At 45.1% G+C, this 57,671-nt stretch carries 56 protein-coding genes and 2 pseudogenes (1 of these 58 running past the window's edge); 13 read left to right on the forward strand and 45 right to left on the reverse strand.

The genetic code is table 11. From position 1 onward, the window contains the following. The 6 genes and pseudogenes from B6A14_RS04160 to B6A14_RS10295 form a co-directional block, all read right to left on the reverse strand. On the reverse strand, positions 1 to 2,398 hold a 2,398-nt coding region (locus B6A14_RS04160), incomplete at its 3' end, for an efflux RND transporter permease subunit (RefSeq protein WP_087909212.1). A gap of 4 nt (positions 2,399 to 2,402) precedes the next feature. Beyond that, positions 2,403 to 3,725, reverse strand: a complete 1,323-nt coding sequence (locus tag B6A14_RS04165) for an efflux RND transporter periplasmic adaptor subunit (protein WP_201721473.1) — start codon at positions 3,723 to 3,725, stop codon at positions 2,403 to 2,405. 20 nt (positions 3,726 to 3,745) lie between these two features. Next, the gene (locus B6A14_RS04170; RefSeq protein WP_161491106.1) at positions 3,746 to 5,011 is read right to left on the reverse strand and encodes a TolC family protein; all 1,266 of its coding nucleotides are present in this window, start codon (positions 5,009 to 5,011) and stop codon (positions 3,746 to 3,748) included. 295 nt (positions 5,012 to 5,306) lie between these two features. Beyond that, positions 5,307 to 5,642, reverse strand: a complete 336-nt coding sequence (locus B6A14_RS04175; RefSeq protein ID WP_129560406.1) for a hypothetical protein — start codon at positions 5,640 to 5,642, stop codon at positions 5,307 to 5,309. A 155-nt stretch (positions 5,643 to 5,797) separates the two neighbouring features. Then, the gene (locus tag B6A14_RS10385) at positions 5,798 to 6,307 is read right to left on the reverse strand and encodes a universal stress protein (protein ID WP_236635714.1); all 510 of its coding nucleotides are present in this window, start codon (positions 6,305 to 6,307) and stop codon (positions 5,798 to 5,800) included. Between the two features lie 105 nt (positions 6,308 to 6,412). Beyond that, positions 6,413 to 7,078: pseudogene (locus B6A14_RS10295) on the reverse strand (TerC family protein); the annotation flags it as partial. Positions 7,079 to 7,202: 124 nt separating this feature from the next. Between B6A14_RS10295 and B6A14_RS04185 the strand changes: the two are divergent. The 4 genes from B6A14_RS04185 (at position 7,203) to B6A14_RS04200 (ending at position 10,700) form a co-directional block, all read left to right on the forward strand. Then, a complete protein-coding gene (locus B6A14_RS04185; protein ID WP_087909217.1) occupies positions 7,203 to 8,081 on the forward strand; it encodes a LysR family transcriptional regulator in 879 nt (292 codons plus the stop codon). A 27-nt stretch (positions 8,082 to 8,108) separates the two neighbouring features. Continuing rightward, the gene (locus B6A14_RS04190; protein WP_087909218.1) at positions 8,109 to 9,077 is read left to right on the forward strand and encodes a sodium-dependent bicarbonate transport family permease; all 969 of its coding nucleotides are present in this window, start codon (positions 8,109 to 8,111) and stop codon (positions 9,075 to 9,077) included. A gap of 12 nt (positions 9,078 to 9,089) precedes the next feature. Then, positions 9,090 to 9,932, forward strand: a complete 843-nt coding sequence (locus B6A14_RS04195; RefSeq protein ID WP_087909219.1) for a DUF6671 family protein — start codon at positions 9,090 to 9,092, stop codon at positions 9,930 to 9,932. 147 nt (positions 9,933 to 10,079) lie between these two features. After that, positions 10,080 to 10,700, forward strand: coding sequence for a cysteine dioxygenase family protein (locus B6A14_RS04200; RefSeq protein ID WP_087910274.1), 621 nt, complete (start codon positions 10,080 to 10,082; stop codon positions 10,698 to 10,700). On the opposite strand, the gene B6A14_RS04205 is transcribed toward B6A14_RS04200, so the two are convergent. Genes B6A14_RS04205 through B6A14_RS04215 form a run of 3 tightly spaced genes read right to left on the reverse strand, consistent with a single transcriptional unit; the run spans position 10,697 to position 12,659 of the window. After that, complete coding sequence (locus tag B6A14_RS04205) at positions 10,697 to 10,852, reverse strand: DUF2256 domain-containing protein (protein WP_201721474.1); 156 nt, start codon at positions 10,850 to 10,852, stop codon at positions 10,697 to 10,699. The two genes, B6A14_RS04200 and B6A14_RS04205, sit on opposite strands and share 4 nt — an antisense overlap. Before the next feature lie 5 nt (positions 10,853 to 10,857). After that, positions 10,858 to 12,393 (reverse strand): cryptochrome/photolyase family protein, encoded by a 1,536-nt coding sequence (locus B6A14_RS04210; protein WP_087909221.1) that lies wholly within the window; start codon positions 12,391 to 12,393, stop codon positions 10,858 to 10,860. Continuing rightward, positions 12,390 to 12,659, reverse strand: coding sequence for a TIGR03643 family protein (locus tag B6A14_RS04215; protein ID WP_201721475.1), 270 nt, complete (start codon positions 12,657 to 12,659; stop codon positions 12,390 to 12,392). The genes B6A14_RS04210 and B6A14_RS04215 overlap by 4 nt, the downstream gene beginning before the upstream one ends. 72 nt (positions 12,660 to 12,731) lie before the next feature. Between B6A14_RS04215 and B6A14_RS04220 the strand changes: the two genes are divergently transcribed. Beyond that, positions 12,732 to 13,076 carry an HNH endonuclease gene (locus B6A14_RS04220; protein ID WP_087909222.1) on the forward strand — a complete coding sequence of 115 codons (345 nt, stop codon included), beginning with the start codon at positions 12,732 to 12,734 and terminating at the stop codon, positions 13,074 to 13,076. Here the strand turns inward: B6A14_RS04220 and B6A14_RS04225 are convergent, their stop codons facing one another. Next, complete coding sequence (locus tag B6A14_RS04225; protein ID WP_087909223.1) at positions 13,077 to 13,772, reverse strand: nitroreductase; 696 nt, start codon at positions 13,770 to 13,772, stop codon at positions 13,077 to 13,079. It lies immediately after the preceding gene. Positions 13,773 to 13,812: 40 nt separating this feature from the next. Next, positions 13,813 to 15,270 (reverse strand): NADP-dependent succinate-semialdehyde dehydrogenase, encoded by a 1,458-nt coding sequence (gabD, locus tag B6A14_RS04230; RefSeq protein ID WP_201721476.1) that lies wholly within the window; start codon positions 15,268 to 15,270, stop codon positions 13,813 to 13,815. 195 nt (positions 15,271 to 15,465) lie between these two features. Here gabD and B6A14_RS04235 point away from each other — a divergent pair, with 195 nt between their 5' ends. Continuing rightward, positions 15,466 to 16,260, forward strand: a complete 795-nt coding sequence (locus B6A14_RS04235; protein ID WP_087909225.1) for a bestrophin-like domain — start codon at positions 15,466 to 15,468, stop codon at positions 16,258 to 16,260. Between the two features lie 213 nt (positions 16,261 to 16,473). Next, a complete protein-coding gene (locus tag B6A14_RS04240) occupies positions 16,474 to 17,145 on the forward strand; it encodes an alpha/beta hydrolase (protein WP_087909226.1) in 672 nt (223 codons plus the stop codon). 2 nt (positions 17,146 to 17,147) lie between these two features. Here B6A14_RS04240 and B6A14_RS04245 read toward each other — a convergent pair whose 3' ends face one another. The 3 genes from B6A14_RS04245 to pmbA form a co-directional block, all read right to left on the reverse strand. Beyond that, the gene (locus tag B6A14_RS04245) at positions 17,148 to 17,933 is read right to left on the reverse strand and encodes a sulfite exporter TauE/SafE family protein (RefSeq protein WP_087909227.1); all 786 of its coding nucleotides are present in this window, start codon (positions 17,931 to 17,933) and stop codon (positions 17,148 to 17,150) included. Between the two features lie 82 nt (positions 17,934 to 18,015). Continuing rightward, the gene (locus B6A14_RS04250; protein WP_087909228.1) at positions 18,016 to 19,098 is read right to left on the reverse strand and encodes a TRAP transporter substrate-binding protein; all 1,083 of its coding nucleotides are present in this window, start codon (positions 19,096 to 19,098) and stop codon (positions 18,016 to 18,018) included. 19 nt (positions 19,099 to 19,117) lie between these two features. After that, complete coding sequence (gene pmbA, locus B6A14_RS04255; RefSeq protein ID WP_087909229.1) at positions 19,118 to 20,464, reverse strand: metalloprotease PmbA; 1,347 nt, start codon at positions 20,462 to 20,464, stop codon at positions 19,118 to 19,120. Positions 20,465 to 20,490: 26 nt separating this feature from the next. On the opposite strand from pmbA, the gene mog reads away from it, so the two are divergent. Then, entirely contained in the window at positions 20,491 to 21,123 is a 633-nt protein-coding gene (gene mog / locus B6A14_RS04260; protein WP_087909230.1) for a molybdopterin adenylyltransferase, read from the forward strand. Positions 21,124 to 21,142: 19 nt separating this feature from the next. Here mog and orn read toward each other — a convergent pair whose 3' ends face one another. Continuing rightward, positions 21,143 to 21,730 carry an oligoribonuclease gene (gene orn, locus B6A14_RS04265; protein WP_087909231.1) on the reverse strand — a complete coding sequence of 196 codons (588 nt, stop codon included), beginning with the start codon at positions 21,728 to 21,730 and terminating at the stop codon, positions 21,143 to 21,145. Between the two features lie 15 nt (positions 21,731 to 21,745). Between orn and B6A14_RS04270 the strand changes: the two genes are divergently transcribed. Then, the gene (locus tag B6A14_RS04270; RefSeq protein ID WP_087909232.1) at positions 21,746 to 22,999 is read left to right on the forward strand and encodes a M48 family metallopeptidase; all 1,254 of its coding nucleotides are present in this window, start codon (positions 21,746 to 21,748) and stop codon (positions 22,997 to 22,999) included. Between the two features lie 2 nt (positions 23,000 to 23,001). Further along, positions 23,002 to 24,015 (forward strand): ribosome small subunit-dependent GTPase A, encoded by a 1,014-nt coding sequence (gene rsgA, locus B6A14_RS04275; RefSeq protein WP_087909233.1) that lies wholly within the window; start codon positions 23,002 to 23,004, stop codon positions 24,013 to 24,015. Here rsgA and B6A14_RS04280 read toward each other — a convergent pair. The 6 genes from B6A14_RS04280 to rpsP all read right to left on the reverse strand — a co-directional run bounded on the left by B6A14_RS04280 (position 23,960) and on the right by rpsP (position 27,900). Beyond that, positions 23,960 to 24,919, reverse strand: a complete 960-nt coding sequence (locus tag B6A14_RS04280) for a CobD/CbiB family protein (protein ID WP_087909234.1) — start codon at positions 24,917 to 24,919, stop codon at positions 23,960 to 23,962. The genes rsgA and B6A14_RS04280 overlap by 56 nt on opposite strands. Further along, entirely contained in the window at positions 24,916 to 25,653 is a 738-nt protein-coding gene (locus B6A14_RS04285) for a CoA pyrophosphatase (protein WP_087909235.1), read from the reverse strand. The genes B6A14_RS04280 and B6A14_RS04285 overlap by 4 nt, the downstream gene beginning before the upstream one ends. 65 nt (positions 25,654 to 25,718) lie before the next feature. Further along, positions 25,719 to 26,114 (reverse strand): 50S ribosomal protein L19, encoded by a 396-nt coding sequence (rplS, locus tag B6A14_RS04290; RefSeq protein ID WP_087909236.1) that lies wholly within the window; start codon positions 26,112 to 26,114, stop codon positions 25,719 to 25,721. Between the two features lie 121 nt (positions 26,115 to 26,235). Then, positions 26,236 to 26,982: a tRNA (guanosine(37)-N1)-methyltransferase TrmD gene (trmD, locus tag B6A14_RS04295; RefSeq protein ID WP_087909237.1), complete on the reverse strand. Its 747-nt coding sequence runs from the start codon at positions 26,980 to 26,982 to the stop codon at positions 26,236 to 26,238. Between the two features lie 18 nt (positions 26,983 to 27,000). After that, entirely contained in the window at positions 27,001 to 27,564 is a 564-nt protein-coding gene (rimM, locus tag B6A14_RS04300; RefSeq protein WP_087909238.1) for a ribosome maturation factor RimM, read from the reverse strand. A gap of 90 nt (positions 27,565 to 27,654) precedes the next feature. Beyond that, positions 27,655 to 27,900, reverse strand: coding sequence for a 30S ribosomal protein S16 (gene rpsP, locus B6A14_RS04305; protein ID WP_087909239.1), 246 nt, complete (start codon positions 27,898 to 27,900; stop codon positions 27,655 to 27,657). Positions 27,901 to 28,120: 220 nt separating this feature from the next. Here rpsP and B6A14_RS04310 point away from each other — a divergent pair, with 220 nt between their 5' ends. Next, positions 28,121 to 28,669, forward strand: coding sequence for an META domain-containing protein (locus B6A14_RS04310; protein ID WP_236635663.1), 549 nt, complete (start codon positions 28,121 to 28,123; stop codon positions 28,667 to 28,669). A gap of 23 nt (positions 28,670 to 28,692) precedes the next feature. Beyond that, positions 28,693 to 29,139 (forward strand): hypothetical protein, encoded by a 447-nt coding sequence (locus B6A14_RS04315; protein WP_087909240.1) that lies wholly within the window; start codon positions 28,693 to 28,695, stop codon positions 29,137 to 29,139. A gap of 12 nt (positions 29,140 to 29,151) precedes the next feature. On the opposite strand, the gene B6A14_RS04320 is transcribed toward B6A14_RS04315, so the two are convergent. The 5 genes from B6A14_RS04320 to B6A14_RS04340 form a co-directional block, all read right to left on the reverse strand. After that, positions 29,152 to 30,939 (reverse strand): acyl-CoA dehydrogenase, encoded by a 1,788-nt coding sequence (locus B6A14_RS04320; protein WP_087909241.1) that lies wholly within the window; start codon positions 30,937 to 30,939, stop codon positions 29,152 to 29,154. Between the two features lie 40 nt (positions 30,940 to 30,979). Continuing rightward, positions 30,980 to 31,915 (reverse strand): electron transfer flavoprotein subunit alpha/FixB family protein, encoded by a 936-nt coding sequence (locus tag B6A14_RS04325; protein ID WP_087909242.1) that lies wholly within the window; start codon positions 31,913 to 31,915, stop codon positions 30,980 to 30,982. Then, a complete protein-coding gene (locus B6A14_RS04330) occupies positions 31,916 to 32,665 on the reverse strand; it encodes an electron transfer flavoprotein subunit beta/FixA family protein (protein ID WP_087909243.1) in 750 nt (249 codons plus the stop codon). It lies immediately after the preceding gene. Positions 32,666 to 32,741: 76 nt separating this feature from the next. Beyond that, on the reverse strand, positions 32,742 to 34,394 hold the full coding sequence (locus tag B6A14_RS04335) for an acyl-CoA synthetase (RefSeq protein ID WP_087909244.1): 1,653 nt from the start codon (positions 34,392 to 34,394) through the stop codon (positions 32,742 to 32,744). A gap of 43 nt (positions 34,395 to 34,437) precedes the next feature. After that, positions 34,438 to 35,358, reverse strand: coding sequence for a histone deacetylase family protein (locus B6A14_RS04340; RefSeq protein WP_087909245.1), 921 nt, complete (start codon positions 35,356 to 35,358; stop codon positions 34,438 to 34,440). Between the two features lie 83 nt (positions 35,359 to 35,441). Here B6A14_RS04340 and B6A14_RS04345 point away from each other — a divergent pair, with 83 nt between their 5' ends. After that, positions 35,442 to 36,695 carry a lytic murein transglycosylase gene (locus B6A14_RS04345; RefSeq protein WP_087909246.1) on the forward strand — a complete coding sequence of 418 codons (1,254 nt, stop codon included), beginning with the start codon at positions 35,442 to 35,444 and terminating at the stop codon, positions 36,693 to 36,695. Here the strand turns inward: B6A14_RS04345 and cysM are convergent. The 19 genes and pseudogenes from cysM to pheA all read right to left on the reverse strand — a co-directional run. Beyond that, positions 36,692 to 37,603, reverse strand: coding sequence for a cysteine synthase CysM (gene cysM / locus B6A14_RS04350; RefSeq protein WP_087909247.1), 912 nt, complete (start codon positions 37,601 to 37,603; stop codon positions 36,692 to 36,694). The two genes, B6A14_RS04345 and cysM, sit on opposite strands and share 4 nt — an antisense overlap. 41 nt (positions 37,604 to 37,644) lie before the next feature. Further along, positions 37,645 to 38,073, reverse strand: a complete 429-nt coding sequence (locus B6A14_RS04355) for a ComEA family DNA-binding protein (RefSeq protein ID WP_087909248.1) — start codon at positions 38,071 to 38,073, stop codon at positions 37,645 to 37,647. Between the two features lie 133 nt (positions 38,074 to 38,206). Then, positions 38,207 to 38,944, reverse strand: coding sequence for an alpha/beta hydrolase (locus B6A14_RS04360; RefSeq protein ID WP_087909249.1), 738 nt, complete (start codon positions 38,942 to 38,944; stop codon positions 38,207 to 38,209). Then, a complete protein-coding gene (locus B6A14_RS04365; protein WP_087909250.1) occupies positions 38,934 to 39,275 on the reverse strand; it encodes a hypothetical protein in 342 nt (113 codons plus the stop codon). Before B6A14_RS04365 ends, B6A14_RS04360 begins: the two co-directional genes overlap by 11 nt. Then, a complete protein-coding gene (locus tag B6A14_RS04370) occupies positions 39,247 to 39,726 on the reverse strand; it encodes a hypothetical protein (protein ID WP_129560407.1) in 480 nt (159 codons plus the stop codon). Before B6A14_RS04370 ends, B6A14_RS04365 begins: the two co-directional genes overlap by 29 nt. Further along, positions 39,723 to 40,160, reverse strand: coding sequence for a hypothetical protein (locus tag B6A14_RS04375; RefSeq protein WP_087909252.1), 438 nt, complete (start codon positions 40,158 to 40,160; stop codon positions 39,723 to 39,725). Before B6A14_RS04375 ends, B6A14_RS04370 begins: the two co-directional genes overlap by 4 nt. Positions 40,161 to 40,204: 44 nt before the next feature. Next, positions 40,205 to 43,366 (reverse strand): CHAT domain-containing protein, encoded by a 3,162-nt coding sequence (locus B6A14_RS04380; RefSeq protein ID WP_087909253.1) that lies wholly within the window; start codon positions 43,364 to 43,366, stop codon positions 40,205 to 40,207. A 58-nt stretch (positions 43,367 to 43,424) separates the two neighbouring features. After that, a complete protein-coding gene (locus tag B6A14_RS04385; RefSeq protein WP_087909254.1) occupies positions 43,425 to 46,550 on the reverse strand; it encodes a CHAT domain-containing protein in 3,126 nt (1,041 codons plus the stop codon). Between the two features lie 115 nt (positions 46,551 to 46,665). Next, positions 46,666 to 47,685: an ADP-glyceromanno-heptose 6-epimerase gene (gene rfaD / locus B6A14_RS04390; protein ID WP_087909255.1), complete on the reverse strand. Its 1,020-nt coding sequence runs from the start codon at positions 47,683 to 47,685 to the stop codon at positions 46,666 to 46,668. Beyond that, positions 47,682 to 48,611: a D-glycero-beta-D-manno-heptose-7-phosphate kinase gene (gene rfaE1, locus B6A14_RS04395; RefSeq protein WP_087909256.1), complete on the reverse strand. Its 930-nt coding sequence runs from the start codon at positions 48,609 to 48,611 to the stop codon at positions 47,682 to 47,684. Before rfaE1 ends, rfaD begins: the two co-directional genes overlap by 4 nt. A 20-nt stretch (positions 48,612 to 48,631) precedes the next feature. Next, entirely contained in the window at positions 48,632 to 49,996 is a 1,365-nt protein-coding gene (locus tag B6A14_RS04400; RefSeq protein WP_087909257.1) for a UDP-glucose dehydrogenase family protein, read from the reverse strand. 36 nt (positions 49,997 to 50,032) lie between these two features. After that, complete coding sequence (gene lapB / locus B6A14_RS04405; RefSeq protein ID WP_087909258.1) at positions 50,033 to 51,244, reverse strand: lipopolysaccharide assembly protein LapB; 1,212 nt, start codon at positions 51,242 to 51,244, stop codon at positions 50,033 to 50,035. Between the two features lie 66 nt (positions 51,245 to 51,310). Continuing rightward, positions 51,311 to 51,649, reverse strand: a pseudogene (locus B6A14_RS04410) (integration host factor subunit beta); the annotation flags it as partial. 51 nt (positions 51,650 to 51,700) lie between these two features. Further along, positions 51,701 to 53,374, reverse strand: coding sequence for a 30S ribosomal protein S1 (gene rpsA, locus B6A14_RS04415; protein ID WP_087909260.1), 1,674 nt, complete (start codon positions 53,372 to 53,374; stop codon positions 51,701 to 51,703). Positions 53,375 to 53,511: 137 nt separating this feature from the next. Then, positions 53,512 to 54,174 carry a (d)CMP kinase gene (gene cmk, locus B6A14_RS04420; protein ID WP_087909261.1) on the reverse strand — a complete coding sequence of 221 codons (663 nt, stop codon included), beginning with the start codon at positions 54,172 to 54,174 and terminating at the stop codon, positions 53,512 to 53,514. Positions 54,175 to 54,178: 4 nt separating this feature from the next. Next, a complete protein-coding gene (gene aroA, locus B6A14_RS04425; RefSeq protein ID WP_407947073.1) occupies positions 54,179 to 55,495 on the reverse strand; it encodes a 3-phosphoshikimate 1-carboxyvinyltransferase in 1,317 nt (438 codons plus the stop codon). A gap of 8 nt (positions 55,496 to 55,503) precedes the next feature. Beyond that, positions 55,504 to 56,385: a prephenate dehydrogenase gene (locus B6A14_RS04430; RefSeq protein WP_087909263.1), complete on the reverse strand. Its 882-nt coding sequence runs from the start codon at positions 56,383 to 56,385 to the stop codon at positions 55,504 to 55,506. Between the two features lie 13 nt (positions 56,386 to 56,398). Beyond that, positions 56,399 to 57,517 (reverse strand): histidinol-phosphate transaminase, encoded by a 1,119-nt coding sequence (gene hisC / locus B6A14_RS04435; protein WP_087909264.1) that lies wholly within the window; start codon positions 57,515 to 57,517, stop codon positions 56,399 to 56,401. Between the two features lie 38 nt (positions 57,518 to 57,555). Beyond that, on the reverse strand, positions 57,556 to 57,671 hold the end of the coding sequence (gene pheA / locus B6A14_RS04440) for a prephenate dehydratase (protein ID WP_087909265.1). Its footprint extends 964 nt past the window's final position; 116 of the gene's 1,080 nt are visible here — the last part of the coding sequence; the start codon falls outside the window, past its right edge — the gene reads right to left on this strand; the stop codon is at positions 57,556 to 57,558.

Consider the following 57,671-nt stretch of genomic DNA (forward strand, 5'->3'; position numbering starts at 1 on the left):
CAGCTAAATCTCGCATCAACACCTGAGCGCCATTGGGTGAATGCAAAATAATATTCTCAATTGCATCAATATTATTTCTATAAGGGCTAGGATAGCGGAGTACCAAAGGAAAGCGTCTCTCCCCTTCGTAAACAATACTGGCTTGCTTGCCGCCAATAGCCGTTTCAATCACTTCGTTAACATCAGAAACATTAATGCCATAGCGCGCAATGGCATCGCGATCAATTTTGATATTGAGGTAGTTCTGACCAGAAGCTTGCTCTATGCGCAAGTCATTGCTACCCTTCATCTTGGTTAAGATTTGACCAATCTGTGAGCCCAGCTTTTGCAAAACGGCTAGATCCTCGCCAAAAATCTTCACCGCAACTTGTGAGCGCACACCAGAAACCATCTCATCTACACGCGCAGCAATCGGCTGAGAAATTGCCAACTCAATGCCTGGCAGTGTTTTCAGCTTTTCTCGAATTTGTTGCGCAATTTCTTCTTGGCTTAAGTCTCTATCTCCCAGGGGCTTTAGCGTGACGATGGGATCTGACTCATTCGGCTGCCCTGGATCAGCAGGAGATTCACCTTTACCTAAGCGAGATACAGCCATCTCTACGCCGGGAATAGTCATGATGCGTTTAATCGCCTCGAATTCCAACTTAATCGATTCATCGAGAGAGATATTAGGTGCCCTCACAATCACCGGTGTAATGGAACCCTCTTGCATTACCGGAATAAAGGCCTTACCTAAGAGAACAAAGCCTACTAGGCTGATACCCAATGCAATTAAGGAGCGCTTTACCACTAACTTAGGATTTGCCAAGCTCCAATGCAACCAACGCTCATACGGTGCTCGCAGTTTTTTAACAATCTTGGTGTCATCTTCGCTGCCGCCCTTCAATATATAAGAGCAAAGTACTGGCGATAAAGTAAATGACAAAATCAGAGAGATAGCTAAAGCAATCGCAATCGTAATTGCCATTGGTGCAAACATCTTGCCTTCCATGCCCTCTAAAGATAGCAATGGCATAAAGACCAAGATGATGATGCCAACACCAAATAGCACTGGCGTACCTACTTCAGATGCCGCTTCTAAAATAATTCTGTTCTTTGATTCGCCAGACTTGAGGCGCTCACCCAATTTTGCAAAAGTGTTCTCAACCACAACCACTGAGCCGTCGACCATGATGCCAATCGCAATAGCCAGACCACCCAATGACATCAAGTTTGCAGAAATTCCGTAACGATTCATTACCAAGAATGTAAGTAGTGGCGTGAGCAATAAAGTAGCAACTACAATCAGGGATGAACGAACATCTCCTAAAAATAAGAACAACAAAATGACGACGAGAATGACGCCCTCGACCAGAACCTTAGCCACGTTAAACATGGCGGCATTGACTAAATCAGTTCGATCATAGAAAGGTACGATTTGCAAGCCATCCGGCAGCAATTTACCTTCATTAATCTCTGCAACCTTGAGCTTAATGCGATTGACTACTTCCCGAGCATTACCCCCACGAATCATTTGCACAATACCGGCAACGCTCTCGGTATAACCATTCTTAATCGCAGCACCTTGGCGGATTTCGCTACCGATGGTGACTTCAGCTACGTTCTTCACGTAGACCGGGATACCCTTTACTTCTTTCAGAATAATTTTGCCAATGTCTTCAGGCTTGGTAATTAAGCCCAAACCACGGATGAGATAGCGCTCAGCATAGCTAGGCAGTTGACCGCCGCCAGAGTTTGCATTATTTCTTGCGAGCGCTTGATAGACTTCCTGTAGACTAATTTGGTAATGACGTAAACGCTCAGGATTCACGAGCACCTGATACTCTCTTGCATAACCACCCTGAGTATTAATCTCTGCAACACCTGGGATAGAACGCAACATGGGACGCACGATCCAATCCTGTACGGCACGCCTATCTGATAAGTCATCAACTGAAAGTTCTCTGTGTCGATCCGAAGGGTGATCTAGAGTGTATTGATAGATCTCACCCAAACCCGTAGATGGAGGTGCCAAGACCGGAGTAATCCCTGGCGGCATCTTTGAGGCAACCTCAATCAATCTCTCGGTAACCAATTGACGTGCAAAATAAATATCCGTCTTTTCAGTAAACACTAAGGTAATTACAGAAATACCATTGCGGTTTAATGAACGCATTTCTGTCAAACCAGGCAAACCGGTCATCCCCAATTCAATCGGAATGGTGACAAAGCGTTCTACTTCTTCCGGGGATTTACCCGGAGCCTCGGCAGCAATTTGTACTTGGACGTTTGTTACATCCGGAAACGCATCAACTGATAAGCGTTTGGTAGCCAGCAGTCCTGCCACCATCAACACAATGGCAATAATGACTACCAGCAGGCGCTGCTGTAGAGAGAGGCGGACTATTCTTCCAATCATTTACTCATCCACCGCTAAGCTGACGCTTACGTTCCGTGTTTAAGTGATAGGCGCCTTCGATAGCAATTTCTTGACCCTCTTTGAGGCCAGAAATGACAGGGCGAAAGCCTTTACCCTCAGGGCCGAGCTTTACCTGCACCATACGATAGAGGTCATCGTCTAATCTGACAAAAACGTGATCATGGTTATCCTCACGAACTACAGCACCGACAGGCACAACCAGCTTATCCAACGGCTGGCTTTCAATCAACATTGTTGCCAACATGCCAGGCTTGATTTGCCCCTCTTTATTAGCGAGCTCCATGCGCACTACCACTGTACGAGTTTGTGGGTTAACAATGGAATCCACATGAGCAACCGTTCCTTCAATTTCTTGATTACGCAACGCTGGAATAATGAGTGATGCTTTTTGACCCTTACGAATTAAATACGAGTTACTCTCAGGAACTTCCGAGATCGCCCATAAAGAACTTAAATCAGCCACAGTAAATAATGCATCTGCAGGTTGTACAACCTGCCCTTTGTTGATCTTGCGCTCGACAATCTCACCGGGGATAGTAGCAACGACATTATTGATTGACTCTATCACGCCTGATTTTGCTAGCTTGTCGATGCTTGCCTGATCCATTCCCTGTACACGCAACTGATCATTGGCGGCACGAAACTCTGCCTTAGCACTATTCGACTCAGCCTCACGCCTTTGTAATTCTGCAAGAGCGATGACATCCTCTTTGTACAAAATTTTGGCACGATTAGCTGCTTGATCGGCCAATTGACTTGCGCTCTTTGCTTTGAGGTATGAGAGTTGTGATTGCGTTAATTCAGTAGAGGTAATTTTCGCCAACACATCACCTTGCTTCACCATTTGGCCAGGGATGGCCAAAATGTCTGAGACTCGGCCAGTAACGTTAGCCCCAATGCGAGATAAGAAGAGCTCATTAAAATCAACTCGCCCTGAAGCACGCAATTCCTCTACAAATGGGGATATCTGAGCTTTGCCATCTACCATCATTTTGCGCAAATCTTCGTTAACGACAACCACGTTAGGATCTTGCACGGATTTAATGCTTGGACTTCTATCAAACACATTGAAATAATTCAGAATGATGATGAATGCGCAAAACCAGGGCAAATAAAACATTCCCTTTTTAAACCATGGCGCAGTTTTATCGTAACGCCCACTAATAGCTGGCGCATGTTCTAAGATCCACTGATGCGCATGCTGATATAGTTGATTTTGCGCCTGAAGAACCTGCCCAAAGAATTCTCTCTGAAGGAATTTAATCTTTCCAATCAGAAATCTCTTCCAGAGTGTTAGCTGCTTCATTATTGCTGATAGCTCTTGCTTCATTGCATTCCACTTTCTATCTTCGCCAACCACTCTGGGCTAGCTCTTAATCTCTGAATTTCCGTTACTACCGATGCCAAATCAAAACGGGCTTTGATCAAATCATTTCTCGCAGCACGAAACGTCCTCTGGGCATCCAAATACTCCAGCATGCCCCGCTCTCCATAGCGATAGGAGACTTCTGCAATACGTTGCGCACTCGCCGCTAATTGCACAACCTCTTGGCTCAGCACCTTAACTTGATAACTAGTCATTTGATAAAGCTTATAAGCCGTCTCTAGTTGCTGGTCCAGACTTTGAATCTGAGCATTTAATTGGTTCTTTGCCTTAGATGCATTTGCTTGCGCCTCATCAATTTGACCACCCTTAAAGTCCCAGATGGGGATGCTAATTTGCAAACCATATAGTCGATCGGTGAAGTTAGGATCGTTGTATTGAGAAGCCTTGAAAGCTAAACGGGGCAAGCGAGAATTCTTTTCAAAACTTAATTTTGATTCGGTTGCCTCAACCTCAGCCTTTGCTTTTTGCAATTCAGGGCTTTGCGCTTGGACTTCGTTCAGCAATGTAGACAAGGGCGGTAAGGTTTCGATCTTGGGTTGCTCGGCTACTACTTCATAATCAGCCGGTAAATTATGGCCTACCACCTGGCGAAGTTGACTGCGTGCTTGCTCTACCCTGAGCTTGCTAGACTCGTTGGCGATTTGCGCATTCAGAAATTCGGTTTGCACTCGAATTAATTCAAACCTTGCAGTTTCACCAACGTCATAACGGATCTGCATACGATCACGAATCTGCTTGGTTAAACTCATATCTTCTTCTGTCGCCCTAGATTCTGCTTCACGGCGCATTAACTCGTAAAAACGTTGCTGCACTCTTGAAATAGTTTCAATTTCAAAGGCAACACGAGTTGCCTCAGCTGCCCGTAAATTAGCCTCGGCCGCATTGACTCTGGGATAACGGGTGTATGGCATATCTAATGGCTGCGTTACGGCCCAAGAAGATACATTCCCAACCGTCAATGGACCAGTTGCTGACCGCTGCTGACCTGTGCTCAACTCAAACTCTGGATTCGGAACCGCCCGAGCGGTTGATAGCTGACCCTTAATAGCTTTTGACTGATCGCGTGCTGCCAAGACTTGAGGGCTAGACTCCAGCGATATTGAAATCAAGTCGTTGATCGTATAGGACTTCTTGGTCTGCGCAGAGGCACTAGCAAGCAATAAAGTACTAGCGAATACAAATAGAAGCCAACGGTACAACCTCATGCGATCAACTTGTGATGAATTTAAAGATGAATTATCCAACCCCTCTGCTAGAAGCACAAGGAGACGTCCCCAATTTGGGGCAAACAGACGATAAAAAGCGCTAGTGACTATCAATTGGGGTAAAAAGTTCAAAATTTGGCCATTTACATAAGTTAAATGGTCTTGCCTTAGTAAATTACCCATATACCGGACCTTGCAGTCGTAATGTCGATATATAGGACCCATTGCTGGGCAGGCTACTCCCCGTTTATCTGCCTAATTAGATCACAGTTCTATTAAAAAATAGGATGCTTGATCAAGCATAGACATATTGAGATATTCGTCCATATTTTTGGGTCTTATTCAATGCCCTCTGAATGTGCTTGTAGACTTTTTTCAAGCCCATCTCTGGGGTAGCACGGCGATCTCTGGCAGTAATGCTGACCTCAATCAAGCGATGATCAAAGGTTTGCAGCTCGATGCGGCAATTTTGGTTACAACTGGATTTTGCGTTGGTCACCAAAGAGTATTTCACTTTGATTTTTCGGACCAACCAAACCAGGCGCTTAAGAGAAAACTTCGCGCGATTCTCAGTAAAGGTTTTAAGTTCTGCTTCAATGCCGTCTTTACTGTCTAGTATGACATCCATCATTAATCTCCTGAGTTGATTGAGCTCTTAATATAAAGAACGCTTTATTCTTAATAAAGCAGAGTTTTATTGATATTTATTCTGCTTTTATCTGAATATCTAGACAAAAAAACGCCCTCACGAGGAGGGCAAAAGAGAGAACAGCGGGAAAAATAAAATTAATCTATTACGGCAGCCATTAATGCAGTTGCTGCACCTGCACCGATCGCTGGAATACCCCAACGCTCAAGTGTCGGAATGGATTTGCCAGTAACGACCTCAACCGGAATATCACTGATTTCTAGCAATTTAGCGGTCGCAGAATTTTCAAACAATCTGCTCAGGGAGTTTTTCTTAGATGAGCCGATAACAATTCGGCTGCAGCCTAGTCGTACTGCCTCATCACGTAAGGCCTCACCCTTGTCACCGGTAACATAAGTAAAGGAGAAACCTACTCCAGCTCTTTCAAGATACTCTGCAGCAGACTGTGCAGCCAACTTTGCACGTTCTTCTTGCCACTCAGAAATCGTTTTTTTACTTAAGAACTTACCAATGTGGCGGTAAATTCTGGGCTGTACATTACAAATGTGAAACTCAGTCTTGGAATCCTTTCCATATGCACTGACTGCGTGTTTAAGGGCTAACAAGGTATTGCTTGAATCATCAACTGGAATGAGAACTTTATTCATTACTTCATCTCCTAAGATAAGGGACTGCTTTTGGGACTGCTTTTTGAACAGCGCTTCAGGTACAACAGGAACAACTTCAGCTGGCGCAATAATCTCTTCAAGCGAGCGCCGACTATTAATAAATCCACCAAACAACACACCTAGAATGACTAGTGCCTGTATCGCATAGTCAAATGCTGGATTTTGGAACAAGGGTAATTCGCGAACTATCGGCTCGGCAGTCATCATCTTTGCAGCTGTCCAAGCCAACACGCCAGCGCCTACATAAGTGACCGATGGATAACGCTCTACCAACTTCAGAATTTGAGTAGAACCCCAAATCACAATAGGAATGCTAATTAATAGACCTAATACGACTAGTAGATAACTTCCATGAGAAGCGCCTGCTACAGCTAAAACGTTATCTAAACCCATTACAGCATCAGCAATCACAATGGTTTTCATTGCACCCCAAAAACTGGTTGATGCATGATCCTTCTCACCATCACCATCTTGGGCAGGATTGAGTAATTTATAAGCAATCCATACTAGTAATAGACCGCCAATGAGCATTAATCCTGGGATCTTTAAAAGATAAACAACTACCAGCGTCATTGCACTTCTTACTGCAATAGCGCCTACCGCACCCCAGATAATGGCCTTCTTCTGTAGGTGTGCCGGCAAATTTCTGGCGGCCATCGCAATCACAATTGCGTTGTCACCAGCTAAAACCAAGTCAATCACAATGATTGCAAGTAGTGCCGAAAAAAATTCAGGGCTAAATAGTTCCAATTTAATAACCTCGTTCGTAAAAGGAGCACATGAATGCCATGGCTCTCGATGGGGTTAATTTAGGCGTATTTGCACTAAGCTAAAAGCAGATATATATTGATAATAATTTCGGAAAAACCTGACTATGACAAATTCTTATAACTACCGGCACCTCTACTACTTCTGGGTAGTAGCAAAAGAAGGCAGCATGTCCAAGGCAGCAGAGCGCCTGGATATGGCTATTCAAACTATTAGCGCTCAAGTGCACGAGCTAGAAAAATCACTGGGATATTTGCTCTTTAAACCCGCTGGACGCGGGATTGCTCTCACAGAATCCGGCTTTGCCGCCCTAGAAATTGCTGATCAGATTTTTTCTATCGGAGAAAAGCTACCAGAGGCAGTACGAGATGCAGCCCTCTCCCCAAAAACAAAAATTATTATTGGTGTTTCAGATGGCCTACCAAAACTCATTACCCGACAACTATTAGAGCCGATCTTAAAACACAAAGATGTGCAGCTTATTGCTCATGAAGGTGATTTTGAAAGCTTGTTGGCAGATTTAGCGTTACATCGTCTAGATATTATCTTGGCAGACCGCCCCGCACCAAATAATAAAAATCTGAATGTCTATAGTGAAGAGCTTACGAGAACGTCAATGGCTTGGTTCAGCCCAAAACAATTTGTGAAAAAATCTAAAAGAAATTTTCCTGAATGCCTTAGAGAGTTACCGGTACTTCTTCCAACATCGCACTCTACAGTTCGCCTCTTGATTGACCAATGGTTTAGCAAGCATGGCATTACCCCTAATATCGTTGGCGAGTTTGAGGATAGCGCCCTACTTAAAACCTTTGCAGCAAGCGGCCTGGGAGTTTTCCCAGCGGGCAAACTGGTTGAGAAAGATCTCAAGGAAACCTATGGAATGGAGCTCCTAGGGGACTGTGAGGAGATTTATGAATACTTCTACGCAATCCGATCCGAGAAGAAAATTCAGCACCCACTTGTACAAGCCATTATTAAGCAATAACCTGTGATCGCCGTCTAAAGTAAATTGATGACCAACTTTCTTGATCCCGCCATTCTATTTTTTATCTTTGGCGTATTTGCTGGCAGCGTTAAATCTAATCTCGAAATACCTCCGCAAATCTCTCGATTCTTGTCGCTTTACTTGCTGATGGCCCTGGGCTTAAAAGGCGGCTTTGCTCTACATAAGTCGGGCTTTACTAGTGAGATCGCCTTCTCATTAGGGCTAGCCATTTTTCTGGCGATCATCATTCCAATTATTGGATATCTTTTACTGAGAAGAACCTTAAATGTATTTGATGCTGCAGCAATTGCTGCTACTTATGGATCAGTTAGTGCCGTTACGTTTATTACTGCCACTCAGTATTTGGATCAATTTAATATTGATTATGGTGGTCATATGGCTGCTGCTATGGCGCTCATGGAGTCGCCAGCAATCATTCTGGCAATTGTGTTAGCCAATAAAGCACGTGCATCCCAGTCAAATGACCCAACGGTAAAACAAGAAGCCTCCAGCATTTCCAAAATATTGCATGAGTCCTTTACCGATGGCGCGCAGCTACTTCTTCTAGGCTCGATGGTAGTAGCTCTAGTCAGTGGTGATGCTGGTCAAAAACTCATGGCGCCTTTTTCGATTGATTTATTTAAAGGCATGCTGGCATTTTTCTTATTAGATATGGGTTTGATGGCAGCGAGAAATATCAAAGGCTTAAGAGGCAAACCTCCTATCACTCTCCTCTATGCCATCGGGTCACCCCTCTCCCATGCATTACTCGCTTTAGTACTTTGTAAATTGATTGGACTGCCATTAGGCAATACTATTTTGCTCATGGTGCTTGCCTCAAGTGCATCCTATATTGCAGTACCTGCAGTATTACGTCATGCCTTACCGGAGGTGAACCCAGGGCTCTATATGGGAATGTCTCTAGGCATCACCTTTCCGTTCAATATCATTCTTGGCATTCCGCTGTACACCGTGATTGCCAAACTATTTTTGTAAAGCCATAGTTTGATGAGTATCTTTCGCAATAGATCGGCTAGCTTGTTAACCAAGCATGGGAAGGAAGTAGTCATTTCTTCTGTATTGGATGCGGAACTTGGGTGCCAAGTAAAGCAAACTGATGCTTATGACACAGATTTATTGGGTACCTTCACCCAAGAAATCCCCAGATATGGATCACAACTAGACGCAGCTCGTAAAAAAGCGAAGCTCGGCATGGAGCTACTTAATCTCGATCTAGGAATTGCAAACGAAGGCGCCTTTGTGAATGATCCCTACGCAGGAATCCTATCTTGGAATAATGAATTAGTAGTGTTAATTGATCAGAAAAATGATTTAGAGCTCACCGGCTTTTCTGGGGCACCCGCTCAAAGTGATAGTGGCTACTTTAGTCACTGGGAAGAGTTATCGCAGTTTACTGATTCAGCGCTTTTCCCATCACATTATTTAGTGATCAAGCCTACTGACGAATACCATCCCCAATCTAGAAAAGGCATTAAAGACCTACCTGAATTGAAGGATGCATTTGAGTGGGCAAAAGCACTGTCATCCAAAGGCATTGTCTATGTTGAAAATGATCTTCGTGCTTTTGCAAACCCAACTCGAATGGAAAACATTCGCAAGGCCACCATTGATCTCGCTCAGAAGATGAAGTCCTTGTGCCCTAAGTGTCAAGCGCCTGGATTCTGGGTGAAAGATATTCAGCGTGGGCTACCCTGCAATGCCTGCGGACTACCTACCGAGCAAGAGATTGCCAAAATTTGGGGGTGTCTCAAGTGCGACCATCAAGATACCGAAGGCATGAAAGTTCTACGCTTTGCAGACCCCTCAAAATGCCATCATTGCAATCCATGAATTTGCTGTAAATGACCACTACACTTCAAGTTTTATCGACTTTACCGGCATGTAGGCTTTGTCAGCCCTATGGCTTTGATGAAGTTAAGTCCATCGGCTACCCCTGGGGTATTAAAATACCGATAGATGCTTTTGGAAAGTGAAAATATGAGTAATCAACTGGATACCATCGCACCTCTGCGAGAATTTGTGATCGGCATGACGAATTTGGTTTCTCAAGAAACTGAGCAAGCCCATCTTATTTCTAAAGGCTCTGAGTTACTCAAAACACTGATTCAGTCAGATGACTGGCTCCCAGAATTTTGCACCGTTCCTCACCCTGAGTTTTATCAACAGTATTTACTGCATGCAGATCCATTGGGAAGATTTTCTGTGGTGAGCTTTGTATGGGGTCCCGGTCAAAAGACACCAATACATGATCACTGTATCTGGGGACTCATTGGCATGCTCAGAGGAATGGAAAAGGGGCAGCGCTATCAGCAATTGCCCTCAGGTGAATTAGTTACCGATGGTTCTGAAACTATTTTACGTCAGGGTGAAATTGAAGCGGTTGGTCCGACTATCGGTGATATTCATGTGGTGAGCAATGCTATTTCAGACAAAACCTCTATCAGCATTCATGTATATGGAGCCAATATTGGCGCCGTGAAGCGCCATACCTACGACCCCCTAACTGGCCAACCTAAGCAATTTGTTTCTGGATACTCCTCTAAACAAGTGCCCAATCTTTGGGATCGCTCAGCCGAGGTGAGAGCAAGCCTAACTTAATCTGGCTTTTTGCGTCTACAGGCATCCGAACAATATTTCACGGATTCCCAGTTCTTAGCCCAGGATTTCCTCCAAGTCATCTCTTTCTTGCAAACTATGCAGGGCTTACTTGGTAAGAAGCTTTTATTTCCCTTGAAACTAGTTTTCATCATCGCGCCTAGATTACATCCAAATTATTGAGAATCTTTTTGGCATGAATAGTGATTGATTGTTGATCTTCATCGCTAATTCTTTTCAAATTTGCAGTCATTAGCCTAGTCCGTGGACTTGCTTCAAATTGATTCCGATGTTTGATTAAGAAATTCCAATACAGGGTAGTGACTGGACAAGCATTTTCCCCAAAACGCACATCAGGCTTGTATTTACAATCATTGCAGTAGTTACTCATACGCTTAATGTAAGCGCCGCTCGCAATATATGGCTTACTTGTAAACCTTCCCCCATTAGCAAACAGGGCCATCCCTGCAGTATTCGGAAGCTCAACCCACTCAATAGCATCTACATAAATTGCTAGATACCAATCGCAGACCTCTGATGGAAGCACTTCTGCCAATAATGCAAAGTTTCCAGTAACCATTAAGCGTTGTATGTGGTGGGCGTAACCGTAATGCAGTGTTTGTCCAATGGCATCTTTCATGCAGGCCATCTTAGTCTTCCCGTTCCAATACCAGCTTGGTAGCTTGTTTGTGTGCTTGTAATGGTTATCCTGCGCCATCTGTGGCATATCCAAGCAATACATGCCACGCACAAACTCTCTCCAGCCCAGTATTTGACGAATGAAGCCCTCTACCGTAGCGAGGTCTAAAGAATACTTTTTCCAAGCGATCAGTACTGCATCCACCACTTCCCTGGGATTGAGTAATTTCAGATTCATGGAACTAGAGAGGATAGAGTGCCAACCAAAGGGGGTATCAGTCCACATTGCATCTTGGTAAACACCAAAGTTTCTGAGGCGATACTCAACAAAATAATCTAGCGCCTCTAGAGCTTGCTCTCTAGTCACAGGCCAGTCAAATGCGTCTAAAGATCCAGGGTGATCTTTGTAGGTCTTGCTGACAAAATCAAGAACCTCTTTGGTAATCGCATCATGCGTGAAAGAAAGTGGCTTATCAATAAGACCAGGACCTTTCTTGGGGTATGGCTTGCGATTGTCCTGATCAAAATTCCATTGGCCGGCCTCAGGGTTGCCATCAGCGTCCACCAAAATTTGATGAGTCTTACGCATGAGCCGATAAAAATATTCTAGCCTGAGCTCTTTTTTATTGGCTACCCACTGAGTAAATTCTTGATGAGTGCAGTAAAAATGATTGTCTTCACGCATATCCAAATCAATACCCAGCTCTTGGCTTAGCCTCTCAATGGCAACTTTGAGTCGATATTCTCCGGGCTCTACACAAACCAGCTGCTGAGTACCTTGTTTTTGTATGCGCTCCTTTAAGGTATCAGCAATCGATAGGCTTGATTCTTTAATATAGACGAGCGGGTACTGAAGGTCCTTGAGGGCTTTAGCAAAGTGCCGCATGGCAGATAGAAACAGGGCTATTTTGGCTTTATGAGACCACACATATTGGGCTTCATTGACCGACTCAATCATGATGATTTCATCGGTCTCGAAATTAAAATCTTGGAGCGCTGCGCTCTGGAGATCTAATTGATCTCCCAGAATCAATATCAGCCTCTTTGGTTTACTCATTTGTGTTTATATTGAGTTGGGCAATGTGCGCGATTAACCAACTTACTCCTCAAAGCCACATGCTTCGTTACCCTGCCGGTGACACGCTTGCGCCATAAATTAAAGGAACTACGCTTTAATTGACTGCGCATTAACTCAATGACTGCGGATTCAGATAGGCCAAACTGGCTCTCAATGGCATCAAATGGCGTGCGATCTTCCCAGGCCATTTCGATTAAGCGAGATAGATCTGCATCTGTCAGATTATTTTTGGAAAATTTTGTCACCCTGCAAGTTTAAGACTTATTTACTAAACTGGCTGGAACCCTTCACCTTCAAAAGCACCCACATTAGACCCTATGCTTGGCAAAGTTCGTAAAAAGCTAATCTCTCTTGAGCCCCGACCTATCAATAAGGCGGAGAGACTCGTGTGTCCAATTTGCGAGAGACTCATTCCGGAATCCCAAAAAGACGCCCATCACCTAGTACCAAAATCTAAAGGGGGTAAAACCACAGAATATCTGCATCGCATCTGCCATAAACAAATACATGCTCTATTTACTGAATCTGAATTAGCCCAGCAGTTTAATACTGCCGAAATTCTAAAGAGCCACCCAGAGATGGATAAGTTTATTACTTGGGTAAAGTCAAAGCCAGATAACTTTTACGAAAGAACTCGCAAGAGCGCTCGTATCAAGAATTAATTACTTAAGCCAAGTAGTAAATTCTTCAGCGGCAACTCGAGGCGTATGGAAGGTATTCACAATATCGGTCTCATCAGCATGGCCAAGTGCCATACCGCATACCAACATCTCATTCTCTTTTGCACCGATGAACGGTAAGATGATTTTGGAGTAATGATTCCAGGCAGCTTGCGGGCAAGTATCTAAACCCTCACCTCTAGCCGCCACCATAAAGCTCTGCAAGAACATGCCATAGTCAAGCATGGAACCTCTGCCCAATTCTTTATCAATGGTAAAGAAGATACAAATGGGTGCGCCAAAGGCCTCAAAGTTCTTACGGTGCTGTGCATGCATCTTATCTTTATCGCCCTTGGTAATTCCAAGAAGACCATATAAGCTCCAGCCATTTTCACGACGTCTGTCGATATAGGGACTAAACCATTTAGTGGGGTAATAGTCGTAGCCAGCTTGATATTCTTTTTCTAGTTCAGGGTTAGCAGCAATACTGTCATATGCTGCGCATACCTTTGTACATAAATCTACAAGAGCATTACCCTCTAATACATAAGCCTTCCAAGGCTGAGTATTAGTGCCCGATGGTGCTCTAGCCGAAATGTTCAGAAGCTTAGTGATGACCTCTTTTGAAACACTCTCTTGATTGAAAGCCCTGACGGACTTGCGTGAGGTAATAGCATCTTCAACTGTCGACGACTTCATCTCTAAATTCTTCTGTATATTTTTATTTATTGCTTGTATTCTATTCCACTGCTTTAATGCCACCCATACAAAGATACTTCATCTCTAAGTAATCTTCGATGCCATGCTGGGACCCCTCGCGGCCAAGACCGCTTTCTTTGACGCCACCAAACGGTGCTACCTCATTGCTGATGAGACCCTCATTAATGCCAACCATGCCATACTCCAGCGCTTCAGCTACACGCCAAATCCGGCCGATGTTCTGACTATAGAAGTAGGCCGCCAAACCAAATGGAGTGTCATTCGCCATTTCTATAGCTTCAGCCTCGCTAGAGAACTTAAAAATTGGAGCCAATGGCCCAAAGGTTTCCTCTCTGAAGGCCAGCATGTCCCTAGTAGCGCCAGAGACCACGGTAGGCTCGTAGAAGGAACCGCCCAAGGCATGACGTTTACCACCAAGAACTACTTTGCCACCTTTTTTAACAGCGTCGTTGACTTGTTCTTCCACTTTTAAAAGTGCTCGTTCGTCAATCAATGGCCCAATCACAGTCCCTGCCTCAACGCCGCTGCCAACCTTAAGAGCGCTCACTGCTTTAGCGAATTTTTCAACAAAGATATCGTAGATTGAGTCTTGCACCATGATGCGATTCGCGCAAACACAAGTTTGCCCTGCATTTCTATATTTAGAAATAATGGTGCCCGCCACTGCTAAATCAATATCGGCATCATCGAAAACAATGAAGGGTGCATTACCGCCCAACTCCATAGAAACTTTCTTTACGGTCGTTGCACATTGCGCTAGTAAGAGCTTCCCAATTTCGGTTGATCCAGTAAAGCTGAGCTTTTTGACAATCGGATTTGATGAAAGCTCACCGCCAATAGCAGTTGCAGAACCTGTTACACAAGAAAATACTCCAGGCGGAATGCCAGCCTCTTCAGCCAATTGGCATAGTGCTAGAGCGCTAAATGGTGTTTGACTAGCGGGCTTCAAAACAATCGTACAACCGGCCGCTAAGGCGGGGCCGACTTTACGAGTAATCATGGCAGATGGAAAGTTCCACGGTGTAATCGCAGCACAAACACCAATGGCCTGCTTAATCACGATCAATCTTTTATCGCTTGCATGGCCAGGAATAGTTTCGCCATAAAGACGCTTTGCTTCTTCACCAAACCATTCAATAAAGGAAGCACCGTATGCGATCTCACCCTTACTCTCAGCTAAAGGCTTCCCTTGCTCTGCAGTCATCAACTGAGCAAGGGCATCTTGGTTCTTCATGATGAGATCAAACCAGTTACGCAAGATTCGGGCACGCTCTTTAGCGGTTTTAGAACGCCATCCAGGCAAAGCCTTATTTGCAGCCTCAATTGCTCTGCGAGTTTCGGTAGCCCCCATATTAGGAACGGTACCAATGAGCTCTCCCGTTGCGGGATTGGTAACGGCAATAGTAGCTTTGTTATCAGCATCTACCCATTGGCCATTAATGTAGGCTTTTTCAAATTGGAAAGCGAATTTACTCATATCTTTTGCACTCAATGATCGGTTGTTTATTAGGCTCTTCATTTAGAAGGAATAAGCAATCTTAACTCTTTCTGATCACCCCTTCAGAGACTATTGAAACCTTTTCTTTTTCTATCGAAATAGTTTAGGCTATAGCCTTAGTAATCCAGTATTTCAGCCCCTTTATCTAGTCACTTTTATTGCGAAGGCATTACTATGGATCTCCCCTTACTGAGATATTTGCTGGATGCCTCAACCATCGGTCTTCGGCTTGAGATATCTTTTATAGTGCTATCTCTTTGTTTTATTGTTTTTTTTATCTTTCAAAAATTATTTCCAAAAATTCTTTTTGGTGAAGATTCTGAATACGCTGGCTTTATCTATAACGCCATGGGTATTGTTTACAGCTTGGTATTTGCATTTGTCACTGTATTGGTGTGGCAGAACTATAACGGGGTTAGCGATGCTATTACCAAAGAGGCGGGCGTTCTGAATAATATGTATCGTTTGTATTCAGCATTTCCTCCGGAGGTTGAAAAACAAGGCAGGGAATCCATTAGAAACTATACCAATATTGTGATTGAGGAGGAATGGCCCTTACTAAAAAAAGATCAATTTAGCATTAAGGCTTATCAGGCATTATTAAAAATAGAAGATCATGCAATACATCTGCAACCTCAAAACGCAGGTCAGTCTAATGTTCATCAACAAATGCTTAGGCTGGCAACTGAAGCTGCAGAACTTCGACGCAGCCGTATTTATAATGCTCGCTTCGCTCTTGCCCCTCCAGCCTGGATTGGCTTAATTTCCAGCTCTTTAGTATTTCTATTCTTCTCGTGTCTATTTAAACTGAAATCAGCTAAGACGCACGTGATCTTGATAGTATTTTTAGGTCTCACGATTGTTGGGGTTATGTACTTCTTAATTTTATTTATTCATCCTTTCTTGGGCCCGATGGCGCTCGGACCAGAACCCTTGGAGAGGTTGCTTAAAATCTCTTGGATTTATTAAAGCAAGAAAATAATGGTGATCTAAATCCAAGGGATTGGAATGGCTTACCTCGATATCTCAGTTCTCCCAATTAAATTCAAATGAGAAATGGGTTGGTTCAACAATCAACTCATCATTTGAGCTAGCTTAATAATTGGGATTAGCCACGTCAAAGCTTTTTGAGGTACCCTATTGATCTCTAAGATTAAGAACCTCATACCAACCGGATACCCTATGGCATTGCTACCTTGCATCGAGCTAGAAACCATCCCAAACCCTACAGCAGCTGTTATTTGGCTGCATGGCCTTGGCGCTGATGGCAATGACTTTGTGCCGATCATTCCAGAACTCAATTTGTCCGGCTGTCCTGGTATTCGATTTATATTCCCGAGCGCGCCAAGTATGCCCGTCACCGTGAATGGTGGTTATGTCATGCCAGCTTGGTATGACATTGTTGGACGAAACCTGATGGATCAAGAAGATACTGCTGGTATTCAGAAATCGGCTGCATCGATTGTTCAATTAATTGAGCATGAAGCCAGTCGAGGTATTGCTTATGAAAATATTGTCTTGGCTGGTTTTTCGCAAGGTTGCGCAATGGTCTTGCAAACTGGCTTGCGCTTTCCGCATAAGCTAGCTGGCATTATTGCGCTCTCAGGATATCTACCACTGGCAGTCACCCTCCCTATTGAAAAGCACTTAACAAACCAAAACACGCCTATCTTTATGGCTCATGGTGAATATGATCCGATTGTCGCGCTTGACCGTGCCCAAGCCTCTCATGCCCTGCTTGAAAAGATGGGGTATTCGGTGGATTGGAATGAATATCCAATGGAGCATTCAGTGAACCGTGAAGAGCTGGCCGATATCTCACGCTTCTTGCAGCAGGTTCTTGGCTCTAAATAAGCCTAGATCAAACCATCAGCAATCAGCTTGATACTGGCTATAAGTAAGAAGAACTGTACGATACGGTAATACCATTTGATGGAAATTTTCTTGGCCAGATAAAACCCAAGATATACACCGACTGGTACACACGGCAGAAGAATCACTGATGTTGCCAGCTGCTTAAAATTGAGTAAATCCAAATAAGCGTAGGGGCCTAATTTACCAAAGTTGATGAAGGTGAAAAACACGCCTAAGGTGGAGGTGTACACCATGGGCAATAATTTCTTGCGCAACATAAAAATAGTAATGGGTGGCCCGCCATTGTGGGCTACAAAGGAAGTAAATCCAGAAGTTAGGCCCATCAAGCGACCCAACCAAGGATAGGGCTTAGCCTCCTGCAAATCAAAATGGGATGCCACCAGCATCTGAATTAAAAACAGCATAATAAAAATTCCTACAAAAAGAGTTAAGGCTTTAGGCGTAATGATGGTGAAAAAAATCATCCCCAGTAGCATCCCAATAAATGCAGGTGGAATAATGAGTTTCAGAATTCGCCAATCAGCATTCTTCAAAAAGCGCTGCATGCCCACCAAATCAATCGCAATCATTAGTGGTAGCAAAATGGCTAGAGCCTCATTAATACTAGATTGACTAGCCATGACTGGCAAAGAAAGAACTCCCAAGCCAGCACCAAAGCCGCTCTTAGATACTCCCACCACAACCACACTCACAATTGCGCAAATAAAAAATGTGAGTGAATGTGTATTGAAGGATTCAATGATTGGATGGATAAGGGCATCGAGCATCATGCAATGCTAGCAAGCTGATTGAGATCGAATAGAAAAAGAAAAAGGGCTTTGCAGCCCTTTAATGACCTTGGTCAATTGCTTAAAGTTTCTTATTAAAGCTATATTGCGCAAAGGCTTGCTCTGCCACCCCAAACCACTGGGCTTCCATGTTTCTGAAGACGCGATAGTCTTCGAAAATCTTCTTAAACTGAGGATTCTTAGCAGATTCTTCTGCATAGGTCTCTTGAGTGGCTTTAAAGCAGGCGTCCATAATTGAAGTGTTGAACTTGCGTAACACTGCGCCATTTTGAAGCAGGCGTTGTAATGCTGGCGGGTTCAACGCATCGTATCTGGCGCACATATCAGTGTGGGCCTCAAAGCAAGCAGACTCCCAAGCAGCTTGGTAAGAAGGTGGCAAGGCATCCCACTGCTTCTTGTTCACCAAGAAAGAAAGGCTGGCACCGCCCTCCCAAAATGCCGGGTAGTAATAGTTCTTGGCTACCTTTGCCAGGCCGAGCTTTTCATCATCGTATGGCCCAACAAATTCAGCAGCATCAATCGTGCCCTTTTCAAGAGCCGAATAAATTTCACCCGCAGGTAATTGCTGTGGCACTACTCCTAATTTTGCTAACACTTGACCTGCAAAACCAGCAATCCGGAATTTCAAGCCCTTAAGGTCTTCTGGTGATTTGATTTCTTTACGAAACCAACCGCCCATCTGGGTTCCTGTTTGCCCACCCAAGAAATTCACGATGTTGTAACTGGCATAAAGCTCACGCATCAGCTTCATACCATTGCCATGCAGCATCCATGCTGACTGCTGGCGTGCCGTCATGCCAAAGGGTGCAGCAGTATCAAATATAAATGCGCTGTTCTTACCTAAGTAGTAGTAACTGGCTGTATGTCCACATTCAACGGTACCATTCTGAACGGCATCTAAAACTTGCAAAGCAGGAACCACTTCGCCCGCTGCAAATACTTTGACATTAAATTTACCGTCAGTGGCTTTTCTAAGCGCATTAGCAAATACCTCTGGAGTGCCATAGAGGGTATCTAAGGACTTCGGAAAGCTAGAGACTAAACGCCAATTGAGAGTTGGCAGGTTTTGCCCAATAACTGGTGCAGTGAGGACTGCGGCACCTGCACCAATAGTTGCTTTCTTTAAAAATGAACGTCTTTGCATTCTCATACCCCTTCAGAATTTATTTTCCACCAACCGTCATCGAGCCAATCAAAATGGAACCGGTTTCTTTCGTACCCCGTATCAGGGTATCGCTCCCAATCATGGCAATATCCAGGAGCATATCGCGAAGATTTCCAGCAATCGTTACCTCTTCTACTGGATATTGAATTACACCATTCTCAACCCAGTAACCAAAAGCTCCACGGGAATAGTCGCCAGTAACGTAATTCACGCCCTGTCCCATTAACTCAGTTACTAATAAGCCAGTGCCCATTTCTTTTAATAGCGCAGGCAATCCACCTTTGGGCGTTTTCTTACTTTGTAGTACTAAGTGGTGTGAGCCGCCAGCATTACCAGTGGTCTTCATTCCCAATTTACGCGCTGAGTAAGTTGACAGAAAGTAGCCTTCTAATATTCCTTTATCCACTACTGTTCTTGCAGCAGTCTTTACACCTTCCTCATCAAATGGAGCGCTACCCGTCATTGACTTTAGGTGGGGATTTTCATAGAGACTGATATGTTTTGGGAGCACCTGCTTACCAAGGCTATCAAGTAAAAAACTGGAGCGTCTATATAACGCACCACCTGATACCGCCTGCACTAAGCTACCCAACAGCCCAGCTGCCAAAGGCGCTTCAAAGATCACGGGGCAACGACGGGTTGTTAGTGATCTCGCTTTTAAGCGAGAAAGGGCTCTTTGCGCCGCATACTTACCAATGGCAGCAGGCTCAGCCAACTCCCCTGGAATGCGTGAGCTAGAATACCAATCATCGCGTTGCATATTAGATTGCTTGCCACCTTCACTTGCGATGGGCGAACAAGAAATATAGTGACGAGAAAATGGATAACCGCCCATAAAGCCATGTGAAGTTCCCATCATGAAATGCGCATGATGCGCAGATACAGAGGCACCATCACTATTCTGAATTTGCTTGCTCACTGAGAATGCAGCACCCTCTGCAGTGCGAGCGATTTCAATCGCATGTGTCGCATCAATATTCCACGGATGAAATAAATCTAAATCACGAGGATTTTTTTCCAAGAGCTCACGCTCTGCTGGTCCTGCACAATTATCTTCGGCTGTATGTTGCGCAATGTGATACGCAGCATCTACCGTTGCCTTCAAAGAGGCTTTGGAAAAATCACTTGTACTCGCGTTACCGCGGTGATGACCTAAAAATACGGTAACCCCAACCTGCTTATCTAGGCTCTGCTCAATCGTTTCGACCTCACCCTTACGAACCGTTACGGATAAACCTTGCCCTTCGGAAACCTCGGCAACAGCGTCCGAAGCCCCCCTTCTTTTGGCTTCTTTTAGCAAGAAATCGACGATTTCTTGAAACTGGCTGGATGTATATGTAAACATGCCCTAATAATAGCTAGAATAGAAACATGAAGCATACCGAAGACCAAAAACGCAGTTCCCCAAATGAAGTCAAAATTGGCCTAATCTCAATATCTGATCGAGCCAGCAAGGGTGTCTACCAAGATGAAGGCATCCCCGCCCTCCAGAGCTGGCTAATGAATGCCCTCACCAACCCCTCTGTTTTCCATGAGCGCTTAATTGCTGATGAATCTGAAATCATTACCGAGACTATCGTGGAATTGGTAGATGAACTGGGATGTGATTTAGTGCTTACTACGGGTGGTACAGGCCCCTCTCGCAGAGACGTCACCCCCGAAGCAACTTTAGAAGCTGGAACCCGTGAAATGCCCGGCTTTGGGGAGCAAATGCGCCAAATTAGCCTAAAGTTTGTGCCAACAGCGATTTTGTCTAGGCAGGTTGCCGTTCTGAGAGAAATTGAGGGACATGCGGCCCTTGTTATTAATTTGCCAGGTCAACCAAAAGCGATTGCGGAAACACTTGAGGGGCTTAAAGATGAGAGCGGGAAGTCTATTATTCCCGGGATCTTTGCTGCAGTACCTTACTGCATTGACCTCATTGGCGGGCCTTATATCGAGACCCGTGAAGAAGTCATTAAAGTCTTTAGGCCCAAGAGCGCCCTGAAGAAATCACTTTCCTGAGCCCTGCCTGCATGACCATTTACTGCGGCAATGGAACGATAAATTTCTCGCGGTAGTACTTAAGCTCTTCAATCGACTCTTCGATGTCGGCCAAAGCAGTATGAGCCTGGTTTTTAGTAAAACCCTTAACTAACTCAGGATGCCAGCGCTTACATAATTCTTTCAGGGTTGAGACATCAATACTTCGATAATGAAAGTAAGCCTCTAATTTGGGCATGTACTTAGCCATAAAGCGGCGGTCTTGACCAATGGTATTGCCGCACATTGGCGCAATGCCTGCCTTAATGTGCTTCTTTAAAAAGGCAATACACTCCGCCTCAACCGTTGCCTCATCCAATGTGGATGCTTTGACTTTATCGATCAAGCCGGAACGTCCATGGGTTCCCTTATTCCAGGCATCCATAGCATCTAAAACGGTGTCATCCTGATGCACCACCCAAACAGGGGCAGTAGCTATCGTATTGAGATGCGCATCGGTCACGATGATCGCAATCTCTAAAATTTTCTCGGTTTCGGGGTTTAAACCCGACATTTCCATATCCACCCAAATGAGGTGTTCGCTGGCAGGGGGTGCCTTATTCTCAGCCGTGTTCGTTTGTTCGCTCATATCTATAATGATCTCATGACATTCACAATTGTTTTTCTAATCGCCTTTATAGCCAGTTTTGGCCTACGCCACTGGCTTTCTCAACGTCAAATTCGCTATGTAGCCCAGCACCGCGATCGGGTTCCCGCAGAATTTTCCGAAAAAGTGAGTCTAGCCGAACATCAAAAAGCAGCTGATTACACTATCGCCAAATTACGCCTTGGTATTTTAGAAAACGGTGTCAGCGCCATCATTTTAATTGGCTTCACTTTATTGGGTGGTCTACAGATTCTCAACATGGCTCTCCTGCAATTCTTCGGCCCGGGCATTGCCCAGCAAATTGCTTTACTAGTCTCTATTGTGATCATCTCCGGAATTCTTGACCTACCCTTCTCTTGGTACAAACAGTTTCATCTAGAGGAGCGCTTTGGCTTCAATCGTATGAATACAAAATTATTCTTTAGCGACATGATCAAAGGAATCGGTGTTGGTAGCGCAATTGGTGTACCACTACTCTGGGTCATTCTGAGTTTAATGGATCAAGCTGGCGATCTATGGTGGCTTTGGGCGTGGGGAGTGCTGACTGCATTTAGTTTATTAATGCAGTGGATATTCCCAACATTTATTGCACCTCTCTTTAATAAGTTTCAAGCTTTGGAAGCAGGTCCTTTAAAAACTCAAATTGAAGCACTCCTCAAACGCTGTGACTTTGCAAGCCAAGGATTATTTGTGATGGATGGCAGCAAGCGTAGTGCTCATGGCAATGCCTTCTTTGCCGGCATGGGTAAAGCCAAACGCATTGTATTCTTTGACACCCTTATTGAAAAGCTCAATCCCGGTGAAGTAGAGGCTGTACTCGCACACGAGCTGGGTCATTTCAAGTGCAACCATATTCGCAAACGTCTCTTGGTTTCTTTTGCCTTGAGCTTTGGAATGTTTGCTTTGCTGGGCTGGATTAGCACCAAGGTGTGGTTCTATACCGATCTGGGTGTTATGCCCAATCTCAATGGCTATAACGGCGGCCTCGCACTAGCGCTCTTTATGCTTATCTCTCCGGTGTTTAGCTTCTTCTTTACACCTCTAGGTAGCATTGCCTCACGTAAACATGAATACGAAGCAGATGGGTTTGCTGCCGAAAAATCTTCTGCAAAGGATTTAATCTCTGCTTTAGTGAAGCTATATCAAGACAATGCTTCAACCCTTACTCCTGACCCAATTTACACTGCCTTTTATAGCTCACATCCGCCTGCTCCACTACGGATCGCCAACTTACAACGCTTTAATTCGTAAGCATGGATCAATTTCACGCGCTACTAACTGCTTCCTATGGAAGGCACTATCTAGCGCAGCGGTTGACACAAGATACACAAGGAAGCGAATCTCCTCAAGGGCCATTAATACAAGTTAGCACTCCTGCTAAGCAGCACGTTGGCGCAGTGGGTGATCGCCTGCTCCTAGAGATGACATCAGCAGATCAAGCACGCATTATTCAAATTGAACCACGTGAAAATATTCTATATCGCTCAGATGCATTTAAGAGCAAGATCATCGCTTCTAATGTGGACCAAATCCTGGTAGTACTAGCGACACAGCCCGCCTTCTCACCCGATCTTTTAGGTAGAGCGGTAGTGGCTGCGGAAGCTCATCAAATTGGTTTGCATATTCTCTTAAACAAATGCGATCTCAAAGATAACTTAGAGCATGCTCGCAAAATCATTGCACCCTATGCCCGTATGGGCTACCCGGTAAGTGAGGTCTCTGCCAAGTTTGATGCTGCTTCGATTGATGCACTCCAAGGTGCGCTGCGGGGCAAGGTATCGGTCTTTGTAGGTCAATCTGGCATGGGTAAATCTAGCTTGCTCAATGCTTGGGTTCCCAATGCTGCAGCTCTCACACAAGAATATTCAGTCCGTCTGGATACCGGTAAGCACACTACCACTGCTTGTCGTTATTTTGAATTACCTGAGGCCTGGGGCAGAGATGAATCTGGCAAGCTTGGAGCGCTGATTGATTCACCAGGCTTTCAGGAATTTGGCTTAGCGCATATGTCGGTAAGTGAATTGCAACATGCCTTTAGAGAATTTAAGGACTTATTAGGTAAGTGCCGCTTTCATAATTGCGCGCATCAATCAGAACCCGATTGTGCTGTACGTGATGCGGTAGACAGAAATGAAATAGCACCAGAAAGACTGGCGCTATTTAGACAGCTTCGTTCTGACTCAAAAACTGCCGATACCCAAATTCAGGGAATTAGCCAAGCCAAAGAGCGATGGTCAGCATTAGCAACAAAGCCATCCAAACGATAACCAAGCGCCACACCAAACCCACAGCAGAGCGCATCGTACGCTCAGTTGGCTCAAGGCCTACCTCATAGATTAGAGGCTCTCCAGCCTCTGCCATACGCAAGGCCTCATCGCTATCGGGCTCGCTCAAAGGCTCACCCAAGCGTACACCTAGAGCGCCGCCACCTGCAGCCAAGATCACAGCCGATAAAGAATCAGCCCATTTTTGGGTGAGGTAACGCCAGGCATAAACAGCGCCCTCAAAGTTGCCAACGATTGCAAAGCCCATTGCAGTAATGCGAGATGGAATCCAATCGAGAACATAAAAGAAGTGACGTGCTGCTTCGCTCAAATTAAAATCACCACGCTCAGACCAGCGTTGTGCAGCAATATCAGCTAAACGATAGAGCACAACCCCTGCAGGCCCCATTGGCATCATGAACCAAAACAAGACGCCAAAGACATGTCGATGCGAGCCAATGATGGCACGTTCCAGCGCCAAGGAAATCACTTGAGTCTCTGTCAGATTGGTAGCATCCAAATCTGGACCATACCACTCAGCTAAAGCAGCACGGGCAGCCGGTAAATCATGTGCCTCTATAGCTTCATGTACCAGGGTAAAGGAATGACTGAACTGACGGAAGCCAAAAAATAAATAGGCAATAACTACGTTCCACAAGAAACCCAAGATTGGGTAAGTCAACATACAGAGGACATACACCAAGAACACTAAAAAGGTTGGCAAAATAAAGGCAACCAAACAGGCCATTCGCGCACCAATAGGGCTTGCGCCTTCTTCAGTTTTAGCCCCGAATTCTCCGGCGACCCAATTTAACCAACGGGTGCTCATACGCACAATCCAATGGCTTGAAGTTACTGGGCGATATTGCTCAGCAATGAGGGCGAAGAGAATAGAAAAGAAAGTCATACTTTTAATAAATGATAAAGGTTGCGCAACATTCCCGCAGTAGCACCCCAAATAAAGCGGTTCTCATACGGTATTGAATAAAAACGACGGCCACCCTGCTCACTTTGCCACAATCTGACCTGATGGTTTGCTGGGTCCAACAAAAAACTTAAGGGCACTTCAAAAACATCTGCCACTTCAAATTCATCTAAGACATATTCTGCCTGAGCTTGCACCAATCCTACTACTGGAGTGACGCTATAGCCAGAAACAGTTAAATATTGAGGTAAATGGCCAATAATCTCGACCCGCTTAGGATCCAAACCAATCTCCTCTTCACTTTCTCGTAAAGCAGTGTCATTAGGACTGAGATCCTCAGGATCCATACGGCCCCCAGGAAAACTAATTTGCCCAGCATGATCACGCAGATGATTCGTGCGTTGGGTTAGGAGGACTGATAAACCCTCTTCCTTTAACACTAACGGTATTAATACTGCTGCCTTAGTAACCTTACCTGCTGCCTGGCGCTTGGCAATAATGTCTGCTGCAATCACATGGCGATTTTCATCAGTAATCTCCGGCTGCCACTCTGGTGGAGATTGCAGACGTAGCCTTAAGGCCTCTGGCTCTAGAAATTTCGAGGAAACTTTTTTGTCGCTACTACGAACCTCATGAATTGGAATGGCTTGCGCATCAAATCCTGGAGGCGTCGCAACGTTGATTACGTCTTCTTCAGGCTTGGGAATCTTAGGCATATTCATATTCTAAGGCAACAAAAAAGGCGACCTAGGCCGCCTTTCTGTTTGCATCAAAGCAGCAATTATTCAGCAGCTGGAGCAGCTACTGTCTTAGTGCGAGCTTGAAGCTTTTCTTTAATACGTGCTGACTTACCAGAACGATCGCGCAAGTAGTACAACTTCGCACGACGTACATCACCGCGACGCTTCACTTCAACGCTAGCGATCAATGGTGAGTATGTTTGGAAAGTACGCTCAACGCCTTCACCAGAAGAAATCTTACGCACGATAAAGCTGGAATTGAGTCCGCGATTACGCTTAGCAATCACAACGCCTTCAAAGGCTTGGGTACGCTTACGTGTACCTTCAACAACGTTAACGCTAACAATGACAGTGTCACCAGGCGCAAAGCTTGGCAATACTTTATTAACGCTTAAGCGAGCAATTTCTTCTTGCTCAATTTTTTCGATCAAATTCATTTTTAATCCTTAAACATCTTATTAGCGTTTAATCCCGAGATTTAAATCAACGGACCTAATAGAGGATGCAGTTAAAACAATTTCACTAAACCAAAAACAAAACTTTTAATCACAACTCGATTTATAGAGAGCGAAGAAATTGTTCATCTTCTCGGGTTAGCAACCCATTGGTTCTGGCCGATTCAATTAAATCTGGCCGGAGCCTGAACGTCAGCTCTAAAGACTTCTGCCGACGCCAATCCGCTATTTTAGCGTGATGTCCGCCTAAAAGCACGTCCGGCACCGATAAATTTTCATATATTTCAGGGCGGGTGTAGTGCGGATAGTCCAAAAGGCCGTTCATAAAGCTATCCTGAGTGGCTGATTCGCCATCCCCAAGAGCCCCTGGAATCAACCTAATAACCGCATCCATCATCGCCATAGCAGGGATTTCACCCCCGGAAAGCACAAAATCCCCAATCGAAAGCTGTAAATCTACGTTTCTATCCACAAAACGTTGGTCTACCGCCTCATAGCGACCGCAAATAAAGCTTAAATTACCGTAATTGAGGATATCCGTCGCAATTTTTTGAGTAAACCGCTCACCCTGGGGTGCCAATAGGCAAACTGGGCCTGATTTGATATTGGCTGCCTGGTGGGCTGATTTAATGCCAGCAACGGCATCTTCTAGGGGCTTAGCCATCATGACCATTCCTGGGCCGCCGCCATAGGCACGATCGTCTACCGTTTTGCGAGGATCAGAACAAAAATCCCTTGGATTCCATAAATGAACGCTGGCTAAGGATTGTTCACATGCGCGACCAGTCACACCCCACTGCGTGAGAGCAGAGAACATTTCTGGGAACAGGGTTACAACATCAAAGCGCATATCTCAACTTGTCGGTTTTTACCAATCACTCTGCCAATCGAGCGTGATGGTTTTATTTTCTAAGTCTACGTTTTTTACCACTTCTTTTACAAAGGGTACCAATTGCTTAATTGCATTGGTGGCGATATCTCCAATGACAATCACACCATGTGCGCCGTGCTCGGTAACATCAATCACTGTACCAAGGGCTTCGCCTTGCTCATTATTCGCCTGACAACCAATCAGATCAACCCAATAATAAGAATCACTATCTGCTTTCGGAAAAGCATCACGTGCCACTAATATTCGGGCGCCTTTTAAGGCCAGCGCTTGATCGCGATCGCTAACGCCCTCTAGCGCCATAACAACATTACCGCTATGCATCTTGGCGCTCTTCACTTTGTATTGAGTTAAAGAAGCTTGCTCAACAGACGCAGAAACGCCTGCATCCCTACGCGGGATAAGAGATAGCCAAACAGCTTTAGAAGATAGAAGTGCTACAGGTTCTGATGAGTGAGGCCTCACCTTCACTTGACCCTGCAATCCTTGTGCCTCAGAAACGGCGCCAAGTTCAATCAAATCATTCAGGGAAGGTGTACTCATTTGAAAGACACCTTATTTTCCCGAAATAGAACTACTGAAAATCCTGCCACTAAAAACTCCACCGCAAAGATGAAGTCTTTAGCAAATTACTTAAACAGCAGGATTGTTTTTGATCAAACGAACAACGGTTGGAGATACTTGCGCACCAACACCAGTCCAGTAAGTCAAACGATCTTGAGCGATGCGCATAGCTTGCTCAGATTCAGCTGCTTTAGGATTGAAATAACCAATGCGCTCGATGAAGTTCGAGTCACGACGGTTGCGCTTATCAGTAGCAACGATGCTGTAAAAAGGGCGCTTCTTAGAACCGCCGCGTGCCAGTCGAATGACGACCATACTTATTCCTTAAAAAATCTAAAATGAAAACAGGTTGATTACAACCCAATGAAATTTCTACAAAAAATCTTGGGCTCCTGCTCACCAACTAAACGTACGGTAGAGCGGAAAACCTCATATTCTAGACGAAAACCCTTACTTCTTCCACCTATTTAAGTGTCTAAGACGATAGAATACAATGCTATAACGCATAAAAAATATATATAAAACAATAACTTAGATGAATATCTCTACAAAAACAGTAGCCCAGACCTTTTCTAAGAGCCTCTCTAGGGGCTTCTCCAATAGCCTATTTGTGGTGTTTTCATCTCTTGGCATTTCCCTTTTGGGTGGTTGCGCCAATGTCATCCCACCGTGCGGCGCTAAAACCAGTCCGCCAAGCAGCGAACTGCGCAACACTAAATGGGAGCTCACTCGCTGGAATTTACCCCCCAATAGCAATGGTGAGGTACGCACCCGCCAAATTCCTCAGGGCGAAGCCAGCAATCCGATTCAAATCACTTTTGACGCGAATGGTCAGCGCGTGAGCGGCTCAACCGGCTGCAATAGATTCACAGCACAACTAGATGAAGACACTCGCGGCTTTACCTTCTCAAAAATTACCAGCACCAAAATGGCATGCACGCCACAGCGTAATGAATTAGAAAACGACTTTCTGTATGAGCTCAACGACTATCGCAGCATTGTGCGCAATGGTGATCAATTGCTCATGATTGGTGCCGATAGGCAAGTACTCAGTTTCACGCAGCGACCAAACACTAGCAAATAAACAATTACCAAGATTAAAGATTCATGAACAACTCTAAACTTCTTTTTTGCGCTCTCGGATTCTTTTTACCTGGTAGCGGTCTCAACTGCTTTTACCTACAAGGACTTAAATCCTTTTGGGCATGGGTGCAGTTATTTGCGCTTATTGGTGGAATCGCTGGCTGGACTATTCTGAAGAGTGAGCACTTTCACTCTGCACCCGGCTGGGTCCTGCTAACCTTTGGCTTCATTGCTATCGAAGCCAGTTGGTTAACCACCATTACCTTTGGCCTTCGCCCTGATGAAAAATGGGATGCACAATTTAATCCCGGAATTGAAGAACAAGGTCGTACCCGCTCTGGCTGGCCAGTAATCCTTACGGTGATCTTCTCACTCGTCTTTGGTGCCGGCGTCATGATGACTTTTTTAGCCGTCTCTTTTGAGCAATTCTTTATTTCTCAAATCCACGAAGCAAAAAAGCTATCTCAATAATTGCAGATGGCTTTAAAACTGCTCAACCTCTAAGGCATTGGTAGAGTGGCCGCTTTCAATAATGGAAGTTGCTAAAGCGCCAGCTTGTGGCAATAAATTCTCGGCAAAGAAACGTGCTGTAGCAATCTTGGCGCTATAAAAAGCAGGATCGCTATCACGCAAACGCTCCGCAACTAAGAGACTACGTGCCATTTGCCAAGCACCTAGCACTAAACCAGATAAACGCAGGTATGCGAAGCTGCCGGCATAAACTGCTTTGGTATCACTCTTAGCATTTGCCACAATGTATGCCACAGCCTCTTCAAATGCAGCACGCCCAGCAGCTAGCTGTTTCAGTACTGCCTTGGCATCTGCTGAACCACTAGCTGCCAATGCTTTTTCGGTCTCTGCAATCTTTTGTACAAATACTTTTGCAGTAGCGCCACCATCACGTACGGTTTTTCTACCAATCAAGTCATTCGCTTGAATAGCAGTGGTTCCTTCATAAATCGTCAAGATACGAGCATCGCGATAATGTTGTGCGGCGCCCGTCTCTTCAATGAATCCCATGCCGCCATGCACCTGAATTCCTAAGCTAGCAACCTCAATCGACATCTCGGTAGAGAAGCCCTTCACAATAGGGACTAAGAACTCGTAAATAGCTTGACTAGCTTTACGCTCTACTTCATCCGGGGCTGCATGCTGTGCATCATATGCAGCGGCCGCGTAATAAGCCAATGCACGAGAAGCCTCTGTATAGGCGCGCATAGTCATTAACATGCGCTTGACATCTGGCTGATGAATAATCGCCACTGGACCAGGAGATCCAGCGAGATCGCGACTTTGCACACGATCTTTTGCATACTGCACTGCCTTTTGATAAGCGCGCTCAGCAACTGCAATACCTTGCATGCCTACTGCAAAGCGAGCTGCATTCATCATCACAAACATGTATTCCAGGCCGCGATTTTCTTCACCAACCAGATAGCCAATAGCGCCACCATGATCACCAAACTGCAAGACTGCTGTTGGGCTCGCCTTAATTCCCAATTTGTGTTCAATCGATACGCAATGAACATCGTTACGCTCACCTAGAGAGCCGTCCGCATTAACCAAGAACTTTGGAACTACAAATAAAGAGATTCCCTTTACACCTTCTGGCGCATCTGGAGTCCTTGCCAAGACCAAGTGGACAATATTCTTAGCCATATCGTGCTCACCATAGGTGATATATATTTTGGTACCAAATATTTTGTAGGCGCCATCACCTTCAGGCACAGCTTTAGAACGTACCATGGATAAATCAGAGCCTGCTTGTGGCTCGGTCAAGCACATGGAGCCGGTCCACTCACCTGAAATCATATTCGGCACGTATTGCTCTTGAATCTCTGGGCTAGCGGCTGTTAATAAAGCCTCAATTGCACCATCGGTCAGCATGGGACACAAAGCAAAAGACAAACTTGCTGAATGAACCATTTCAAAACAGGCGGTAGCAATTAATTTTGGCAGTCCTTGACCACCAAACTCAGCAGGATGGACTACACCCTGCCAACCTGCAGCAGAAAATTGCTCAAATGCTTCCTTAAAACCAGGGGTTGTTGTAACAACACCCTCTTTCCAAGAACTTGGATTTTGATCGCCGGGCCAATTGAGCGGAGCAACCACGTCTTGATTAAATTTTGCAGACTCTTCCAGAATTGCTGGTGCTAAATCAACATCAGCTCCAGCCTCGGCATAAGAAGGATAAGCAACAACTTCCGATAGACCAGCTAATTCATTCATCACAAACAACATGTCTTTAACTGGGGCTACGTATGGCATCACTACTCCTCTTTATTCACATCGAATAATTCAATTGCCTTTAACTGAGTGCTTTAGTTAATTCAGGAACTGCAATATTGAGATCTGCAACCAAACCATAATCCGCAACACTAAAGATTGGTGCTTCTGGATCTTTGTTAATTGCAACAATCACCTTAGAGTCCTTCATACCCGCTAAATGCTGAATTGCCCCAGAAATGCCAACTGCAATATAGAGCTGTGGAGCCACAATCTTGCCAGTTTGACCAACTTGGTAATCATTTGGGACATAACCTGCATCTACCGCAGCACGTGAGGCACCCAAAGCAGCGCCTAGCTTGTCAGCCAATGGAGCAATCAGCTCTTGATACTTCTCTCCAGAGCCTAAACCGCGACCACCAGAAACAATAATCTTGGCAGCCGTCAATTCAGGACGATCAGACTTTGTTAATTCACGGCCAACAAATGATGAAGAAGAATTGCTATCAACAGCCGCTTGTTTTTCAATACTAGCTGTACCGCCAGTTGCAGTTACCGGATCAAAACCGGTAGTACGCACTGTGATTACCTTTATTAGATCAGCAGATTGCACAGTAGCAATGGCATTACCCGCATAGATTGGACGCTCAAAAGTATCCGTACTAACTACCTTAGTAATATCGGATAACTGAGCAAGGTCTAACTTCGCAGCCACACGTGGCATCACGTTCTTGCCATTTGCTGTTGCAGGTGCCAAAAGATGACTGTAATGATTTGCAATCGAGAGTATTTGGGCTGCTAAAGGCTCAGCTAACTGATCCCCTAGAGTAGCTGCATCAACCTGAATCACCTTACGCACTCCAGCGATTTGCGCAGCTGCTTGTGCAGCCACATCAGATTGGTTGCCAGCAACCAGCACATCCACCTCAGGAGAGCACTGCAAAGCAGCCGCTACCGTATTTAAGGTTGCAGCCTTTAAAGATAGATTATCGTGTTCAGCAATAACAAGAGCCGCCATTTAGATCACCTTCGCTTCATTTTTTAATTTATCAACAAGGGCTGCTACATCTGCAACCATCACGCCAGCACTGCGCTTAGGGGGTTCTTCAACTTTGAGAGTTTTGAGACGCGGCGTTATGTCTACACCCAAATCCTGAGGCTTCACGATATCAATTACCTTCTTCTTAGCCTTCATAATATTTGGCAGAGTCACATAGCGTGGCTCATTCAGGCGCAAGTCAGTCGTGATGACCGCTGGCAAAGTCAGCGCAATAGTTTCCAAACCACCATCTACTTCACGAGTCACAGTAGCCTTACCATCTGCTATTACTACCTTAGAGGCAAAAGTGGCTTGTGGAATATCTAAAAGACTGGCCAACATCTGACCGGTTTGATTACTATCATCATCAATTGCTTGCTTACCGAGAATAATGATTTGGGCTTGCTCTTTTTCAGAAAGGGCTTTGAGAAGCTTCGCTATTGCCAGTGGTTGCAGGTCAGCGTCAGACTCAACCAAGATTGCACGATCAGCGCCGATGGCTAAAGCAGTGCGGAGCGTTTCTTGGCACTGAGTCACGCCTGCACTCACTACTACTACTTCCGTAGCAACGCCAGCTTCTTTGAGGCGAACCGCTTCTTCAACTGCAATTTCATCAAAAGGATTCATGCTCATTTTGACGTTTGCAAGATCGACGCCTGAACCATCTGACTTCACTCGAATTTTGACGTTGTAATCAACGACTCGCTTTACTGCAACTAAGATCTTCATTTGGAATTCTCAATATTGATAAAAATTTGCAAACATTGGTTTAGCCTCTTATTTTATCCGCCCCAGCCTCGAGGGACTAAACATCAATAGCGGTGGCAGAGCCAGCTTGCTTGCGCAGTTCAAACTTCTGGATTTTTCCGGTTGAGGTCTTCGGCAACTCACCAAACACAATCGCCTTGGGCACCTTAAATCCAGCCAAATGCTGTTTGCAATGGGCAATGATATCCGCAGGAGTCACCTCAACTCCTGGCTTGATTTCTAAGAAGGCGCAAGGGGTTTCGCCCCACTTTGGATCAGGCTTGGCAACTACTGCTGCAGCAAGTACTGCAGGGTGGCGATATAAAACATCCTCGACCTCAATAGAAGAAATATTTTCTCCGCCAGAGATGATGATGTCTTTACTGCGATCTTTAATCTTGACGTAACCATCGGGGTTCATCACCGCCAAGTCACCCGAATGAAACCAACCGCCTTCAAATGCTTCTTTGGTGGCCTTCTCATTCTTGAGGTAGCCCTTCATCGCAATATTACCTTTGAACATAATCTCGCCCATAGTTTCACCATCGGCAGGAACGGGCTTCATTGTTTCTGGATCAAGCACATTAATCGCTTGTTGCAAGTGATAACGGACACCTTGACGCGCATTCAAACGAGCACGCTCACCAATATCTAAATTGTCCCACTCATCTTGCTTCACACAAATTGCAGCAGGACCATACGTCTCAGTCAAGCCATATACATGGGTTAAATCAAAACCGAGCTTTTCCATACCCTCGATGATGGAAGCTGGTGGTGCAGCACCTGCAATGAGCCCCTTCACACCAGCAGGTACGCCTACCTTCATTTCATCTGGGGCATTCACCAAGAGGTTGTGCACAATCGGCGCAGCACAGTAATGAGTAACCCCATGCTCTTTAATGGCAGCAAAAATATATTGGGCATCCACACGGCGCAAACAAACGTTAATGCCGGCACGGGCAGCAACAGTCCATGGGAAGCACCAACCATTGCAATGGAACATAGGCAAAGTCCATAAATACACCGGATGCTTATTCATGTCCCAATCGAGTACATTAGAAATAGCGTTGATTGCAGCGCCACGATGATGATAGACCACGCCCTTGGGATTGCCTGTGGTACCAGAGGTGTAGTTAAGGCAAATCGCCTGCCATTCATCTGCAGGTAACTGCCAAGCAAATTGGGGATCTCCTTCAGCTAGCAATTGCTCGTAGGTCAGTTTTCCCAACTTCTCACCTGCTACATCAAATTCTTTTTCTTCAACATCGATCACCAAAATATCGCGACCGCTTTCTTTCTTGGCGATTTCGAGTGCCTTTTTCATCACCGCTGAGAATTCTGGATCCACGATGACTACTTTAGCTTCACCATGGTTCAACATAAAGGCAATCGATTCTGCATCTAAGCGAGTATTCAAAGCATTTAATACGGCGCCAGCCATCGGAATACCAAAGTGAGCCTCCACCATAGGTGGCGTATTGGGCAACATCACCGCAACCGTATCTCCCAGGCCAATGCCATGCTTTTGCAAAGCGCTCGCAAGGCGATGGCAACGCTCATTGGTTTGCCGCCAAGTTTGACGTAATTTCCCATGAATGATGGCTATCTTATTTGGATAAATCTGGGCAGAACGCTCCAAAAAAAGTAGCGGAGTAATAGGAGTAAAGTTCGCTGAATTGCGATCTAACCCCTGTTCATAAATATTTGCCATCACACACTTTCAATAACAGTTTTTTTAATTCGGTTGGTATCACCTACAGATCAGCTAATGCCTTGACATGGGCCACCACACTTCGACCCAAAGCAGAGAGGTTATACCCTCCCTCTAGGCAACTCACGATGCGATTTTGTGCATAGTCTTTTGCAATTTCTTTGAGGCGCTTCGTAATCCAAACATAATCATCCTCAACTAAGCCCATTTGACCCAAGTCATCTTCGCGATGTGCATCAAACCCAGCAGAAATAATGATGAGCTCGGGCTCAAAGTTACGCAGAGCAGGCAACCAGCGCTCCTCCACAATGGAGCGCACTACGTCGCCGCGAGTGGTTGCAGGCAATGGCACATTCACCATATTGTCTGAGGGATCTAGACCGCTATATGGGTAAAAGGGATGCTGGAAAAAACTGCACATCATTACATGAGGGTCGTTGAAAAATGCCGCTTCAGTACCATTACCGTGATGCACATCAAAATCAATAATGGCGACACGTTCTATACCGTAGGCTTCTTGCGCATAACGAGCTGCAATGGCAACGTTATCAAATAAACAAAAGCCCATCGAACGGGTTGGCTCGGCATGGTGTCCAGGCGGCCTTACAGCACAGAAAACATTTTCAACTTCACCCTTCATCACGGCATCAACTCCTGCGATTGCAGCGCCTGCTGCACGTAACGATGCTCTATAGGTATGGGGGTTCATGATGGTGTCACCATCTAGCATGAAATAGCCGCTTTCTGGCGCGCGATCTCTCACAAATGCTACGTGGTCCGGGCTATGCACCAATTCCAGCTGGTCTTCAGTTGCTAGGGGCGCATCCAAATGATGAAGAAAGCGATCTAAACCGCTACGAATCAATTGATCATTAATCGCCTGAATACGCTCGGGGCACTCTGGGTGATGACTTCCCATCTCATGTTTTAGAAAATCTGGATGAGTTATGTATCCTGTTGTCATTGCTCTTAATCCTTAATAGCAAAACTCTTATTTTTATAATCTAATAAAATGTATTTATTTCTCAAAAATCGACTAAAGCGCACATGAATCTTCGCGCCTCCTGCTTACTACTGGCCCTCACTCTTGCTGGCTGCTCTAGCGCGCCAACACAGCCAACCAAGCCAGAGCAACCCATCGTAAACCAAGCTGATGATGCCGTCTCTGAAGTGCGGTTTAGTCAAAACATCAATGAACTCCTAAACCAAGTTTCCCAAACCCAAGAAATCCCTCTACAAAGCCTAGAATTAGGCTTTCTTGATGCTAAAACGATTCCTTCCATACGCAAATTGGTATTACCCCCATCCGGGACTTTTAAGAAAAATTGGCTGGCATACCGCAAGCGCTTCATCGAACCAGTTCGCCTGAAGGCTGGAAAGGCCTTTTGGGAAGAAAATCAGGCTTTTTTAAGTCAAGTCGAACAGGATTCTGGGGTTCCCGTGGAGATCATTGTTGCCATTATTGGCATTGAGACCATTTATGGGCGCCAGACCGGTAATTTTCGGGTTAAGGATGTCCTTTCAACCCTTGCATTTAGCTACCCTGAGACACCCAATAAGCCAGCCCGTGAACAACTTTTTAAGGATCAACTGAAAGAACTCATTCTTTTATGTTGGACTGAAGCGGGTGGAAAGTTGCCAGCAAAGAACAGTATCCAGGGCGTCAACAGCGCTCGCTTTAGCGCTTGCCTCAATCAAAATAGCTCCTATGCTGGCGCCATTGGTTTACCGCAATTCATGCCCAGTAGTATTCGCAGCTTTGCAGTCGATGGTGATGGCGACGGAAAAATTGATTTAAAGCAGAGCCCTAAAGATGCGATTGCCAGTGTTGGTAACTTCATGAAAATGCATGGCTGGCAAAGCGGCATGCCAATTTCTTTTCCCATCCAATCTATTAGCATAGCGGCCGCCAAAGAGCTCGCTGATGGACAACCACAACTAAAATATACAGTTCAAGAGCTGATTGAAAAAGGTATTTTGACCAAGCAACAAGGTGATTTGCAAAGCGGTGGTGTTGAGCCCAGTAGCAAAGCATTTATTGTGGACCTACCCTATCCAGATAAAGATGGTTCAGACCAAGTCCAGTATTTTGTGGGCTTAAATAACTTTCTGACAATTGTTCAATACAACCGCAGTTATTTCTATGCACAAAGTGTTGCTGAGTTTGCAGAAGCCTTGGGATACAAGAATCAAAGCGTAGTACCAGTCGAAAATACTGGCAAAGCAAAGGACACCAAAAGTACTAGTGAAAAATTGAAGCCCAAGAAATCTAGCGCAAAGAAAAAACCTAAAGTAAATTAAGCTGGGAACACACCGGTAGATAGGTAGCGATCGCCACGATCGCAAACAATAAAGACAATCGTAGCATTCTCAACCTGACGTGCAATGCGCAGAGCTACTACTAAAGCACCGCCGGCTGAGATACCGCAGAAGATGCCCTCTTCAGCCGCTAGGCGGCGAGCCATTTCTTCCGCATCTGCTTGAGTGACATATTCGATGCGGTCAACTTTATCCCCCTGATAAATTTTCGGCAAATACTCTGGGGCCCATTTGCGGATTCCCGGAATTTGCGAACCCTCTTCAGGCTGTGCACCAATAATCTGAATGTCAGGATTCATTGACTTGAGATAGGTTGATACACCAGTAATCGTTCCAGTAGTTCCCATTGCAGAAATAAAATGGGTGACTTGACCATCAGTGTCACGCCAAATCTCTGGTCCGGTAGTTTCAATATGAGCCCGAGGATTATCTGGATTGGCAAACTGATCTAGCAATCTACCGCGTCCCTCTCGTTGTAGTTGGAGAGCATAATCGCGCGCAAACTCCATACCACCAGAAGCCGCTGTCAGGATCAACTCAGCTCCATAGGCAGCCATACTTTGACGGCGCTCAATACTTTGATTCTCTGGCATAACTAATACCATCTTGTAACCTAACATCGCAGCCGTCATCGCCAAAGCAATACCGGTGTTGCCACTAGTTGCTTCAATCAAGGTATCGCCAGGTTTAATTTCGCCACGCTCTTGCGCACGCATGATCATCGACAGCGCAGGTCGGTCTTTCACCGACCCGGCTGGATTATTTCCTTCTAACTTACCCAAAATCACATTATTGCGAGTCGAGTTCTCGAGCCCGGGAATACGTTGCAACTGAACTAAGGGCGTATTGCCTACAGTTTGTGAAATAGTCAGGTAAGAAGGTTTGCTCATAAAGCCATTTTAGCCATAAGCCCACCTACACGCGAAAGGGTTTAATTTCTGCGACCTGCTCCCGCACGCTCCGGCTGATGGCGATGACTATTTTGATTACGAGAATGACGTCTGCCAGAGGGGCCACCCTCCTTCTGAGTTCTACCATTTGGCTCCCGAAAAGAGCCGGGAGCCTCAATTATTAAACCGTTATCCACCATCTTTTCGACGGATCTCATCCCAATGCCGCGGACTCGTTTCTGTAAGTCATTGGCATCTTGAAAGTGGCCGCCATCCAAACGCTCATTAATGATGGTTTTTGCCTTAGAGGGCCCAATACCTTTAATGCTCTCTAACTCTGATTGGGTAGCAGTATTCACATTGATTGGGGATGCATTAGTAACGCCAAGGGCAGAAACAGTCAATACTGCAGCAAGTGCAGCAGATCTCACTAAATCAGTTACAACACCAATATTCAAATATCGACTCATAAGTTCTCCAGTAGTAAATAAAAAATCCACGAACACAAAGTGCGCGTGGATCGTTTACAACGAATGGCTATGAGTATAGTTGACTTAAAACTTGAGTAGACGCAGTAATCAGTAAAGTCTGATAGTGTGCTATTTATTGGCTCAGAATAAATTTGGCAGCACGCCTGACTAGCTCTGGCTCAGTTTGATTAAAGCCATGGTATCCAAAAGAATCACAAACATTACCTTCACTGATACCACCTTCAATAATCTCTAGCTGAGAAATATAGTTTTTAGGTCTTGATGAAATAATGTATTCGGAGGCGGAAAGAGGTGTACCAGCACACTGATCATTGATATGATGAATTGCCAAAACGGGGAACTGAGGGTCGTCACTCAATCTGGCGGTTCGTACCGTCCCCGCAATAATAATTCCGGCTAGTGAGTTTGTCTTTACTTGATTTGCATAATATGTAGCGGTAGATGTCCCCATGCTATGACCAAAAATCCAAATCGGCAAGCCAGTTTTACTTTTATAAAAACTAAGCACTTCACCCACTCTTTTGAGGTGATCTTCTTGATCTCTGCGATCACCCCTTTTTAGGTCGCCTAAGTCATATGGAGTGTCGACTAGGACAGCATCAATCTGATATTGTGCCCAGAGGTCAATTGAACGGACAAAGGTGTGACGATTTCTAGTCGTGCCGTCATCTTTCAGACGTAGCATGCCCCCGCCACCTGGAAATAACAGAACTAGGGCTTTTGGATTTTTAGCATCCACCAAAAGTGTACGTGTAGGGGCATCCTGTTGATGCGGGACATCAAATACCTGCCCATGGGCGGCAATGCTAATTTGACATAGACACCATGCCAATAAAAATCTAGTTACCAATGATTCCCTTAAGACCAGTATAAATCGATACAGCGGTAGTGCCCAATGCAACAACCGTTCCACCATACTCTTGCAAGGTTTTCATTAAGCCATGTACATTTTTTATAGATGCTCCACCATCTTTTAAATTTAATGATGCAACTTTCATCATCGAATTTACAAGACCAGCTCTTCTGGCTCTTTGCTTAGCCAAGTATGAAACTCTACCCAGCAGCATGCCCGTTAAGAAACTAAACGCAATGCTGACGGAATACTCTAATACCTCTTTCCATTCAAAGAGATTCTGGGGCAATACAGGCGTTTTATCTACCAGGCTCGTAATCCAACTCATACCAATGACTGAGGAGATCGACCAAAAAAATTACCCCAATAAACCAAGGAAATAATTTATATGCGCTCTTATTAAATAATGCATAAGCAAATGGCAGTGGTAGGACCATTGAAATAATACGCAGATAGAGCATCTTGGTGTCATACACCACCACAATCAACCAATGTGCTGTGAGTAACAGTAGTAATGGGATGATGAGATATAAAGCAATATCTGATATCCACTGTAATGAAGACCTTTTTTCCAGCTTTTGATTTTGCTCATCTAATAACTGTTCTAGCTCAGCTATTCTGAGCTCATAAAGCTCTGGGCTTGGTACTGCTGCTAATTGCCCCTCCAGATCTGCAACCTTCGCCATCATTGGCTTAAATAAATAGAGGTCGCGACTACAGGTTTTGCAGACGTAAGCTTCTTTAGAAACCTCTGAAAGGCAATATGGGCAATTCATCATTTATTCACTACTAAATTTAATACTGAATTAGTCTCGCGACCTTCAGAGTCTTTAACAGTGACCCGTATTGTGTGCGTTCCTGGAGGAACTTCTGCTTTAGCAAAATCAATACCATTTGCTGAGATTGCATTTTTAAGGCGCGGGGTGAGATCAACAAAGGGCGACTTCATGTAAACCACTTTCACAGAACTAGGATCAATCTTTGCATCGCCACGTGGCTCAAAGTTCACTTTGAAATCAAATGGAGCGGCTACCGGCGTATCGGCCTCAGGTGATGTCAATTTAATCGCAGGGCCACGAGAGATTCCACGGGTAGCTAAAGTGCCGGCAGCTGGTGGAAGGGCTGCCTCTTTACTAGTAATTAAAGGAGCAGAAATTGCCACCTGCGTGGCAATCATTAGTGAAGTGATTAGTAATACCTTGGCTAATTTCATGAAAACCTCAAATAGTTAAAAATACAAGTTCTTTAGTTATAAATTCAATCACCAACCACTACAAAAGGGGCCCAGAACAAGGGGTGAGCATAAGCGTACTTCATGTTACCGCCTTCCTTCATGCCGCCTTGATCAATTTGATTGAGCATTGCCTGTCTTAGGAGCTCAGCCTTGCTAGTTCCCTGAGCTTTTTGCTGACTTTTAAAGAGGTCTGTCATTAAAGATCGAGAGGCAACTGAATCTACTGGCCAGTTTGATACTAAGAGTGCTTTAGCACCAGCAAAGAAGAAGGCTCTGCCAAGACCTGAGACTGCCTCAGAACCAGCCCCCTCACCAGCGGCGGTATTGCATGCAGAGAGCACTACCCAGTCAGCGTCTAACTTTAACGCAATTACCTTATCCATAGTCAGAAGGCCGTCATCTTTATCACCCGTGACATCAGGAGACGATAGTGCTAGCGCAGGTTGAGTTAAGCCATTAAGCTCTCCAGGCACTAAGCCATGCGTAGAGAACATGACGACTTTGCGGTCTGATAAATCCATTGAAGTTACCTGCCTCACGCTAGCTTGCTTATGCAAAAAGATATCACTAGGCTGAGCGCCAACTACTTTAGCAATTTCTTCGATTTCTAAACTAGTGTCAGGTAAACGCGGGAGCAGGGCTAACTCTGCTGAACTTACTCCAGAAGTCTTAGGTGCACTTCTTAATTTCAAAGGCATACCTCTTGTAGCAAGCTGTGTTGAGGGACTTTTTTGAGCACTTTTTTCCTGAGCGCTACTGAAGTAGGGGTCACCGAAACCAACGAAATTCTTTCGATTAGGATTACCCTCAGGAAGAGTTCTTAAAGCCGTGAGAGCAGTTACAGAAGGTACCTGAGCAACTGCGATATCTCTCGTAAGCCATGGAACTGACTTATAGCCAGCGAAAGCAATTGCGCCACCTTTTGCTGGCTGATTTGTTGCACGAGTAACTAGCAACGATATTGGTAACTGACCCAGCTCTGCATGAGGTACAACTAACATGACTTTTTTGCCTTTAAAGCCCGCCTCTACTGGCGCCAAAATTTCCTGATACAGCTTAAACGCTAATGCAACATCAAAAGGAGGTATTTCATCAATTGTTGATACACCAGGATCGAGCGCTTTTCGCAATTGCGCTACTTCCTTAGCCATTTGCTTACGGCCAATTGATAGTTGTGAAAACTGCGCTCCTTGCTTACTGATCGCCCAAACATAGCCGGTGTTTTCAGAAAAATACCACGATACAAGTACCTCATCAGCCTTCAATAGCCGCTGGGTTCGCTCAATTGAAGCAGGCTTAGGCTCAACCAGCTCCGCATAGTCAGGAAACTTTTTCTCAATCTCTTTTTTAAGCGCTTCACGCTGTAATTTAAATGCCTCTATATCTGACCGAATCTTTCCTTGAACTGCAGGCAATTGCTGATCAGGAGATGCTGAACGTAAGCCCGTTAATAATTCTGAGAGCGTATTAATGCGTCTTTGTAAGTCCTGCTCCTGCCGCGCTAGAACAGCTAATTGCGGATCCTTGATACTTGCTCGAGCAGCGCTGGCAGTCAGAGCCCTCTGAACGCCACTTCCCCTGGCAATATCAGCAATCTGGAAAGCCTGTGCTGCAGCAGTTGCTGTTTGAGTTGGATCAGTTTTTGCCGTATTTGCTAATGAGGCTAAATAGCTCTCCAATAGAAAGGTCATGCGTTGTTGTTGCTTAATACTTGTGGTGTCATTCTCTGCATCGTTGCGAGCTTGATCGATCAAGATAGGCATGGATAACTTAAATGCAGCATCTGCCTCAGACCATTTATTTTCAGCTTGCAAACTTGCTGCATCAAATGCCCGAATCATAGCCAATCGAGGAGAATTTTTATCGGCGCTAAGCTCCTGCCTCTGAAGCATGCCTGTTACCATCTCATTGGCTTGGTTAGACTTACCAGTCTTAAGCATTGCTAAAACCCAATCTAGATCCCCAAATTGATAGCTTTTTGCAATCTCTGGGTCTGTTTTAATGCCAGTAGCCATCTCCTCAAAAACTTGATTGGCCTCAGCATATTTTCCGTCCGCTACCAGCGCAGAACCTAATGATCGCTGGGCTAGGGCTAGTGTGCTATTAGCGCCTGTTGCACCAGCAGCCTTAACGGTACTCACAGCTAACTTAGATAGAAGAACGGCCTCAGCATATCTTCCTTGCTCATTGACGATGGTAGCCAGACTTCTTAGACCACGAGCAACTTCGATTGAATTTGAACCAAAGCTGGATAAAGAAAGGGTGATTGATTTTCGAGCATAGTATTCGGCATCAATTAATTTTCGCTGTCGTAGCAAGACGTTGGCTAAATTTAATTCACGGTTGGAGATCTGCGTGACATAAACCCGTGGATTATTAGAGGCATCAGTAGCAGACCTTACCTCATCTCCAACCACATCAATTTTTGATGAACTATTTTTAACTTTTTGATACTGCAGCTCTAGTAAATACAGAGTCTTTCTCAGAGATCGCTCACTCTCTAACCATTGCCCCTGTCCTGAAAAATAAATTCCGCGAGCACTCTCATAGGCCACCTCCCAATTTGAACCAAACTCCATATAACCTCGAGACCTTTTCAGGCTACTGAGAGTGGCATCCATGATCTCTAGCTCTTTTTTTGCTGCTTCAAAGTTTCCTGAATTTACATAATATGTAATTAGCAATCTACCCATGGTCATCTGAAAACCACTCAGATTGGGTAAGGCTGACAATTGATGTGCTTGAGCTTTTCGAATAAGAGATATAGCGACAGACTGCTTGCCAACAGAATTTTCCAGAACGCTTAAATTAATCAGATCATTTAAGTACAAGCGAGAATTTGTGGATGGATACTTGTTTACTGCTATCTCTAAGTTTTTCAGAGCCTCGCCAGTATTTCCTAGGTCTTCAAAGGCTGCTGATCGCCTAGTATAAAAATGATTCAGGACTTCGTTATCTTGTGAGGTAGGCAAAGGCACTGCCACTACTTTTTGCGCACGTTCAACAATCGCTAAGTCTGGTTTGGTTTGCTCCACCAGTTTGAGGATGTCTTTAATATCTCTAGGTGGAGCTTTAATACTCTCAATATCCACCTCTTCCTTGATAGTTGTAGCCAAGGCGGTGACTGAGAACAACAAAATTCCACAGCCAATCAAGAATGAAGGGATTACAGTGTGCCTGCGCATAGGATTTCCCTAGTTTTTATAAGGGATATATTAGCGGAACTTTGAAAAATAGAACCGCTCAATCGCCAACCACTACAAAAGGGGCCCAGAACAAGGGGTGAGCATAAGCGTACTTCATGTTACCGCCTTCCTTCATGCCGCCTTGATCAATTTGATTGAGCATTGCCTGTCTTAGGAGCTCAGCTTTACTAGTTCCCTGAGCTTTTTGCTGACTTTTAAAGAGGTCTGTCATTAAAGATCGAGAGGCAACTGAATCTACTGGCCAGTTTGATACTAAGAGTGCTTTAGCACCAGCAAAGAAGAAGGCTCTGCCAAGACCTGAGACTGCCTCAGAACCAGCCCCCTCACCAGCGGCGGTATTGCATGCAGAGAGCACTACCCAGTCAGCGTCTAACTTTAGGGTAAGGACTTTATCCATTGTCAATAAACCATCATCCTGGTCACCGGTTACCTCTGGGGAGGACAAAGCGAGTGCGGGCTGAGTCAAGCCATTAAGCTCTCCTGGTACTAAGCCATGGGTAGCAAACATCACTACCTTACGATTAGAGAGGTCTGTTGACATCACTTGTTTCACCGAAGCCTTTTGATGCAGGAAGATATCGCCATCACCAGCGCCAATCGCCTTACCAATCTCCTCCAACTCAAGACTAGTATCTGGCAGACGAGGCAGGAGTGCTAACTCAGCAGAGCTGACACCAGAGGTCTTAGGGGCGCTGCGTAAATTGAGTGGTACACCGCGCGTTGCTAATTGCGTTGCCTTAGCTTGCTTATCCGCTTGTTTTTCTTGCTGAGCGCTAAAGTAAGGATCTCCAAAACCAATAAAGTTCTTGCGATTAGGGTTGCCTACTGGCAACGAACGCAGCGCAGTCAAGGCAGTGACGGAGGGGACTTGAGCAACAGCAATTTCTCTCGTTAACCAAGGAACGGTCTTGTATCCAACAAATGGTGTTGCCCCACCCCTGGCGGGTTGGGCAGTTGGCTTGGTCACCAACAGAGATAAAGGTAGCTGACCTAACTCAGCATGAGGGACAGTGAGCATCACTTTTTTTCCAACAAAAGCACTTTGCACCGGAGCGAGCACCTGTTGATAGAGTTGATTAGCGAGCACTACATCAAAGGGAGGAATCTCATCAATCGTAGCCACGCCAGGATCAAGTGCTTTGCGTAACTGAGTCACCTCTTTGGCCATTTGTGTGCGACCGATCGCGAGTTGTGCAAATTGCGCAGGCCTATCTTTTGTAATGGCCCAAACATATCCAGCATTGTCGGCAAAATACCAAGAGATCAAAACTTCATCCGGCTTAAGCACTTTTTGTGTTCGCTCAACTGAGGCAGGTTTAGGCTCAACTAACTCTGCATAGTCAGGAAACTTTTTCTCAATCTCTTTTTTAAGATCATCGCGCTGAGCTTTAAAAGCAGTGATGTCAGCTCGAATTTTAGCCTGCACTGCAGGGAGTTGTTGATCTGGGGGCGCTGCAAGTAAATCAACTAGCAAACCAGAAAGACTTTTAATTCTCTGTTGCAAATCTTGCTCACGACGCGCCAGTCCGGCAAGCTGAGAATCGGAGATGTTGGCACGCGCTGCTGATGCAGTCAAAGCCTTTTGCACACCGCTACCTTTTGCTAAATCAGCAACTTGAAACGCAATTGCTGCTGAGACCCCCGAAGCGTCTGTCTTAGCTTGCTGGCTGAGAGAAGCCAGGTAGCCCTCTAGCACAAACGTCAATTGCTGAACCTGTCTTACAGACTCAACTGATGCTTCTAAATCATTTCTTGCCTGGTCTATCAGTATAGGAATCGCTTTTTTGAATTCAGGGAGCGCTTGGGTACCTTGGCCGCTTGCTTGAAGTGCGGCTGCATTAAAAGCGCGAATCATAGCAAGACGTGCAGAATCATCGCCCAAGCGTGTTCCATCCCTTGCTAACATGGCCGATGTCATATTAGCTGCTTGAGATGCTTTACCAGTTTTAATTAATGCGTATGCCCAATCTAAATTATCCGTTTGATAACGACCTGCTAATTGCGGATCACTTTTGATACCCTCAACCATCTCGGAAAAAACTTTGTCGGCCTGGATATAGCTTCCATCAGTTACATATGCTGAGGCCAATAGCTTCCTTGCCTCGGCCAAGGCGATTGAACCTTTTCCAACGCCTGACTCTAAAGTGGCCTTTAAAGCTGCTTCTGCTAGCAGCACTGCTTCTGCATTACGACCCTGCTCTGAAACTATTTGCGCTAGCGTCATTAAAGCAGTAGCTGTGTACCTAGAATTTGGACCGCTTCTATCAAGAGCTAAAGATAGCGCATCTCTAGCCTTTAACTCAGCATCGATCAGTCTTTTTTGGCCTAGATAGCTTTTCGCTAAATTATCTTTAATAGTGATTAGGGTATAAAAAGCTCCAGCTGAGCTGAATGCCGCCTCTTCTGTCGCTCGCTCCTCTAGATCCAGAACCTCAAAACCACGATTCTTATTTGTTTGTGCGATCTCATTTATGTAATTTTCTGCACGTTTTAGTGAAATTTCAGCATCAGTAAATTTTCCCTCGTCTAGAAAAATTCTGGCTTTCAATCGCTCAATCTTGGAGTCCCAGTTAAGCCGAGCCAATACCCGATTTGGATTTTTACCGGACCTAAAGAGCTCCATTTGCGCCAGTGATTTGTTAGCACAGTCAAAATCACCGAGTAAAAGGCAATTTTTTCCAATGTCTTCATATGTACTTAAGAGCCAACCATCAGAAGCCTTCGCTTGTGCCTGCTTAAATATTTCATTTGCCTGAACTACGTTACCTAAGGAACTTTCCAAAGTCCCATAAAAACGCAAATCCTCTACGCTGAATATAACATTTGCATTTGGATAATCATTCACTACCTTTTTAATATTTTCTAAGGCTTGTCTATCATCGCCAAGAACTTCATAAGCTTTTGCCTTGCGATAATAGTAATAACTTAATTTGTCGGAATCACTTACACTAGGCTTTGAAGATTCAATAATCTTTTGGGCTTTTTGTTGGAGCACTAAGTTTGGTTTAGTTGCCTGGAGCGTTCTTAAAATATCTTTAATATCGCGTGGGGGCGCCTTCATGCTTCCAACATCTACATCACCTTTTGAAATGACCGAAAAAGATAATGGCGCATAAATACTGCAGCACAGCATGAATGTGGCAATGATTGAGCGCTTTAGCATAGAAATCCCATAGAATTTATAAGGATATATTAGCTCACAAATAGAGTGGGATCTCCTGGAGGGGATGCCTAACTATTCTTTAAAATTAGCCTCTATAAAAGATGCTTTTTATAGCCTAAAGGGGATTAGCTAAGAACCCTGAATTCGCCTCTAACCACTCAATATAGCGACCTACACCTTGCTCAACATCTAGGAAGGGCTCTGTGTAGCCTGCATCACGAAGTTTGGTGAGGTCAGCTTGAGTAAAGCACTGGTACTTACCTCTAAGTGCATCTGGGAATGGAATGTACTCAATGGCTTTTTCTTTTACTAATTCCTGCAATGTTGCTGGCTTGGCTTTATCAAGCTTACGCATTGCATTAGCTACGGCGTGAGCAACATCATTAAAGGGTTGTGCACGACCACTACCTAAATTGAAGATGCCGCTGATTTCTGGATGATCTAAGAAGTAGAGGTTTACCTTCACAACATCTTCAACAGAAACAAAGTCACGGCTTTGCTCACCCGGACCATAACCACCGTACTCTCCAAAGAGTTTTACATGGCCATTTGCCTTGTACTGGTGATATTGATGAAAAGCTACCGATGCCATACGGCCTTTATGAGATTCGCGAGGACCATATACATTGAAATATCGGAACCCAACCACCTGAGCAGTGTTTGCTTTTTCTGCAAAACGCTTACGCATGACTTGATCAAATAAGAACTTAGAGTAGCCATAAATGTTGAGCGGCTTCTCATGCTCACGGCTCTCTACAAAAACATCAGAGCCACCATAGGTAGCTGCTGATGAAGCATATAAGAGCTGTACTTTTTGGGCAGTACAAATATCGAGCAAATCCATGGTGTAGCGATAGTTGTTCGCCATCATAAAAATGCCATCAGTCTCCATGGTGTCAGAGCAAGCGCCCTCATGAAAAACTGCCTTTACCTTGCCAAACTTACCACTTCTAAATGCCTCCAAGAACTCATCTTTATCCAGGTAGTCCATGATGTCGAGATCAGCAAGATTACGATACTTATCGGCGGGTCGAAGATCATCAACCGCAATAATATTTTTTTCGCCACGCGCATTGAGCGCTTGAACAATATTTGCACCAATGAAACCAGCGGCGCCAGTTACGATAATAGTCACTGTAGCTCCTCTGAAGTAACAGTTGCAGTTCCAAGCTTACCAACCACAATACCACCAGCACGATTTGCCAAAGCCATTGCTTTCTCCAAAGGCCATTTAGCAGCTAAAGCAACTGCTAGGGTTGCAATCACGGTATCACCAGCGCCAGATACATCAAACACCTCGCGTGCCTGCGCTTTGACGTGGCTAACACCAGCCTCGGTATATAAACTCATACCCTCCTCTGAGCGGGTCAGTAGCAATGCCTGAAGATCTAATGACTTTCTGAGAGCTTGAGCTTTATTTGTGAGATCTTCTTCGCTAGCCCACTTCCCGACCACCTGACGTAACTCACTCCGATTAGGGGTTAAGACAGTAGCACCGCGATACTTTTCATAATCCTCGCCCTTTGGATCAACCAAGATCACTTTATTTTGTGCTCTTGCTTGCTCAATCATATGAGCTACCTGGCCTAAGGCACCCTTACCGTAATCAGACAAAATCACGACATCAGCATTGCCAACCAATTTTTCAAAACGCTCTAATTTATGAGCCAAAGCCTTTTCACTTGGAGTCTCTTCAAAGTCAAGTCGAATTAATTGTTGTTGACGTGCAATCACACGCAACTTCACAATTGTTGGCACATCTGCATCAATTTCTAGCTGACTATCAACGCCACCTGATTTCAGTAAATCGACAACCCGCTTGCCAGGCTCATCATTACCAACAATACCGAGAATAGTTGTATTAGCGCCTAATGCGGCAACGTTACGAGCTACGTTAGCTGCACCGCCTAAACGCTCATCGATCTTGCCAACCTGCACTACCGGAACAGGAGCCTCAGGAGAAATCCGATTGGTATCGCCAAACCAGTAGCGATCAAGCATGACATCGCCAACCACTAGTAAACGGGTTTTAGAAAACTGGTCTCGGTTTGCTTTTTCCATAGGACTATATTTATATTTGCTTAATTATGTCGCCCAATACCGTAGTACTCAATACCCAATTCTTGCATAGCACTTGGTTCATAGAGATTACGGCCATCAAAAATGATTGGACGTGTCAGTTTTTGCATCACTTGCTCAAAATCTGGACTGCGGAAAGCTTTCCATTCGGTCACAATCACTAGAGCATCGCAGCAATCTAAAGCTGCCATTGGGTTATCCACCATAGAGACTTTCTGAAGGCCCTCTGGATTGCCCTTGAAGTCTATCTCTAGATAATGCTGGGCTTCTTTCATGGCCACCGGATCGTGAGCAACTACTGAGGCACCACGCTTTACTAACTCTTGAATAATCACGCGGCTTGGAGCTTCACGCATATCGTCGGTATTGGGCTTAAAGGCCAATCCCCAGAGCGCAAACTTCATACCCTGAAGATCTTGTCCAAAGCGCTTTTCGATCTTCTCAACCAAGATGTATTTCTGGAGTTCGTTGACCGCTTCTACAGCGTCCAGAATCTTGAGATCCCTGCCATGCTCCCTAGCCGTTTTAGAAAGAGCCGAGACATCCTTTGGAAAACAAGAACCACCGTAACCAGTTCCCGAGTATAAGAACCCATAACCAATGCGTGAGTCAGAACCAATACCTTGACGCACGGCTTCAATATCTGCGCCAACTAAATCTGCCAAGTTTGCCAACTCATTCATAAAAGAGATGCGGGTAGCTAACATAGCATTTGCCGCATACTTGGTTAACTCTGCACTCTTCACATCCATGTAATAAGTACGTTCATGGTGACGATTAAATGGTGCATAGAGCTTGCGCATCTGTTCTTTAGCACGCAAGCCTGCTGGCGTATTTTCTGTACCAATGACGATCCGGTCAGGGCGCATAAAGTCTTCTACTGCTGCACCTTCTTTTAAAAACTCTGGATTAGAAACTACCGAACATAAGTCAGCCGGCTGCCCTCTTTTTTCTAGCTCCTCTTTGATGGCAGCAGATACCTTATCTGCAGTGCCTACTGGCACGGTTGATTTATCAACAATGACTTTGGGGGTAGTCGCATGACGTCCAATATTACGAGCGGCAGCAACAACATATTGGAGATCAGCAGAGCCATCCTCATCGGGAGGTGTGCCTACTGCAATAAATTGAATATCTCCATGGGCAACAGATGCGGCAATATCCGTAGAGAACTGCAATCTACCTGCGGCACGATTGCGCTCAATCATTTCTTTCAAACCCGGCTCATAAATAGGAACGCCGCCAGAATTCAAAATATCAATTTTTTTAGGATCTAGATCTAAGCAGAAAACGTTATTACCCTGCTCAGCTAAGCAAGCGCCGGTAACTAAACCTACGTAACCGCTGCCGATGATGGTGACTTTCAAACGAGCTCCTAATTTATTTCTAATCTATTCAAGATGTCACATTGAGGGGCCACTTGGTGCGGCTCCTTCAGAACGTCTTGGGGAGTATGCCTCCCAATGATTACAACCAGGACACTGCCAATAAAATCTCCGCGCCCTAAAACCACAATTGCCACAAGTATATCTAGCCAAACTCGTAGTACGTTGACGCAAGAGGTTCAGAATTGATTGCAACTCTAAGACTCTCTCCGGATTAGCGCTACCCTCTTCTAGTGCAAGGCGCGTTTCAGCAAGCTTAGATAAAGCACTCAAACTAGGTGAATGCTGCATGACATCGGCAAGCATAATATTTGCCGCTTGAGGCCCCCGAATTTTCATGAGCTGCTTATGGACCAGATCCAATAACTCACCAGAAGCCTGGGTCTTTAATAAATCACACAGAAGATCCAAACCTGCATCAACCTGATTAATAGCAGTATGAGCAATCATCCAGCGATCTGCCAATAAATGCATATAAGCTGGGTGAGATAAAGCCACCAAACCCCAAACATCAATTGCTTGTCCTGGGCGCTCCATGGCCATCAAGTAATCACCTTGCAAAATCAATGCACGAGCATGATTCGGAACTGCTTGCAAAGCTCTTTGTATTGACTGCTCTGCTTCCTGCAGATCTTTGCGACGTAAGGCCTCTTGACCTAATTCACAATGAAACTGGGCAATCTCGGTTTGATGGGATTTGCCTTGCAGCGTCTCTAGCTCATGGGCAGCAATGATGGCCTTTTTCCAATCACGCTCAACTTGATACATTTCAAGCAAACTTTCTTTTGCTGGAACTGCAAACTTACCTTCACCCACACGATTTAACGAAGCTTCAGCACGATCTAGTAGACCGGCCCGCAAAAAATCACGGCCCAATTCGTAGGCAGCATGATCACGATCACGCGGCTTTAAGTCATCGCGATTAGCAAGATGCTGGTGCACTTTAATGGCTCGCTCAGTTTCACCGCGGCGACGGAATAAATTACCTAATGAAAAATGTAGCTCAACCGTTTCAGGATCTAATTGCGCAATTTTGACTAAGGTTTCAATCGCTTGATCTGGCTGCTCATTTAAAAGCAGGCTCAAACCTTTAAAGGTTGAGCGCTGCTGACGCATGCGCTCGCGTTCATCCATGCGATTCTCAAGACGCAAATCCCAGCGTGATGCTAACCACCCAATACCGAACATAACCGGTAGCAGCAATAGCCAAGATGTCGCTATCTGAATCATGGCGTACAGAAATTAAATAAAAAAATGGCCCGTATGGACCACTGAGGATGAGCCTGAATGTTAGGCACCAGAACCCTCTTTAGGGCCCGCCTGTTTCAGTGGCTTATAGTCCACTCGCTCGCGCAACTCTTTGCCAGGCTTGAAATGCGGAACGCGTTTTTCTGGAATCAAGACCTTATCGCCAGACTTGGGGTTACGACCAGTGCGCGCAGGACGATGATGAAGTACAAAACTTCCAACGCCGCGCAACTCAATACGCTTGCCCTCAGCCAAAGCATGAGTCATGGTGTCCAGCAAAGTTTTTACTGCCAACTCCACATCTCTAGGCAGAAGCTGCGGAAATTGTTCCGCGAGGCTCTCCACTAGTTCGGAGCGAGTAATGGCTTGTTGCTCTTGATCTGTCATGATCTATCAAAAAAGATCGCCGCCCTCCTAATGGAAAGCGGCGATATTGCTTTAACCCTGATTGTCCATTTTTGCTTTTAACAAAGCGCCCAAATTGGTTGTGCCAGATTGCGCATCACCTTGGAGCTTGCTCATTGCATCTTGTTGATCAGAACTGTCTTTTGCTTTGATTGAAAGATTGATTACGCGTGACTTACGATCAATATTAATGATCATTGCAGTAACGCTATCGCCTTCTTTCAGTACATTGCGTGCATCTTCAACGCGATCGGTTGAGATCTCAGAAGCGCGCAAATAAGCTTCAACTTCATCAGCCAAGTGAATAGTTGCACCCTTAGCATCAACAGCCTTCACAGTACCAGTAACAAGGCTACCCTTATCGCTTACGGATGTGTAGTTATTGAATGGGTCACCAGACAATTGTTTGATACCGAGAGAGATACGCTCTTTCTCAACATCAATTGCCAATACAGTAGCTTCAACTTCATCACCTTTTTTGTATTTCTTAACAGCTTCTTCGCCTGGTTCATTCCAAGAGATATCAGAAAGATGAACTAAACCGTCGATGCCGCCAGGCAAGCCAATGAACACACCAAAGTCGGTAATTGACTTGATTGCGCCAGTAAGCTTGTCGCCTTTTTGTTGAGCACGTGAGAACTCTTCCCATGGATTTGCTTTGCACTGCTTAATGCCCAAGCTAATACGGCGCTTATCTTCATCAATATCCAGAACCATTACTTCAACTTCGGTTCCTAATGCAGTAGCTTTACTTGGAGCAACGTTCTTGTTGGTCCAATCCATTTCAGAAACGTGTACCAAACCTTCGATACCAGATTCGATTTCTACGAATGCGCCGTAATCAGTCAAGTTCGTTACTTTGCCGAATAAACGGGTGTTCGGTGGGTAACGACGAGCGATACCAACCCATGGATCATCACCAAGTTGCTTCACACCGAGTGAAACACGGTTCTTCTCTTGATCGAACTTCAAAATCTTCGCGGTAACTTCTTGACCAACAGTCAACATCTCGCTTGGGTGACGTACGCGACGCCATGCCAAATCGGTAATGTGCAAGAGGCCATCGATACCACCGAGGTCAACGAATGCGCCGTAATCAGTGATGTTCTTAACGAGACCAGTAACAACTGCGCCTTCTTTAAGGTTAGACATCAACTTAGCACGCTCTTCACCTTGGCTAGCTTCAACAACCGCACGACGTGACAACACTACGTTGTTACGCTTACGATCAAGCTTGATAACCTTGAACTCCATCGTCTTACCTTCGTAAGGGCTGGTGTCTTTGATTGGACGTGTATCAACGAGTGATCCAGGCAAGAATGCGCGGATACCGTTCACCATCACAGTCAAGCCGCCTTTGACCTTACCAGTAACGGTACCGGTAACGATCTCAGCTTGCTCAAGAGCTTTTTCCAAATTCATCCATGATGCCAAGCGCTTTGCTTTGTCACGGGAGAGGATGGTGTCGCCATAGCCGTTTTCAAGGGCATCGATAGCAACAGAAACGAAATCGCCAGGAGCTACTTCAATCTCGCCAGCGTCGTTATGGAATTCTTCAACAGGAATAAACGCTTCAGACTTTAAGCCAGCGTTAACAACGACGAAGTTATGGTCGATACGAAGAACTTCAGCCGAAATAACTTGGCCGGTCTTCATATTCGATCGGGTTAATGATTCTTCAAATAATTCTGCAAATGATTCAGACATGTGTATTCACTTTGTGCCGTCAGAAGGCCCGACGGGTTAGGTTAAAAAAGCCTTAAAGAAACACGCTAATGAAATAATCGCGTTGTGGAGCTTCTTAAGACACCAAAAACAACTCACTGCTTTTACTACTGATAAAACTAAACAATCGCAGATTGATACCAATCCAAAACTGTCTTAACTGCTTGATCTATCGATAAATCTGATGTTTCAAGCACTTTTGCACCATCAGCAACCAGCAAGGGTGCGGTACCTCTACTACTATCTCGGGCATCGCGCTCCTGCAAATCTTGCAGTAAGTCGGAAAGTTTAGCAGAAATTCCCTTAGCTATCAATTGCTTATAGCGTCGTTCGGCCCTGGCAGCTGCTGTTGCAGTCAAGAAAACCTTCAAAACTGCATCTGGGAATATAACGCTGGCCATATCCCTGCCATCCGCTACCAAGCCTGGAGACTGCCGAAAACTACGCTGTAGACCCACTAAAGCTGAGCGAACCTCAGGATGAACCGCGACAGCGGAGGCTCTCAAGCCAATGCTTTCAGTGCGGATGGAGTCTGCAACATCCTCGCCGTCCAAGAAAATATTGCTATTTTTGAATGAAATCAATAACTTAGGGACTAAAAGACCTAATTCTGGGCCATTTTTAACATCGATTCCCTGTTTTTCGCTGGCCAAAGCAACCAGCCGATAAAGAGCGCCGCTATCCAGATAATGAAACCCCAGCTTTTCTGCCACCAATGAAGCAACCGTGCCCTTGCCTGATGCAGTCGGTCCATCGATTGCAATGACTGGGTAAGCACTCATGAAATCAGCTCACTACCTTTGTAAATTCTGCAAAGTAAGTCGGGAAGGTTTTGGCTACGCAATTGGGATCGTTGATTATCAAAGCATGCGGACCAAAAGCTGCAAGCGAGAAACACATCGCCATGCGATGGTCATCATAAGTACCAATACCTTCGTTGGGTGATTTCCAATTGCCTTGCGATGGGGCATTCACAACAATATAGTCGGCACCCTCTTCAACAACCGCACCAACTTTTCTTAATTCCGCTGCCATGGCGGCGATACGATCCGTTTCTTTCACGCGCCAACTCGCAATATTATTTAAACGTGTAGCACCTTCGGCAAATAGGGCTGCAATAGCGAGAGTCATCGCTGCATCTGGAATTTCTGTGCAGTCTATTGTGATCCCCTTAAGTTTGCCATTGGCATTTTTTACACCAGACACCTCAATCCAATCCTCACCAGCAGAAATATTGGCCCCCATCAATGCAAGCGCATCAGCAAATGCCACATCACCCTGAATACTGTCATTACCGACGCCGAGCACTCTTACAGGACCAGCACCAATAGCACCTAACGCTAAGAAGTAGGAGGCAGATGAAGCGTCACCCTCAACCGATAACTGACCAGGACTCTTATAAACAGCATCCGACGTTTTTGCTGGAATCACAAATGACTGCGCATCAGGGCAAGCAACTGTTACACCAAAGCGCGCCATTAATTTCAGGGTGATATCAATATAAGGACGTGAAATGAGCTCACCAATAACTTCAATGCGGACAGGATCCTTTGCTACTAAGGGCAAAGCCATGAGCAATGCCGTCAAGAATTGGCTCGATACATCACCACGTACTTTAACGACATCCTTAATCTGAATATCTGCCGCTAAGATTTGAATTGGCGGATAACCTTCTGCTAATTCGTATTCAATCTTCGCACCCACTTGACGGAGTCCATCAACCAAATCCCGAATCGGTCTTTCATGCATACGAGCCACACCAGATAGGCGATAGTTACCACCCTGCATTGCTAAAGCAGCAGTTAACGGACGCATTGCAGTGCCTGCATTACCCAAAAAGAGATCGCCCTCCTGGATGGGAAACTTGCCGCCACAACCCTGGACCACGCAAACCTTGTCAGCTTGATCAATGACGGTTAGGCCTAGTTGACGCAAAGCATTACGCATGACCTGTGTGTCATCGGCATCCAGTAAATTCTTTAACGTGGTGGTGCCTGTTGAAAGCGCAGCAAGTAAAAGTGCGCGGTTCGAAATACTTTTGGAACCAGGCAAAACAATCGAGCCCTGAGCTCGCGTGAATGGACCGATCTGAATACTAGGCAAATGACTCATCAAGCCTCATCCAAGTTTTGTCGTGCTTTACTTGCCTTGTTGAATAGCTTTTCTAGACCCGCACCATCATTCTCGGCAACCAATGTACGTAGATGATTCACGATCAATACATATTGATCTAACTCTTTCAGAATGGCAGTTCGATTGCCCAAACAAATATCACGCCACATTTCTGGGCTAGAGGCAGCAATCCGAGTGAAGTCTTTAAAGCCTGCACCGACATGATCTAACTTTTGATCAGCATCTTCTGAGTTGACTACGCTGGCCATTAAGGCATAAGAAAGCAAGTGTGGAAGATGGGATACAGCTGCATAGATAGCATCGTGCTGTACGCTGCCAATTTTTTTCACCACTGAACCCACTGACCCCCAGAAACCAACGATCAAGGTCGTGTCTTCAGGAGAATTCTCTTGCAAAGGACAAACAATCGTTTGCTTGCCCTGAAATAAATCTACCTTTGCAGCGCTAGCTCCATGCTGCGCACCACCGGCAATCGGGTGGGCTGGCACAAACTGACAAGCCTTCTTGCCTAATACTTCTTTAGCCGCCAAGATAACATCACCCTTAATGCTGCCAGCATCAGTAATCATGGTGCGAGGTTCAAGATGCGGCTCCATCACTTCAAAGGCAGCTCGCATTTGTGCAACTGGCACGCAAAGCACAATCACATCAGATTGTTTTGCTGCTTCAACTAAATCTACTACACCATCAATCGCACCCATCTTTTGCGCTTGATCTAAATTTGCCTTGCTACGACCAACCCCTAAGACCTTAGTTACCACTCCCGCTTTCTTGAGAGCTAAACCTAAGGATGCGCCAATCAAGCCAACACCAACAATGGTGACTGTGCCGTAATTACTAGCGGGATTAATGATGGTCATAATCGATATCTCTTTAAGCCAGGATGGCTTTTAACGCCTCAATGAATGCTGCATTCTCTTGGGGTAAGCCAATCGAAATACGTAACCATTGCGGTAGACCATAATTACCAACTGGTCGAACAATAATGCCGCGCTTGAGCAATTCCAAATTAATACGCGCACCCGCCTGATCATCATCACCCACTTTAACTAGAACAAAGTTTCCAGCAGATGGTAGGTAAACGAGATTTAATTGCTCAAATGCTTTAGTAAGCTGCAGATAACCGGCACGATTTAATTCAAAACCTTCTTGCAAAAATGCTTTGTCCTGAAATGCTGCAATGGCTGCAGCCTGGGCAAGACTATTGACATTAAACGGTTGGCGAATGCGATTGAGTAAATCCGTTAAATGAGGCTGGGCAACACCATATCCAATCCGCAGACCAGCAAGGCCATAGGCTTTGGAGAAGCTACGTGACAAGATCATATTAGGGAAGCGCCCTACCCAAGCAAGCGCGTCATAACGCTGCTCTGGTGTCAGATATTCGTTATAAGCTTCATCCAAGACAATGACGACATGTGAGGGCGCAGCCGTCAGAAAATCTTCAATCTCTTTTGCACTGAGATAACTGCCGGTGGGATTATTAGGATTAGCAATGAATGCTAATTTTGCTTTATCTCCAGCCGCTTTAATCGCCGTTAACATCGCCGGCAAATCATGGCCATAACTTTCAGTAGCAGCAACTTCAACTGCTTTAGCACCTATCGCCTGGGTTGCCAGAGGATAAACAGCAAATGCATGTTTAGAAAAGAATACTTCGTCGCCCGCTTGTGCAACAGCACGTGCCGCTAGTTCCAGAATGTCATTACTGCCATTGCCGAGCGTAATCCAATCGGTTGGCACACCCAAGGAGGCAGCAAGAACATTCTTAAGCTCAAAACCGTTCGAGTCTGGATAACGACCTAAGTCACCTGCCGCCTTGAGCATCGCATCTTTCGCCGACTTTGGCATACCCAATGGATTTTCATTGGAAGCCAATTTCACAATCTTTTTTTCGTCCAAACCATACTCACGAGCCACCTCACTAATGGGGCGCCCACCAACATAAGGTGCAATAGCATGAATGTGTTTAAGACCAATCTTAGATGTCATTTGGCTTTATTAATGTATTTACTAATTTTCAAAATTACTTAAGCGGAGTGCGGATAAGACCCCAGGTTCTTATAGAACGCTGCAGTTTCTTTTAATTCCTCCAGAGCCTTCACCACTTTGGCATCATCTGCATGGCCAGCGATATCAATGTAGA

The organism is Polynucleobacter hirudinilacicola (assembly GCF_002192535.1).
Taxonomy (GTDB): domain Bacteria; phylum Pseudomonadota; class Gammaproteobacteria; order Burkholderiales; family Burkholderiaceae; genus Polynucleobacter; species Polynucleobacter hirudinilacicola.

Excerpts from the sequence above, each read along its gene's own strand:
- B6A14_RS04165 (WP_201721473.1), bottom strand. The coding sequence starts at position 3,725 with ATGAAGCAGCTAACACTCTGGAAGAGATTTCTGATTGGAAAGATTAAA.
- B6A14_RS04170 (WP_161491106.1), bottom strand. The coding sequence starts at position 5,011 with ATGAGGTTGTACCGTTGGCTTCTATTTGTATTCGCTAGTACTTTATTG.
- B6A14_RS04175 (WP_129560406.1), bottom strand. The coding sequence starts at position 5,642 with ATGATGGATGTCATACTAGACAGTAAAGACGGCATTGAAGCAGAACTT.
- B6A14_RS10385 (WP_236635714.1), bottom strand. The coding sequence starts at position 6,307 with ATGAATAAAGTTCTCATTCCAGTTGATGATTCAAGCAATACCTTGTTA.
- B6A14_RS04185 (WP_087909217.1), top strand. The coding sequence starts at position 7,203 with ATGACAAATTCTTATAACTACCGGCACCTCTACTACTTCTGGGTAGTA.
- B6A14_RS04190 (WP_087909218.1), top strand. The coding sequence starts at position 8,109 with ATGACCAACTTTCTTGATCCCGCCATTCTATTTTTTATCTTTGGCGTA.
- B6A14_RS04195 (WP_087909219.1), top strand. The coding sequence starts at position 9,090 with ATGAGTATCTTTCGCAATAGATCGGCTAGCTTGTTAACCAAGCATGGG.
- B6A14_RS04200 (WP_087910274.1), top strand. The coding sequence starts at position 10,080 with ATGAGTAATCAACTGGATACCATCGCACCTCTGCGAGAATTTGTGATC.
- B6A14_RS04205 (WP_201721474.1), bottom strand. The coding sequence starts at position 10,852 with ATGATGAAAACTAGTTTCAAGGGAAATAAAAGCTTCTTACCAAGTAAG.
- B6A14_RS04210 (WP_087909221.1), bottom strand. The coding sequence starts at position 12,393 with ATGAGTAAACCAAAGAGGCTGATATTGATTCTGGGAGATCAATTAGAT.
- B6A14_RS04220 (WP_087909222.1), top strand. The coding sequence starts at position 12,732 with ATGCTTGGCAAAGTTCGTAAAAAGCTAATCTCTCTTGAGCCCCGACCT.
- B6A14_RS04225 (WP_087909223.1), bottom strand. The coding sequence starts at position 13,772 with ATGAAGTCGTCGACAGTTGAAGATGCTATTACCTCACGCAAGTCCGTC.
- gabD (WP_201721476.1), bottom strand. The coding sequence starts at position 15,270 with ATGAGTAAATTCGCTTTCCAATTTGAAAAAGCCTACATTAATGGCCAA.
- B6A14_RS04235 (WP_087909225.1), top strand. The coding sequence starts at position 15,466 with ATGGATCTCCCCTTACTGAGATATTTGCTGGATGCCTCAACCATCGGT.
- B6A14_RS04240 (WP_087909226.1), top strand. The coding sequence starts at position 16,474 with ATGGCATTGCTACCTTGCATCGAGCTAGAAACCATCCCAAACCCTACA.
- B6A14_RS04245 (WP_087909227.1), bottom strand. The coding sequence starts at position 17,933 with ATGCTCGATGCCCTTATCCATCCAATCATTGAATCCTTCAATACACAT.
- B6A14_RS04250 (WP_087909228.1), bottom strand. The coding sequence starts at position 19,098 with ATGCAAAGACGTTCATTTTTAAAGAAAGCAACTATTGGTGCAGGTGCC.
- pmbA (WP_087909229.1), bottom strand. The coding sequence starts at position 20,464 with ATGTTTACATATACATCCAGCCAGTTTCAAGAAATCGTCGATTTCTTG.
- mog (WP_087909230.1), top strand. The coding sequence starts at position 20,491 with ATGAAGCATACCGAAGACCAAAAACGCAGTTCCCCAAATGAAGTCAAA.
- orn (WP_087909231.1), bottom strand. The coding sequence starts at position 21,730 with ATGAGCGAACAAACGAACACGGCTGAGAATAAGGCACCCCCTGCCAGC.
- B6A14_RS04270 (WP_087909232.1), top strand. The coding sequence starts at position 21,746 with ATGACATTCACAATTGTTTTTCTAATCGCCTTTATAGCCAGTTTTGGC.
- rsgA (WP_087909233.1), top strand. The coding sequence starts at position 23,002 with ATGGATCAATTTCACGCGCTACTAACTGCTTCCTATGGAAGGCACTAT.
- B6A14_RS04280 (WP_087909234.1), bottom strand. The coding sequence starts at position 24,919 with ATGACTTTCTTTTCTATTCTCTTCGCCCTCATTGCTGAGCAATATCGC.
- B6A14_RS04285 (WP_087909235.1), bottom strand. The coding sequence starts at position 25,653 with ATGCCTAAGATTCCCAAGCCTGAAGAAGACGTAATCAACGTTGCGACG.
- rplS (WP_087909236.1), bottom strand. The coding sequence starts at position 26,114 with ATGAATTTGATCGAAAAAATTGAGCAAGAAGAAATTGCTCGCTTAAGC.
- trmD (WP_087909237.1), bottom strand. The coding sequence starts at position 26,982 with ATGCGCTTTGATGTTGTAACCCTGTTCCCAGAAATGTTCTCTGCTCTC.
- rimM (WP_087909238.1), bottom strand. The coding sequence starts at position 27,564 with ATGAGTACACCTTCCCTGAATGATTTGATTGAACTTGGCGCCGTTTCT.
- rpsP (WP_087909239.1), bottom strand. The coding sequence starts at position 27,900 with ATGGTCGTCATTCGACTGGCACGCGGCGGTTCTAAGAAGCGCCCTTTT.
- B6A14_RS04310 (WP_236635663.1), top strand. The coding sequence starts at position 28,121 with ATGAATATCTCTACAAAAACAGTAGCCCAGACCTTTTCTAAGAGCCTC.
- B6A14_RS04315 (WP_087909240.1), top strand. The coding sequence starts at position 28,693 with ATGAACAACTCTAAACTTCTTTTTTGCGCTCTCGGATTCTTTTTACCT.
- B6A14_RS04320 (WP_087909241.1), bottom strand. The coding sequence starts at position 30,939 with ATGCCATACGTAGCCCCAGTTAAAGACATGTTGTTTGTGATGAATGAA.
- B6A14_RS04325 (WP_087909242.1), bottom strand. The coding sequence starts at position 31,915 with ATGGCGGCTCTTGTTATTGCTGAACACGATAATCTATCTTTAAAGGCT.
- B6A14_RS04330 (WP_087909243.1), bottom strand. The coding sequence starts at position 32,665 with ATGAAGATCTTAGTTGCAGTAAAGCGAGTCGTTGATTACAACGTCAAA.
- B6A14_RS04335 (WP_087909244.1), bottom strand. The coding sequence starts at position 34,394 with ATGGCAAATATTTATGAACAGGGGTTAGATCGCAATTCAGCGAACTTT.
- B6A14_RS04340 (WP_087909245.1), bottom strand. The coding sequence starts at position 35,358 with ATGACAACAGGATACATAACTCATCCAGATTTTCTAAAACATGAGATG.
- B6A14_RS04345 (WP_087909246.1), top strand. The coding sequence starts at position 35,442 with ATGAATCTTCGCGCCTCCTGCTTACTACTGGCCCTCACTCTTGCTGGC.
- cysM (WP_087909247.1), bottom strand. The coding sequence starts at position 37,603 with ATGAGCAAACCTTCTTACCTGACTATTTCACAAACTGTAGGCAATACG.
- B6A14_RS04355 (WP_087909248.1), bottom strand. The coding sequence starts at position 38,073 with ATGAGTCGATATTTGAATATTGGTGTTGTAACTGATTTAGTGAGATCT.
- B6A14_RS04365 (WP_087909250.1), bottom strand. The coding sequence starts at position 39,275 with ATGAGTTGGATTACGAGCCTGGTAGATAAAACGCCTGTATTGCCCCAG.
- B6A14_RS04370 (WP_129560407.1), bottom strand. The coding sequence starts at position 39,726 with ATGATGAATTGCCCATATTGCCTTTCAGAGGTTTCTAAAGAAGCTTAC.
- B6A14_RS04375 (WP_087909252.1), bottom strand. The coding sequence starts at position 40,160 with ATGAAATTAGCCAAGGTATTACTAATCACTTCACTAATGATTGCCACG.
- B6A14_RS04380 (WP_087909253.1), bottom strand. The coding sequence starts at position 43,366 with ATGCGCAGGCACACTGTAATCCCTTCATTCTTGATTGGCTGTGGAATT.
- B6A14_RS04385 (WP_087909254.1), bottom strand. The coding sequence starts at position 46,550 with ATGCTAAAGCGCTCAATCATTGCCACATTCATGCTGTGCTGCAGTATT.
- rfaE1 (WP_087909256.1), bottom strand. The coding sequence starts at position 48,611 with ATGGAAAAAGCAAACCGAGACCAGTTTTCTAAAACCCGTTTACTAGTG.
- lapB (WP_087909258.1), bottom strand. The coding sequence starts at position 51,244 with ATGATTCAGATAGCGACATCTTGGCTATTGCTGCTACCGGTTATGTTC.
- rpsA (WP_087909260.1), bottom strand. The coding sequence starts at position 53,374 with ATGTCTGAATCATTTGCAGAATTATTTGAAGAATCATTAACCCGATCG.
- cmk (WP_087909261.1), bottom strand. The coding sequence starts at position 54,174 with ATGAGTGCTTACCCAGTCATTGCAATCGATGGACCGACTGCATCAGGC.
- B6A14_RS04430 (WP_087909263.1), bottom strand. The coding sequence starts at position 56,385 with ATGACCATCATTAATCCCGCTAGTAATTACGGCACAGTCACCATTGTT.
- hisC (WP_087909264.1), bottom strand. The coding sequence starts at position 57,517 with ATGACATCTAAGATTGGTCTTAAACACATTCATGCTATTGCACCTTAT.